The sequence below is a fragment of the Cobetia sp. MMG027 genome (genome assembly GCF_027947415.1).
Lineage (GTDB): Bacteria > Pseudomonadota > Gammaproteobacteria > Pseudomonadales > Halomonadaceae > Cobetia > Cobetia marina.
Genome location: NZ_JAQJIO010000011.1, coordinates 57,510 through 114,644, shown reverse-complemented (window position 1 = coordinate 114,644; position 57,135 = coordinate 57,510). Strand labels below are relative to the sequence as shown.

Below are 57,135 nucleotides of genomic sequence, written 5' to 3'. Positions count from 1 at the left end.
CGCCGAGGGGAAGCCCGCACCGCCCTGGCCGACCACGCCGGCATCCTGCAGGCGCTGGATCAGGTCCTGGGCTTCCTGCTGGCGCCAGTCGCGCCAGGCCTCAAGGCGCGCCCATTCATCGATCTCGCCGTCACGCTCGATCACGATGCACAGATCTTCCAGGCCCGAGACGTGAGGGATCTGACGCGGCTCGATGGCGGTGACCACGCCGGTGATGCTGGCATGCACCGGCGCGGAGATCATGCCCTGGGCGCGAGCGATCAGCTCACCGGTCTTCACGCGCTGGCCGATCTCCACCAGCGGCTGGGCGGGCGCGCCGATATGCTGACTGAGCGGCAGTACCACCTCATGGGGCAGCGGGGCGGCCACCAGCGGGGCGCGATTGGAGAGTGCCTTGTGTTCCGGCGGGTGAATGCCGCCGTGGAAGTCGAATACGCGGGGAGCGCTGTCACTGCCTGTCGCGCGCGGGGCAGCAGTGCTCGTGGCAGAACGGGACGTCACCATGGACTTGAGCAACGACAGAACCATCAGGCGACATTCCTTGCAGAGGTGGCGGTAGCGCGCTCTTGCGGGGCAGCGTCAGTGACGATCAGGCTGCCGCTGAAGCGGGTATTGTCTCGGGTCGGGCCGGCCGGCTGTGGCCAGTGCCAGCTGCGCACGTCGGTGGCGACCGGCACCATGTCGATGCAGTCCACCGGGCAGGGCTCGACGCACAGGTCGCAGCCGGTGCATTCGTCGGCGATCACGGTATGCATGTGCTTGGCGGCGCCCAGGATGGCGTCCACCGGGCAGGCCTGGATGCACTTGGTGCAGCCGATGCATTCGTCTTCGCGAATCACCGCCACCTTGGGGGTGTTGTCGGCATCGCCATCCAGCGGCGTGGCCTCGCGACCCAGCAGGTCGGCCAGCGAGGCGATGGTGCTCTCGCCACCCGGTGGGCACTTGTTGATCTCGTCCCCCTCGGCGATGGCCTGGGCATAGGGCTTGCAGCCCGGATAGCCGCACTGGCCGCACTGGGTCTGCGGCAGCAGCTGATCGATCTGCTCGACGATGGGGTCGCCCTCGACCTTGAAGGCCACCGAGGCGAAGCCGAGCAGGCCACCGAAGACGATCGCCATGGCCACCAGCGCGATGATGGCGGAGATCAGCGTATGGTCGTTGAGGAAATCGAGCATGTCAGATCTGCACCAGTCCGGAGAAGCCGAGGAAGGCCAGCGACATCAGGCTGGCGGTGATCATCGCGATGGCCGGGCCCTGGAAGGGGCGTGGCACATCGGCGAAGGCCAGGCGCTCACGCATGGCGGCGAACAGCACCAGCACCAGCGAGAAGCCCACGGCCGCACCGAAACCGTAGAGCGTGGCTTCCATGAAGCTTGAATTGCGGTTCAGGGTCAGCAGCGCCACACCGAGCACCGCACAGTTGGTGGTGATCAGCGGCAGGAAGATGCCTAGCACCTGGTAGAGCAGCGGACTGGTCTTCTTGACCACCATCTCGGTGAACTGCACCACCACGGCAATCACCATGATGAACGCGATGGTGCGCAGGTACTCAAGCCCCAGCGGCGCGAGGATGAAGTGGTAGGTCAGGTAGGCGCACATCGAGGACAGAGTGAGCACGAAGGTGGTGGCCAGCGACATGCCCATCGCCGACTCCAGCTTGTTAGAGACCCCCATGAACGGGCACAGGCCGAGGAACTGAACCAGCACGAAATTGTTGACCAGGATGGTGCTGATCAGGATAAGAAGGTATTCACTCATCAGGGGCGTCGCTCGGTCAGGGTGTTTCGAAGGCGCTCTGGTGTACGGTCGACAGGCATGACGCTGCGCTAGCAGAAGATCATGGCGCGTCGCTGTCGTGCGCAGTCAGGATGCGGCACGTCAGGAAGGAGCGTCGAGCGCGGCAGCATTATACGCAAGATACTGCCTGCCGACAGCCTGTAGCGTGGCAATCAAGGCGCAGTGTTGCCAGTGTGAGACGGCCATTGTTTCGTGTTTTGCTTGGTTCTTGAAGTAATAAAGAAGAATTCCTTTATTACTTTTTATGATTCTGGCGTTGCCAGTGTCTTTTCATCCTCAAGGGATTGCACAAGGAGTGGGATATGCGTCGATCGGGTTCGCGCGGCAGGCGGCCGTTGTGGGTCATTGTCATCGTGGTCATCCTGGCGGGAATTTCCCAGCTGACGGGCAATGGCAACCTTTCGCTCACACAGTGGTGGAGCGACTTCCGCTCTCCGCAGGCCGCGCAGGAGCAGGGCACCGGCTCCGCGGATGAGCAGCGCCTGCGCGATGCCATCCGCGCGCAGCAGAGTGATGTGCAGGTGCGCGGCACGGGGGAGGTGATACGCCTGCTCCGGGATGATCTCAAGGGCAGTCGTCATCAGAAGTTCCTGATTCGAGTGGCAGGCGGGACCACCATTCTGGTGGCGCACAACATCGATCTCGCGCCGCGTATCGACAGTCTTCAGGTCGGGGATCGCATCGGCTTCTACGGGGAATACGAGTGGACCGACAAGGGCGGGGTGATCCACTGGACGCATCATGATCCCGGTGGCCGCCATGTGGGCGGCTGGCTGGAGCATGCCGGTCGCCGTTACGAGTGATCGTGATACTGCCGAGTCCTGAGCCAGATGCCTGAACGACGACGCCCCGCCAGAGACTCTCTGGCGGGGCGTTGCGCTGAAGAGGCTTCAGCGAGGCTGAATCAGCGGATCAAGTGACGCGCTGACCCGGCTTGGCACCGGTGTGCGGCTCCAGCAGGTAGATGCCTTCGTCATCACCGGCGGCCAGCACCATGCCTTCGGAGACACCGAAGCGCATCTTGCGCGGTGCCAGGTTGGCGACCATCACGGTCAGGCGGCCTTCCAGGGCTTCCGGCGCGTAGGCGGACTTGATGCCGGAGAATACGGTGCGCGTCTCGCCGCCGATATCCAATGTCAGCTTGAGCAGCTTGGCCGCCTTCTCGACGTGCTCCGCCTTGACGATCTTCGCCACGCGCAGGTCGGTCTTCATGAAGGTGTCGAAGTCGATCTCCTCGGCGATCGGGTCGGCGTCGAGCGGGCTCGGCGCGGCGGCAGCTTCCGCCTTGGCGGTGCCGTCCTTGATCTTCTGCTCCTCGACCAGCACTTCGCGCGAGGCTTCGAGCATCTTGTCGATGCGCTCTGGCTCGACACGGGTCAGCAGCGGCTTGAACTTGTTGATGGCATGATCGGTCAGCACGCTTTCGCGGCTGGCCCAGTCCAGGCTCTCGAGGTTCAGGAAGTCGCGCGCCTTGTCGGCCAGCTCCGGAATCACCGGCGCCAGATAGACCATCAGCTGACGGAACAGGTTGATGCCCACGGAGCAGACCTCGAGCACTTCCTGCTCGCGACCGTCTTCCTTGGCCATCGCCCACGGCGCCTTGTCGGCGATGTAGGTGTTGGCTTCATCGGCCAGCTCCATCACCTTACGCATGGCGCGGGCGAATTCACGGGCTTCGAAGTCCGCCGCGATGCCTTCGCCAGCGGCGATGAAGCGCTCGACCAGCTCCGGCTCGGCGCAGGTGGCGGACAGCTTGCCGTCGCCCAGCTTCTTGACGAAGCCGGCACAGCGGCTGGCGATGTTGACCACCTTGCCGACCAGGTCGGAATTCACGCGGGCGGTGAAGTCGTCGAGGTTGAGGTCGAGGTCATCGACGCCGGAGGTCAGCTTGGCGGCGAAGTAGTAGCGCAGGTATTCCGGGTTGAGGAACTGCGCGTAGGTATCGGCCTTGATGAAGGTGCCGCGCGACTTGGACATCTTGGCGCCGTTCACGGTCACGAAACCGTGGCAGTTGACGCCGGTCGGGGTGCGCATGCCGGCACCTTCCAGCATCGCCGGCCAGAACAGGGCGTGGAAGTAGACGATGTCCTTGCCGATGAAGTGATAGACCTCGGCGTCGGAATCGGCCTTCCAGTAGCTGTCGAAGTCGATGCCCTGCTTCTCGCACAGGTTCTGGAAGCTGGCGAGATAGCCGATCGGCGCGTCCAGCCATACGTAGAAGTACTTGCCCGGCGCGTCCGGAATCTCGAAGCCGAAGTACGGTGCATCGCGGGAGATGTCCCACTCGGCCAGACCCGCCTCGAACCATTCCTGCAGCTTGTTGGAGATCTGGCTCTGCACGCGGCCGCTCTTGGTCCACTCCTTGAGGAACTCGGCGAAGTTCGGCAGCTTGAAGAAGTAGTGGGTGGAGGTGCGCATTTCCGGCGTGGCACCGGAGATGGCAGAGACCGGATCGATCAGCTCGGCCGGCGTGTAGGCCGCGCCACAGGCTTCACAGTTGTCGCCGTACTGGTCTTCGGTCTTGCACTTCGGGCAGGTGCCCTTGATGAAGCGGTCGGCGAGGAACAGGCCCTTGACCGGATCGAACATCTGCTCGATATCGCGGGTGGCGATATGGCCGGCATCACGCAGCGCCAGATAGATGCGCTCGCTGTGGGCGCGGTTCTCCGGCGAGTGGGTGGAGTGGTAGTTGTCAAAGTCGACACCGAACTTGGCGAAGTCGGCCTGGTGCTCGTCACTCACGCGCTGGATCAGCTGCTCGGCGGTGACGCCTTCCTGCTCGGCACGCAGCATGATGGCGGTACCGTGGGCGTCATCGGCGCACACGTAATGGCATTCGTGGCCACGACTTTTCTGGAAGCGTACCCAGATGTCGGTCTGGATGTACTCAAGCAGGTGACCCAGGTGGATCGACCCATTGGCATAGGGCAGGGCACTGGTGACCAGAATCTTGCGCGCTGACATGAGGCCTCGTCTTGACGGTAAAGGGCGCCTGCTGCGTGAAGGGCAGCGGCTCGCCGGAATGACACGTGATAGGGGCGAACGCATCGCCCCGTCGGGATGAGCGCTACTATATCGCGAAGGTGCGGGCGGCGCGAAGGGCGCGTCGCGTCACCAGCAACGCCGCCATGCGCAACTGTGCGGTTGCATCCCTTCCCGGCGCCCTCATGAAGGATGCTATACGCCACTTTTCCCGTTTCTGGAGGTCAGCATGGCAGCTCAACTATCCGTCGCAGGTCAGATCAATCGTCTCATCCGTCAGGTGATGATGCCCGGCAGTAACGCGCGCCCCAACGATGAACCTGGCCCCGAACTTGCGATGGCCGTGCTGATGTTCGAGGTGGTGCGCGCCGATGACCACCTCGACGTGCGCGAGCGAGAAGCGCTTGCACGCCAGCTGGCCGAGCGTTTCTCGCTGGAGAAGGATGAGCTTGCCAGCCTGTTGTCCCAGGCCGAACAGGATGCCGAACAGGCCACGGATCACTATCGCTTCGTCAAGCAGCTCAACGAGCACATGAGCCTTGAGGAGCGCACCGAGCTGATCGGCATGCTCTGGGAGCTGGCGTACGCCGATGGCGAGCTGGATGCCCATGAGGAGCATCGCATCCGCCGGCTTGCCGGACTGCTGCACGTCAGTCACAGCGAATTCATCCGTACCAAGCTAGCGGCCCAGCCGGACAAGTAAGCGCAGCCGCTCTCATGCAGACGCCCCCGCTGCCAATGGCAACGGGGGCGTCGTGTTTCCGACTTGTGGTCGCAGTGTCGGTTGGCTCTCAACAGCGGTCATCCAGCAGCAGCGGCTCGCGCTCAGTTGCGATAGAACAGGTGCTGACCGATGCGCGCGGTGCGCACGAAGCGCTTGGCCCAGTAGGGCGTGGCGTAGCGGGCGTGGAAGTAGAGCGCGCCGTCGGTGACGTCTTCCAGCTGATGGTTGAGCGCCTGACGGGCCACGTCGCGTGCCTCGGCGTAGGCTTCCGGCTCGCGAATCCTGTCGGAACGCCCGTCACACCACCAGGAGAACTGGCAGCTGCCGCTCTCGCCGCCCTGCTTGACCACGCCACAGAGGCTGTCGGGGAAGCGGGGGTCGGCGGCGCGGTTGATCACCACGTTGACGATGCCCTGCATGCCGCTTCGGCCTTCGCCCTTGGCTTCCCAGTAGGCGGCGCGCGCCAGACAGGTCAGCGGGTCGTCCACCGGTCGCTGGCCATTGGGGTCGATGGCGCGGGCGCCGGCCTTGGTCAGCAACAGCTCATCGGGGATGTCGTCCTGGCCTCGCACCAGCAGGCTCTCGAGGCGCTCGGCCTTGGCGGCGGCGCTGACGGCATTGGCAGCGGCAGGGGTGTCCGAGGCCTGTGGCGCCGAGCAGCCAGCCGCCAGCGTCAGCCCCGCGACAAGCAGCAGATGACGCAGTCCACGCAGCGTGGCGTGGCGGTCGATGCCGGCAATGCCGCGGCGCGGTGCCGGGGGTGTAGCGTGGGCACGCACGGGGTGCGCGGATGTCGATGGACGCATGCAGTTTACCTGTAGACATGTCCTGTAGGCTTGGGGTGGTGTGCCAATCTAGGCAGTGACACAGGCATCCCCCGGCGTGATGACCCTTCGGGCGCGATCGAGCAGTAATGGTCGCATGAGGGCGAGTCGCGCAGACGCGCCATCTTGCCCGATGTCATTCGTTCGATGCCCCTTGCCGGCTTCAACGCAACTCTGACGCAGCTCAGACGACGACAGTCGGGAAGAGTTCCCTGCCGCCATTGAATCACGCCGGGCGGCGGCGGGCATTCTCCCGTGTCATCGCGCCGCCATGTCGTTATCATGGCCGGTCTTCGTGATTGTCCATCGTGCATCACACTTCGTCATCCTGCGCTGGTGCGTGCCATTGCCTCCGGTCGCTAGCGTCGCTGTCCTTGAGAGTTTCCATGACTGAACCCGTCCGTCTATCCAAGTTCCTGGCCCATCAGCAGGGCATTTCACGTCGTGAAGCCGAGCATCTCATCGCCCAGGGCGTGGTGCGAGTCGCGGGCGAAGTCGTCGAGGCGCCGTTCTTCAAGGTCACGGATGAGGAAGTCACGGTCGATGAGGGCGCCAGCATGGAGCCCATCGCGCCGATGACTCTGGTGTGGTATCGCCCGCCGGGCGCTCCGCTGCTGGACCCGCTCACCCTGCGTGACGGCGCGCCGCGCAGTGCGCTGGACCACAGCGGTGCCGACTGGCTCAAGGTGCATTTCCTGTCCCAGCAGCCGCTGGCGGAGCTGGCCGAGCAGGAGTCCGGCCTCGCGGTGTGGTCACAGAATCGCGGCGTGATCCGCAAGCTCGGTGATGACCTGGACCAGCTGGAGCAGGAATACGTCGTCGAAGTGGAAGGGACGCTTGATGACGAGGGCCTCAAGCGTATCGGCTTCGCGCTGTGCGCCGACATCCGTGGCCGCAAGCCTAAGGTCAGCATCAGCTGGCAGAGTGATACCCGTCTGCGCATCGCCATGAAGCGCGTGCCGGTGGGCGGTATCCGTGGCGCGGTCGAGGAACAGGGCCTCAAGGTCATCGAGGTCCGTCGTCTGCGCCTGGGCGCGATCCTGCTGGGCCGCATGGCACCGGGCGAGTGGCGTTTCCTGCCGGTCGACGTGCGTTTCTGATCATGGTTCATCGGGTCATGACTCCTCGAGGCATGTCCCATCGGCTTGGCCCGTATCGCGGTGGCAGGCATACTGTGCCCATCGTGTTCCACGGCTTTTTTCGCTGACAGTTCAGACGTCTGCGCCTGCTGCGTTGACCGCGCGGCGCAGGCCGTCACAGGAGTTTCAAGATATGGAAGGTATCAAGCACATCGTGGCCGTCGCCTCCGGCAAGGGTGGCGTCGGCAAGTCCACCGTGACGGCCAATCTGGCACTGGCGCTGGCTCAGGAAGGTCTCAAGGTCGGCCTGCTGGACGCCGACATCTACGGGCCGAGTCAGGCGCAGATGTTCGGCGTGCCGACCGGTCAGCGTCCGGAGATGGCCGGTGAGCAGGTCTTCAGCCCCATCGAGGCCCACGGCATCAAGACCATGTCGATGGCCTATCTGGTCGACGTGAAGGACCCGATGGTCTGGCGTGGCCCGATGGTCGCGGGTGCCTTCCAGCAGCTGCTTAACCAGACTGCCTGGGGAGAGCTGGACGTGCTGTTGATCGACATGCCGCCGGGCACCGGTGACATCCAGCTGACCCTGTCACAGAAGGTGCCGGTCTCCGGGGCTGTCATCGTCACCACGCCGCAGGACATCGCGCTGCTGGATGCCCAGAAGGGCATCGAGATGTTCCGCAAGGTCAAGGTGCCGGTGCTGGGCGTGGTCGAGAACATGAGCACGCATACCTGCAGCCAGTGTGGCCACAGTGAAGCGGTCTTCGGTGCCGGTGGCGGTGAGCGCATCGCCGAGGAATACCAGACTCGCCTGCTGGGCCAGCTGCCGCTGACCCTGAGCATCCGCGAGAATGCCGATGGTGGTCGTCCCAGCGTGATCGCGGAGCCGCAAGGCGAGGTGGCCAAGTGCTTCCTCTCCATCGCGCGTCAGGTCATCGAGACCCTGGACACTGCCGAGGCGGACGAAGGCCCGAGCATCAGCTTCAGCTGAGCCTGAGCCGACACGCCGTCGTCGCCTCGTCGCGAGGTTTCCAGCGGCGCAGCGGGCCGGTATCATGCTGGCCCGCGTTTCATGGCGCTCACGCGTCTCTCCCCCATCAGTCAGTCAGGTACGCTCGATGAGCATCAAATCCGACAAGTGGATCCGTCGCATGGCCGAAAGCCACGACATGATCGAACCCTTTGAGCCCGATCAGGTGCGCTTTCACGATGAGCGCCGTGTGATTTCCTACGGCACCTCCAGCTACGGCTACGACGTGCGCTGCTCGGATGAGTTCAAGGTCTTCACCAACATCCATTCGGCGACGGTGGACCCCAAGCACTTCGACGAGAAGAGCTTCGTAGACGTGAAAGGCGATTCCTGCGTGATTCCGCCCAACTCCTTCGCGCTGGCCCGTACCATCGAGTACTTCCGCATTCCGCGTAACGTGCTGACCATCTGCCTGGGCAAGTCCACCTATGCGCGCTGTGGCATCATCGTCAACGTGACGCCGCTGGAGCCGGAGTGGGAAGGGCACGTCACCCTCGAGTTCTCCAACACCACCAACCTGCCGGCGCGCATCTACGCCAACGAAGGCGTGGCGCAGATGCTGTTCCTCGAGTCCGACGAAGTCTGCGAGACCAGCTACAAGGATCGCGGTGGCAAGTATCAGGGCCAGCGTGGCGTGACACTGCCGCGTACCTGAGGCACCGGTAGCGGTACTGCTTCCGCTGCCAGCCGCGCCTGTGATTGCCGAAAGCGCCTCCCCCGGGAGGCGCTTTTTCTTTGCGCGAACGCAGGCGAGATCCGTCGTGGATGTGCTCGCTGCTTGCTGCTTGCGAGCCGAAGCATTAGTCGGAAGTTGAACGAAACAATCGATTCAATCACTTGTTTTATTGCCTATGCTTGTCTGCAGGCCACCCCAGAGTGGCTGCAGGACGGATACCTCCCACAAGCAAGGGGCACGCCATGCCATCGCGTTCACATCGCGCTGTATTCCCTCCGATCAGCGCCAGCGGTCTGGTCCGACGTTTCACTCTGAGCAGTCTCGCGCTCGCCATCAGCACCACGCTGCTGGCGACTCCCGCGCAGGCCTATTCCGACATCTATCTCTTCGGCGACAGCCTGAGCGATTCCGGGCAGTTCCCCGATACCACCCTGGGCGGCCTCAACAGCCTGCGATTCACCAACCGCAGCGGGCCGGATTACGAGAACTCGCCCTATGGCAGCGTCTCGACCCAGTTGCTGGCCACGGAGCTTGGGCTTGCCGCTGAGCCTTCCACCTCGGTGATCTATCTGCTGGCCGGATTCAATGACGGCACCAACTACGCCGTGGGCGGCTATACCACGGCGCAGATTCTGGCCTCGGTGACAGATGAAGATGGCTCCGAGGTGGTCATCCCCGCGGGCAGCCCGGGCGGTGGTACGGTGCTCAGGGTCGAGGATGGCTATCTGGTCAGCACCGGCGGCAGTGCCGACCCGGACGCGCTCTATTACGTCAATGGCGGTGGCAATGACTTCCTGCAGGGCGTGATCACCTCACCGGCCACGGCGGTCGCCTCCGCCGGCAATCTGGCCGCGGCGGTGGAGGCACTGGCGGCGGCGGGGGCGACCACCATCATGGTCTCCAACCTGCCGGATGTCGGCAGCACGCCGGCCGGTCAGTCGGCGGGTGCCGCGCAGGCGGCGGGGACCTCCGCGCTGGTGGGCGTCTTCAATGACGCGCTGGGCGAGCGATTGGCGGCGCTGGATGGTCAGGTCAACATCATCCGGCTCGACACCGTCGGCATTCTCGAGGAGGTACTGGCATCGCCGGCCGAGTTCGGCTTTGCCAGCGACGTGCCGCTGACCCAGGTGTGCTTCTCGGACAGCTGCAACGTCACGCCTTATGGGCTGGGCGGAGCTGCAGAAGACCCGGACTCCCTGCTGTTCAATGACGGGGTGCACCCGACCACCGCCGGCCAGGAGATTCTCGCCGACTACGCCTATGCGATGCTCGCCGCGCCCTCGGTACTGGGGTTGGCGCCGCAGCTGGGCACGGGGGCGCTCAATGCCAGTCAGCGTAGTCTCGCCGATGAATTGCGCCCCGGGGCGCAGCATCCGCACGCGGGAGGGGAGACGGGCGTGCGTGTGTTCGCCATCGGCTCGGCCACTGGCGGCACCGGCGATGGCGAGACTTCCACCGGCCAGCAAGGCGTTGACAGCGAACAGCGCGGCGCGGGTGTCGGCGTGATGCTGCCGCTGGACAACGCGCTCGGCCGCGCCTGGGGCGGGGTGGCGGTCAGTCAGCGCCATGCGGACTTCGATGTCGACGACGGCAGTGAGCTTGAATTGGAAGGTCAGGTATTCAGTCTGTTCGCCCGTCAGCAGCTGGGCAGAGTTGGCATGCAGGCAGTGGCCAGCTACGGTGACTTCGATTACGACCTCGACCGCCATGTCGCGCTGGGCCAGTCATCGCGCACCCTGTCCGGTGAGACCGATGGCGATGGCTTCAGCGCCGAGGCGCGTCTCGATTATCGCCTCACCGCCGCCGATTCGCTGTGGTACAACGCGCCCTTCGTGGCCTATCGCCACACCGAGACCGACCTCGATGGCTACACCGAATCCGGCTCTGCCGCCAATGCCCTGAGCGTCTCGGATCAGACGCTGCGCGATCGGCGTGTCGAGCTGGGCTTCATGGTCGATCGCGCCGTCGCGGATGGCTTCGGCCTCTACGGGGAGCTGGCCTACGGCAAGCGTCTCGATGATGACGCCGAGAGCGCCGAGGTGCGTCTGGCTAGCCTGCCGACCAACGCCTACAGCGCCGAGGATCTCGATCGCGGCAGTGACAACTACCTGCGTGTCGATGGCGGCTGGCGCATGCAACTGGGCCGCAATGCCATGCTGCATCTGGGGGCAGGGTTCGAGACATGGGATGAGGTGACGGCGCGCGGCGAGGTGGGCGTGAGTTATACCTTCTAGAAGCGCAAGCGCCGAGAGAGAAGGGAAGCGTGAGAGACAAGAAGACCCCGTGACATTGGCATGTCGCGGGGTCTTCTGTTTTCAGCTCGCTGTCAGCTCAGCCTGCCTTGTCAGCAAGGCAGACAGTGCGGATCAGTCTTCTTCGCCTTCCGGCAGCTCATCGCTGAGCTCTTCTTCAACATCGGCGTGGGAGAGGCGCAGACCGCCCACCGGCAGGCCATGGCCATCCAGCTTGGCCACTTCGCCGTCGAGCTTCAGGCGGCCTTCGAGGAACCAGCGCACCGCGATCGGGTAGATCAGATGCTCACGCGTGTGCACGCGTTCCTTGAGGCTGGCTTCGTCATCACCTTCCAGCACGTTGGCGACGGCCTGGATCGCCACCGGGCCACCGTCGAGCTCTTCGGTGACGAAGTGCACGCTGGCGCCGTGTTCCTTCTCGCCGGCTTCCAGAACCTTGCGATGGGTATCAAGGCCTGGCCAGGCCGGCAGCAGTGACGGATGGATGTTCATCAGTCGGCCGAAGAAGCGCTGCACGAAGATCGGCGACAGGATGCGCATGAAGCCGGCCAGCACGATGAGATCCGGCTCGTGGCGTTCGATCACCTTGATCAGGGCGCCATCGTAGTGCTCGCGATTCTCGTACTCGTCATGCGGCAGCACCACGGCATCCACGCCCGCTTCGCGCGCACGCACCAGGCCGTAGGCATCGGCCTTGTTGGAAATCACCGCGACCACGTCGCCGCCCAGCTCATCGTGCTCCTGAGCCTCCAGCAGCGCCTGCAGGTTGCTGCCGCTGCCGGAGATCAGTACCACGACGCGTGGGCGTACCGGCGTGTCATCCGCCTCGAAACCGTTGCCGAAGCCGCCGAGAGTGTCACCGTTGGAGGCGTTGGTAGTCGGTTCGATCATGCGGACAGATTCTCCAGCTGGACCTGTTCTTCTTCGCCCTTGCGTGCACGGATGGCACCGAGGGTGAAGACCGTCTCGCCCTGGGCTTCCAGGTGAGCGCGGGCGGCATCGGCATCCGCCGCGGCCACGACGACGACCATGCCGACGCCACAGTTGAGCACGCGGTGCATCTCGTGCTCCTCGACATTGCCCTGCTGCTGCAGCCAGTCGAACACGGCCGGACGCTTCCAGCTGGCGACGTCGATCTCGGCGGTGCAGTCATGCGGCAGCACGCGCGGGATGTTCTCGAGCAGGCCACCACCGGTGATGTGGGACATGGCGTGCACGCTGACATCGCTTTCCTTGAGCAGGGACAGCAGCGGCTTGACGTAGATGCGCGTCGGCGCCATCAGGGCGTCAGCCAGCGGCTGGCCGTCGATCTGCTGCTCCAGCAGCGAGGCATCGGCGACTTCGAGAATCTTGCGGATCAGCGAGTAGCCGTTGGAGTGCGGGCCGGAGGAGGCCAGACCCAGAATCACGTCGCCTTCGCCGACCTTCTTGCCGTCGAGGATCTCGGACTTCTCGACCACACCGACGCAGAAGCCGGCCAGGTCGTAGTCACTGCCTTCGTACATGCCCGGCATCTCGGCCGTCTCGCCGCCGACCAGTGCACAGCCGGACTGCAGGCAGCCTTCGCCGATCCCGGTGACGACGTCAGCGGCGATGTCGACGTCCAGCTTGCCGGTGGCATAGTAGTCGAGGAACTGCAGCGGCTCGGCGCCGGCGACCACCAGATCATTGACACACATGGCGACCAGATCGATGCCGATGGTGTCGTGACGGTTGAGGTCCATGGCCAGGCGCAGCTTGGTGCCCACGCCATCGGTACCGGTGACCAGCACGGGCTGGCGATAGCCTTGCGGCAGTTCGCACAGGGCGCCGAAGCCACCCAGACCACCCATCACTTCCGGGCGGTGAGTGCGCTTGGCGACACCCTTGATGCGTTCCACGAGGGCGTTGCCTGCATCGATATCGACACCTGCATCCTTGTAGCTCAAGGAAGTCTTGCTGGGCGAGGAGTCCTGGGGGCGTTGCGTCATGTGAGGTTCCTGTCGGTGCGGCCTGAGCGGTGAGACACGATCGATCGGGGGAAAGAAAGGCGGCTATTGTAGCATTGCGCTTCACGGCTGACACCGTGGCGTTTCACAAAAAATGGCCATGATGTGAAAGACACGTCCCGAGCGCTTTCCTGAGGGCGCGCCAGTCCCTTTGGCCATCTTTCGGCAGGCGGGTCGTCCCGTTCGCCGGGCGCTTGTGGGTGAGTCAGTGACAGGCAACAATGGGGGCATGCGTGGACCGTCGGCGACATGCCGCCTGTGAGCCACACAGCTTGTCTCAAGGAGTGATGATGCAGCGTAAATGGTGGTTGCTGGCCGCAGGCGTGGCCCTGCTCGGGTTGCTGGTTCTGCTGGAGCCGATTCTGATGCCGTTCTTCATCGGCATGATTCTCGCCTATCTGGGCGACCCGCTGGCCGACTGGCTGGAAGAGAAGGGCCTGTCGCGCCGACTGGCCGTCAGCCTGGTGTTCAGCGTGCTCTCGGTGGTGCTGCTGATCGCGCTGCTCATTCTGGTGCCGCTGCTCGGGCGTCAGCTGGCGCAGTTGATCAGCTTCATGCCGATGGTCTTCAACTGGATACGCGAGACGATCCTGCCGGAAGTGCAGGCCTTCACCGGCATGGATTTCAGCGCCGATTTCGATCAGGTGCGCTCGCTGCTGCTGGGCAACTGGAAGGAAACCGGTACCTTCGCCGCCGCCTTCCTGGGCACCGTCTCCAAATCCGGGCTCGCCATGGCCATCTGGCTGGGCAACCTGGCGCTGATTCCCGTCGTCACCTTCTATCTGCTGCTCGACTGGGACCGCATGAAGGAGAAGCTGCAGGGGCTCCTGCCGCGCCACATGGAGCCGACCGCCACGCGGCTGGCCCATGACTGCGACGAGGTGCTGGGTGCCTTCCTGCGCGGGCAGCTGCTGGTGATGCTGAGTCTGGGCATCGTCTATGCCATCGGCCTTGCCATCATCGGCCTCAAGTTCGCGCTGCTCATCGGGCTGGTGGCGGGGCTCGCCAGTATCGTGCCGTATCTGGGCGTCATCGTCGGAGTGTTGATCGCGGCGACGGTGGCCTTCTTCCAGTTCGGCGAGTGGTGGGCGCTGCTGGCGGTGGGCGGTGTCTTCGCGCTGGGGCAGCTGCTGGAAGGCGTGGTGTTGCAACCCCTGCTGCTGGGCGACAAGATTGGCCTGCACCCCGTGGCAGTCATCTTTGCCGTCATGGCCGGCGGGCAGCTGTTCGGGTTCACGGGCATTCTGCTGGCGCTGCCGGTGGCCGCCGTGATCATGGTGCTCTTGCGTTATCTGCATGATCGCTATAAAAACAGTACTTTATATGATCAACAGCGTGATTCTCGCCCCGTGGCCGCCAGTGAGCCACCCGCGCCTTCGGCGGCAGAGGATACCCAGTGATCGAGAGAGATCACGGCAACAACAATCAGCATGACGGATGGCAATGACACAGGGACAGATGGCACTCGGCGTCGGGGTACGCGACGCCGCGACCTTCGACAACTACCACTTCACCTCCACCTCGCTGGCAGAGGCCCTCAAGGGGCAGCTTGCTGACGGCGGGGAGCCCTTCGTCTATCTATGGGGCGGTGAGCAGAGTGGGCGTAGCCATCTGTTGCAGGCGGCATGCCATCTGGCGGGACAGCAGGGCAAGCGTGCCTTCTACCTGCCGCTCAAGGAGATTGGCCACTTCCCGCCGCACATGCTGGAAGGGCTGGACGAGATGGATCTGGTCGCCATCGACGACCTCGAGAGCGTGATCGGCCGCAAGCGCTGGGAAGAGGCGCTGTTCCACCTCTACAACCGCCTGCGTGACAGTGGCCGCCACCTGCTGGTCAGCGCCAGCTGTGCGCCGCGCCTGCTTCCCGTCACCCTGCCGGACCTGGCCTCACGCCTCTCCTGGGGCGTCACCTTCCACCTCTCCGGGCTGGATGATGCCCAGCGGCTCGAGGCGCTCAAGCTGCGCGCCAAGGACCACGGCCTCGCGCTCCCAGATGAAGTCGCCCGCTACATCCTGCATCGCGGGCCGCGCAGCCTGCCGGGCCTGTTCGCCGCGATGATCGAGCTCGACAACGCCTCGCTCTCCGCCCAGCGCAAGCTCACCATTCCCTTCGTCAAGCAGACCCTCGGCTGGTAGACGCCGCGCCTGCGCACTGCCTCAGCGTCAGAATCCGTGATGCTGCGACCGGGTGGCACCGTTCTTGCTGCCTCTTTCTCATCATCCCTCTTCGAGGACACAAGGCATGAAGCGGCTAGACAAGCACCGGGAACGCATGCACGAACAAGCCAACTCGATCGGCAACTTCCTGGTCGAAGGCTTTCATTATCTCGGCCTGTTCGCCATCGGCGGGGCCATCGCCATTGCCTCGGTGTCGGCCTTCTTCGAGATGTTCGCCAAGGGCTCGGCGAGCGTCGATGATATCCTGCTGCTGTTCATCTATCTCGAACTCGGCGCGATGGTCGGCATCTACTTCAAGACCAACCACCTGCCGATCCGCTTTCTGCTCTACATCGCCATCACCGCGCTGACGCGCTACCTCATCGGCGATGTCTCCCACCACAAGGCCCCCGATATCGGCCTGCTATACCTCTGCGGCGGCATCTTCTTCCTCGCCCTCTCGGTACTCGCCGTACGCTACGCCTCCTACAAATACCCCTCCAGCAAATCCATCGACCCGATGGGCGGCACGGTAGGGGATGAGGACTCGACGCGATAAGCCCATGTTTCAGTAGCTCCTGACAACAAAAAAGGCCGCGATCACTCGCGGCCTTTTTTCATTCTCCACTCAGCGTCAGACACAACCTGCGGCTGCCGCCGTGGTCGCGGTGTTCGCCGAGCCAGATGCCCTGCCAGGTGCCGAGGGCGAGGCGATTGACGCCGCGGCGGGCTTCGACGGGTAGCGTGAGCTGGGTGCCGAGCAGGCTGGCGAGCACGTGGGCAGGCATGTCGTCATCGCCTTCGAGGGTGTGGCGGAAGTAGGGCAGGTTGCCGGGCACCAGACGGCGCAGGAAGGCGTCCATGTCGTGGCGCACGTCGGGGTCGGCGTTCTCGTTGAGGGTCAGCGAGGCGGAGGTGTGCAGCAGCTGCACATGCAACAGGCCGACACTGACCGGCGGCATTTCGGCCAATGCCTGCTCCACCTCGTCACTAATGAGGTGAAAACCGCGCTTGCGAGCGGAGAGGGTGAGAGTGTCGCGTTGCCACATGAGAAGCCCTGCCTGTCATTGATTCAGTCCATGCTAAACATGACAAGCCAGAACGCAAAAGGCCAGCCCCGGAGGGCTGGCCTTTTTGCTGCGTGCTGCGCTGGCTCATCTCAAGCGAGAGGAGGGCGACAGCATGGCATCGCTGCCATCAACCGGTGGTGGTGGCGGCTTCGCTGACGGTGCGGCGGGCGGCCTTGGCGGTGACGCGTTCCGGTTCTGTCTTGCCGATCTCGCGGGCGAGCCAGTCGGCCAGCATGCGCACGCGGGTCGGGATGGGGCCGCGCGGCAGCAGCATGCCGATCTCGACCGGCGGGATCTCGTCGCATTCCAGACGCTTGAAGGACTGGCCGTTGCGCTCGCTGAGCGAGTTGACCCAGTCGATGGGCAGCACGGCGCGAATCAGGCCATCGGCGACGTAGTCGGTGAGGACTTCGAGGTCATCGGACTGGATGTGATTCGGGCGCGGGTCTTCCGGGTGACGCGAGAGCGAGGTGCCGGAGACCAGCGGTTCCAGCTCGCCCCACGGCAGCTCTTCGGGATGCTCGACATGCGAGGCCGCGTAGGCGGCTTGCTGCCACTGGGTCAGCGGGCGGAAGACGTGAGTGCTGCCGGCCAGGTGCGGGAAGCCGATGACCAGATGCGGCTGGTTCTCGAGAATCTCGCGACCGTTGTGCCACAGCTTCAGCTTGATATCGACTCCGTCGTGCTCTGACAGGAAGCTGGTGAGAGCATGGCCCAGGAAGTGACGACCCAGCGCTGGGGTGGCGTGGATCCGAATGGTGCCGGTGAGGTCCGACTGACGATCCTCGATGGCGCGGTGCGCTTCATCATCGAGGTTGGCCATCGATCGTGCGTAGCGGTAGAGAGTCTCTCCCGCTTCCGACAGGCGGATACCGCGATGGCCGCGTTCCACCAGGCGAGTGCCGAAGCGGCCCTCGAGGGCGTCGAGGCGACGGCTGACGGTGGATTTGGGCAGGCGCAGGCGTTCGGCAGCGCGGGACAGGCTGCCGAGATCCGCGACCATCAGAAAGGTGTTATAGGCGTCGATATCGCTCATCGAATAGGTCCGGTTGTTCAGGGGGTCGGGGTGTGTCGTCAGGGAAACACCCACCTTGTACGGGCCATGTCGGGCCCGTCGCAGCGCAGGGGCTGCACAACGGATTGCCTGTCGATGACCGTGCCCCTCGTACCGCGGGGGATGCCCCGGGCAAAGACGCGCTCATCGATCAACAACCGCTCCTGTCAGTCGTGCACCGCAGCGCACGTCGACAGGTCTTGCACTTGATTCTTGCCTTCAGCTCTTGCGGCTGGCTGGTGAAGCCGGTCTTGGGGCTCAGTCTTGAAGCCTGGTCTTGAAGCCTGGTCTTGAAGCCCGGTCTTGAAACCGGTCTCGAAACCCGGCTTCGCGCACAGTGCCGCGCCAGAAACGCGAGAACGGATTTCAGGCGCTGGATGATGGTGACTCTGAGCAGGCTAACAATATCACCATCCCGTCATTGTTGCATCCAAAGTCGCACGCATTGCGCAATTCCGATCTCCGTGAAACGTGACACCTCGGCAGAATGCGCAACGGCGGGGGGACTGGCGTCATTGGCGGCATGACGGCTCAGACGTCAGTGACCGGAGATGGTTCCGTATCTGATGACAGACAGGTGAGAAAAAGTGTCTTTTTCGTGAGGCAAGGCGCAGGGCAGGTCCTTGCGCGGCTGGGGGGGGCCTTCTGCCACGAGAAATCGGGAATCGGCGAGGGGGCAGGTGGGCGCGAGGCGAGTGGGCGTGCCCGTGAGGAGGGCACCCGATTGCAGGTTTCGAGAAGAGGCGTTGCAGAAACGGTAGATGACGGAAATGTGCAAGAAAGTGCATTATCTCGCCTGCAAAGAAGAATCATTATTATTATTAATCTTGGGAACGCTCCGCACATGACAGTCTGCCTCTCTTCGCGCCACACCGTCAGCGCTTCACGCGCGACGGTCTTCACTCCTCGTCCGCTGGTCGCGGCCATCGCCTTGCTGTGTGCCGGGACGGTCAATGCTGAGCCGCTGCAGATGCAGACACTGCAGGTCGAGGAGGATCGCCTCGAGGCCACGGCGGTGGTGGACAGCGAAGAGCTTGCCCTGCATCAGGCGCGTGATCTCAAGGACATCTTCCGCGATACGCCTTCCGTCACCGTTGGCGGCACCACGGCCTCCTCCGAGAAGCTCTACGTGCGCGGGCTGGAAGATACCAACCTCAACATCAGCATCGATGGTGCCAGCCAGAACGGCTACCTGTTCCACCACAGCTCCAACTTCAACATCGAGCCGGAGCTGCTCAAGCGCGCCGAGGTCCAGGCCGGGCCGGGGGCGGCGGACAACGGGCCGAACGCGCTGGGTGGCAGCATCAAGTTCGTGACCAAGGATGCCCAGGACCTGCTCAAGCCGGGTCAGAGTTTCGGTGGCATGGTGAAGGGCAGCACGGAATCCGCGGCAGATGCCGTCAAGGGCACGCTGTCGGTGTATGGGGAGGTGGCGCCCAACGCGGGGCTGCTGTTCACCACCAGCGCACGCAACAGCGATGACTACCGCACCGGCGGCGGTGATGAGGAAGAGGGTACCGGCGGTCATCAGCGCAGCTATTTCGGCAAGTTCAGCCTGCTGGATCAGGGCGCGCACAGCCTGCGACTCAGCGCTGAGCACAATGAGGACACCGGCATCTACTGCGTGCGTCCCAACATGGAGTGTCAGCCGTTCAACAACGCCAAGGTCGATACCGAGCTGAGCCGTGACACCTATACCGCCAACTACGATTTCGAACCGGGATCGCGGCTGGTGGATGTGCACGCCAATGTCTTCCACTCCAGTACGGAAGTGGACCGCACGTCCCTCGCTACCGGGGCCAGCTCGAATGCCAAGGTCGAGAGTGTCGGGGGGGATCTCAACAATACCTTCCGCTTCGGCCCCGAGGCGATGAACAACCGTCTGACCCTGGGCAGTGATTACGTCGAGGATGAATCCAGCACCGCTGGCTTCGACGAGACGGCGCGCAACATCGCGCTCTACGCCCAGCACCGCATGACGCTCGGCGCGGTGGATCTGTCCTTCGGTGCCCGGGTCGATGACTACCGGACCGAATACGCCAATGGCGAGACGCTGGATGATACCGATGTCAGCCCCAACGCGAGCCTCAACTGGCGTGTCGGCGGGGGTGTCGAGCTGTTCACCGGCTATGCCACGGCCGTGCGTGGCAACAAGGGCCGCGAAGCCCTGTTGATCGACGGGGGCGTCGGCCCGGGCGAGACGCTGGTGGTCGAGCCGGGTCTCGAGGCCGAGACCTCGCGCAGCACCGAGGTCGGTGCCCGCTGGAAAGGCGAGGGCATCCTCACCCAGCGTGACCGCGCCGGACTGGAAGTCACCTACTTCGATACCCACTTCGACAACTACATCACCGAAGGGTCGGCGGGTGATGTGACCACCATCACCAACATGGAAGGTATCGTCACCAGCAAGGGCGTCGAGGCGCGAGCCACCTACGGGCTGGGCGGCTGGGACATGACGCTGGGCTACCTGACCATGGACCTGGAAGACAACCAGGGCGAGACCGTGGTGGATGACATGGGGCTGGGCAACCAGACCGGAGACCGCTGGAGTCTGGACAACCGTTACACCTTCGCCGACCCGCAGCTGACCCTGGGCTGGACCGTGACCGCCTACGAGCGCCTCACCGACCTGCCGGATGACCAGAGCGAGCGTGCCGGTTACGCCACGCATGACCTCTACGCCAGCTGGGTGCCGGGTGACATGCCGGACCTGACCCTGACGGCCGGTATCTACAACCTGTTCGACAAGGAATACTCCGACCAGAACACCTTCTATCTGGAAACCAACAGCCCGCGTGGCATCACGCCGGGCGCCATCACCAGTCCGGGGCGTGACGTGCGTCTGTCGGCGGCGTATCGCTTCTGATCAAAAGGTGCTGTCAGCCAGCGTGTCTCTGACGGAAGGGCATCGCCAGCGGTCGTGATCCAGGCTCGCACCCCGGGAGGCTTCACTGACGCGTAGCCCCGCTCCAGAGAACGAGGTAGCGACACGGCGGCAGCGGCAGCACCGATGCAAGGGCATCAGCGCAGGAGCATCAGCGCAGGAGCATCAGCGTAAGAACATCAGCGCAAGAACAAGACAGCGCCATCGTGATTTCACGGTGGCGCTGTCTTGTCTTTGGAGTACGCGTGCTCCATGGCGCGGGCCCCGGCCGGCCTGCGTCCCGCGGGCAGGCTGTGCTACCATCGCGACCAAATGTTGGAGAGCCGCTGCACGGCTCTTCGCACCGCACTCACGTTCCCGCCCGTGGCGGGTGATCGTACGAATAAGGAAGGATGCATGGCGCTTCTGAAGATTTTTGTCGGCACGATGTATGGCGGCTCGCTGGATGTGGCCGAGCAGGTGCAACCGCTGTTCGAGCAGGCAGGCTATACGGTGGAAGTGCTTGACCAGCCGACACTGGAAGACTTGACGGAGACACGCCCGGATCTGGCGCTGTTCGTCACCTCCACCACCGGCAGTGGCGATGTGCCGGGCAACCTGAGCGGCTTCCTCAATGCGCTCTCGGCCCAGTCACCGGCGCTGGACTGGCTGCGTTATGGTCTGATCGCTCTCGGCGATAGCTCCTACGGCGAGACCTACTGCGGTGCCGGGCGTCAGCTGGACGAGCGTCTGGCGGATCTGGGCGCCACGCGCCACGGCGAGCGCCTCGAGATCGATGCCATGGAGACCTTCATGGCGGATGACGCGGCCCTGCCGTGGGTCGAGAGCTGGATTCCGACGCTGCCGGCGACCGCCTGATCCCGTCACGCTGGGTGTGCCCGGCGTCCGACTTCTTCATCGTGTTCGATTTCCACGTTGCCCGACCTTTCCTCGAGACTGCTGCACATGCCGAAACTCAATCCTGATCATCCGCGCGCCCGCAACCTGACACCGCAACGTGTCTCCGTGCTGGCGGGCCTCGCCATCGTGATGGTCGCCAACATTCCGCGTTTTCTGCTCAGCGGTGACACCACGCGCCTGATGCTGATCAGTGGCTTTGCCGTGGCCGTCGCGGCGCTGGGGGTCTACATCTATCGCCAGCTCTCCGATGTCGCCCAGGGCGAAGTGCCGAGGCTGATGCGTCGCGTGTTCGTGTGGCTGGTGGTGGGCCTGGCGGCGATGGCAGCCTTCAACTTCGCCGCGCCGATGCTTGACCGCCCCAGGGAAGGGGCGCTGGAAGTGCTGGTCGATGGCCTGACACTGGGGCTGGTGGCGCATGTCATCAGTCTGTGGATGCATCGGGGCCGCAAGAGCGACTGAGCCCTGTCTGCCGCAAACGACGACGCCCCCGGCCAGTGATGGTCGGGGGCGTCGTCGCATCAGGCCCGGGGCTGATGTCCCGGGCGTCACGGCCTCACTTGCACAGCGTGTAGCAGGGCTCGTAGTCGCTGCCCGGCAGCTTCATGCGGCCCTGGGCCACGAAGGAGGTGAGCAGGGCGTCGAGACGCTCCATCAGCTCGGCTTCGGCGGTCAGGCGGAAGGGCCCATCGCGCTCGATCTCCTCGATGCCTTCCTTCTTGACGTTGCCGGCGACGATGCCCGAGAAGGCACGACGCAGGTTGGCGGCCAGCTCATGCACCGGCTGGTTGCGATGCAGCGCCAGGCTCGACATGTTGGCGTGGGTCGGCGCGAAGGGCTGCTGGAAGTGCGGGGCGATATGCAGACGCCAGTTGTAGTAGAAGGCGTCGTGATGCTGACGACGGAACTCCGCGACGTCATCGATGCCGCCTCGCATGGTGCGCGCCACCTCGACTGGATTGTCGATGATGATGGTATAGCGCGAGCGCGCTTCCTCACCCAGCGTATAGGTGATGAACTCGTCGATCTGCTGGAAGTAGTCGGCGCTGGAGGCCGGGCCGGTGAAGATGACCGGGAACGGCAGGCCTTCGTTTTCCGGGTGCAGCAGGATACCCAGCAGGTAGAGAATCTCTTCCGCGGTGCCCACGCCGCCCGGGAAGACGATGATGCCATGCGCGGTCCGCACGAAGGCCTCAAGGCGCTTCTCGATGTCCGGCATGATGATCAGTTCATTGACGATCGGGTTGGGTGACTCGGCGGCGATGATGCCCGGCTCCGAGATGCCCAGATAACGGCCCTGCTTGCGACGCTGCTTGGCATGCGCGACGTTGGCCCCCTTCATCGGGCCCTTCATCGCGCCGGGACCACAGCCGGTGCAGATGTCGAGTTCGCGCAGGCCGAGGTGATAGCCCACGTCCTTGGTGTACTCGTATTCCTCGCGATTGATCGAGTGGCCACCCCAGCAGGTGACGAGGCTCGGCTCACGCGAGGACTTCAGGGCACCGGCGTTGCGCAGGATATGGAACACCGCGTTGGTGGTGCCTTCGGTGGTGGAGAGATCGAAGCGGGGCGTGTTCTGGATCTCGTTGGCCACGTAGACGATGTCGCGCAGCACGCTCGAGAGGTGCTCACGAATGCCGCGGATCATCTTGCCATCCACGAAGGCATCACCCGGCGCATTGTCGAGCTTCAGACGGATGCCACGATCCTGCTGCAGCACCTCGATCTCGAAGTCCTTGTAGGCATTGAGCACCGAGACGCTGTCATCGGTCTGGCTGCCGCAGTTGAGCACCGCCAGCGCGCAGCGGCGCAGGATGTCATGCAGGCCATTGGAGGAGGTGTCGCGCAGGCGATTGACCTCATCCTGGGAGAGAACTTCCAGGCTGCCTTCCGGTGAGATGATGGTGGAGACCAGCGTCGAGCTGGCATCGCGGGAGTAGGTGGTAGCTTCACTGGTGACAGAGTTCATGACCGTCTTCCTTGTGTCAGGCGCCCACGGCTGACTGGGCGCGGTTCCGGGCTTCTGCCCAGAGTTCGGCGATGCGCTCGCGGTCGTCCACGCTCATGCCGTCCTGGGCAAAGGCGTGCTGCATCCACTCTTCGAAGGTGGCGTCAAAATCTTCCGCGACCACATCGGCGGCATCGTAATCGGCGTTCTCGAGAACCAGTTCCACCTGGGGAATCATGTATCCCAGCGGGAAGAGGTCGACTTCGGCGCATTCGCTTTCCATGGCGAGCAGTGCCTTGTGGATGGCTTCGCCGCGCGCGGCCAGTGGATCAAGCATCTGGAGCATCTCGTGATTCGGGCCAGTCGCGAGGACTGGTCGGGGCAGAGGAAAGGCGCCGAGCCCTGCCGCGTCATTCGGGCATCGCCCACGAAAGACGCAGCCAGAGCGGCACCTGGCAATGAGGATGATGCTAACACGCGAGGGCGCCACGGCGCAGCGCTGCGCATGGCGGCTGGCTCTGGTAGAATCATGGCCTTTGCGGGTCGGTGGCCCTGTGCAGACATTCAGGCAGCTATCGGCAACACGACGCGCCGAGTCGCGTCCCCCGTTCGTGAGTGGTCAGTGCCTCCATGTTCAACGCCCAGTATTTTCGTACCTTCATCACCCTGGTGGAGACCGGCAGCTTTACCCATACCGCGCGCAAGCTGGAAATGACCCAGCCCGGCGTCAGCCAGCATATCCGCAAGCTGGAGCAGTACCTGGGGCGCTCGCTGCTCAACCGTCAGGGACGCAAGTTCTCGCTCACCGCAGCGGGGCGTCGCTGTTACGACTACTCCGTCAAGCTGTTTGCCGAGCACACCCAGTTCATGCACTCGCTGGATGATGACTCGCCTGACAGCGGGGAATGCCGTGTGGCCAGCCCCTCAAGCGTCGGGCTGATGTTCTATCCGTTCACGCTCGGCTATCAGCAGCAGCATCCGGGGCTGACGGTCAGCTACAGCTTCGCCTTCAATTCCGAGATCGTGCAGGACGTGCTGGCGGGGCGCTTCGATCTTGGCATCGTCACCGAGCCGGTCAAGCATCCGGATCTCAACTTCGAGCTGTGGCATCAGGAGCCGCTGTGCCTGGTGGTGCCCGCCGACTTCGCCGGCAACAGTCTCAATGAGCTGATGGCGCTGGGCTTCATGAATTACGCCGACGGCGTCAACAACGCCAGCGCCTTGCTGCGTGAGAACTTCGCCGGTGAATTCCGCTCGATGAGCCACTTCCCGCAGCAGGGTTTCACCAACGACATCGGCATGGTGCTGGATGCCGTGGCACGTGGCCTGGGCTTCACCGTCGTCTCGCGCACGGTGCTGGAGACGTCACCGTGGCAGCGCCAGGTGCGCGAGATGCCGCTCACCGAGGCCGTCTACGAGAACCTGTACATCGTCACGCGTGACAATGCCGAGGTGCCGCGTCGCTATGAGCAGCTGCTGGGCGAATTCCGCCTGCAGCGCCGCAACACGCTCTACGGCTACGCCGATGCCCCGGAAAGCTTCGACAACATGGACCTCGACGGCATGGTGTAACGCCTGCCATGACGTGACAGGGCTCCCCTCAGGCCTGCCTGGCATCGCAAGACCCGCTCCTCGAAGCGGGTCTTCGTGTTTCCGGGGCAGGGACAGGCCCGCGTCAGGGCGTCGCTTGGAGCGCACCGTCCTGTTTCAGTGCACGACCCCGGCTTGCGACCAAGGCCTGATGCGACGCCGCCACGGCGCGTGGGATGCTGGATGACAGCCTGACCAGTGTCGTGAGGTGTTTGCGCGACTTGCTGCCTACCCCTTGTTCGTTGTCATCGAGGAACCCGTACCGTGTCTTCTTCCAAGTCCCGATTCGTTGATGCACCGCCTGCCGCGAGCGACGTGGCCGATGCCCAGTCCTTTCGCCAGTCGTTCTCGCTGCTGTCGCGCATGGAGGTGACGGAGCTTGACGAGGCGCTGCGTGGCGAGCTCGCCCGGCGCTGTCGCTGGCAGGGATGGGAGTCACGCCACATGAGCGCGAGCCAGGCCGCCGAGCTGATTCGCGATGGCATGACGGTGGGCATGAGCGGCTTCACGCGGGCGGGGGAGGCCAAGGCCCTGCCGCTGGCGCTGGTGGAGAAGGCGCGCCGCGAGCCGTTCTCCATCACGCTGATGACCGGCGCCTCGCTGGGCAATGACCTCGACGGTCAGATGGCGGACGCCCACATGCTGGCGCGGCGCATGCCGTTCCAGGTCGATCCGGTGCTGCGCCGTGCCATCAATGCCGGCGAAGTGATGTTCATGGATCAGCATCTCTCGGAGACGGTGGAGCTGCTGCGCAACCATCAGCTGAGTGACATGGACGTCGCGGTGGTCGAGGCCAGTGCCATCACCGCCGACGGCGGGATCGTGCCGACCACCTCGGTGGGCAATTCGGCCAGCTACGCGATTCTGGCCGACAAGGTGATCATCGAGCTCAATCTCGAGTCCCCGGCGGCACTCGAGGGACTGCACGATATCTACATTCCGCAGATGCGCCCCAGCCGTCAGCCGATCCCGGTGGTGGCGCCGGATTCGCGTATCGGCACGCCGTACATCCCCATCGACCCTGCCAGGATCGCCGCCATCGTGCTGACGCGTGGCAAGGACAGCCCCTCGACCTGTACCCCGCCGGATGAGGATACCCGGCGGATGGCGGACCATCTGGTCGAACTGCTCAAGCAGGAGGTCACGCTGGGGCGTCTGACGCCTGCGTTGCTGCCGCTGCAGGCCGGGATCGGCAGCATGGCCAACGCGGTGATGAGCGGACTGAAGGAGGGGCCCTTCGAGCACCTCACCATGTACTCGGAGGTATTGCAGGACTCCACCTTCGATCTGCTGGATGCCGGCAAGCTCGACTTCGCCTCCGGCTCCTCCATCACGGTCACCGAGGAGCGCGGGCGCACCCTGTGGAAGGACCTCGAGCGTTACCGTGACCGTCTGATCCTGCGTCCGCAGGAGCTGTCCAATCATCCGGGCATCGTGCGGCGTCTCGGCGTGATCGCCGTGAATACCGCGCTGGAATTCGACATCTACGGCAACGTCAACTCCACCCACGTGTGCGGCACGCGGATGATGAACGGTATCGGCGGCTCCGGGGACTTCGCGCGCAATGCCCAGCTCTCGGTGTTCATCACCAAGTCACTGGCCAAGGGCGGGGATATCTCGAGCGTGGTGCCCTTCGTCAGTCACGTGGACCACACCGAGCATGACGTGGACATTCTGGTGACCGAACACGGCCTGGCGGATCTGCGGGGTCTGGCACCGCGAGAACGCGCGGTGCTGGTGATCGAGAACTGCGCCGACCCGCGCTATCGTCCCGCGCTGCGGGCCTACTTCGAGGAGGCCTGCCGGCGGGGCGGCCATACCCCGCATTGCCTGGAGCAGGCGCTCAGCTGGCATCGCGAGGTGGAAGTGCACGGCAACATGCGCGCCCTGTGCACGCCTGAGCAACGCGGCGATGTGCCGGCGAAGCAGGCAGGTGAGAAGGTCAGCGCCGGCTAGCGCGGCGTTCAGGCCGCTCTCGCCATCGGGGCGGCCAGCCACCAGACGCCAGAAACCAGGGCGGCTCAGGCGACTGACTCAAGTGATTGACTCAAGTGATTGACTCAAGTGATTGACTCAAGCGGCAAGCGACAGGCGACGAAAGCCAAGCGACAAGCGACAGGAGGGCGGATCACTGATCCAGACCGTTTTCCTTGCGCTCGTCTTCGCATTCCGGGCTGCCCATCTCATAGTCACGGCATAGCTGGGGGCGGCGATCATAGATGGTGCACATCAGCGTCTCGCGATCGACGGCGGCACACCAGCCATCATCGAGGCGGCGCATGACTTCGCCCCCCCACTCATCCTCGTCGATCAGATAGTCCGGCACGCCGGTATCGGTGAGCAGGATGACCTCAAGCCTGCAGCAGCAAGCCTGGCAGTTGCTGCAGGTGATCTCGGGATTCACAGGTGTCGTATCGCCGGTAGCGAACGGCGATACGTCGGTAATCGGAATATTCATCGGGTCAGGGTCAGCCACAGTGAGTCAGGTGCCATCATCGGCACGCTTCAGCCGGCAGTGAAACATACTCACGCACGGATTACTTGTAGACCTTGTCGATCCCTTCCCAGTAGCCCTCGGGGTCCCGGTCATCGGTCATGTAATAGAGCTGGTAGCGACGATTGAGGCGTGCACCACCATCACGGGTCAGCGGTGCCCAGGCAAAGCCGGTACTGCCCTTGCTGGAGGTGGTGAAGAAGGCGTCCAGCGGAATGCTGACGTAGAGCCCCTTGTCGAAGCTGCCCTCGCCATAGTCATCGCCGGCATCGGTCATGGTCGCCCAGGCCCCGACGCTGACCCCGTTGGAGAAGCGGCGGGACAGATCCAGCGTCGCGCCGATATCGCCGGCCAGATAGCGCCCCACCGAGCCCTTGACCAGCACATCGTGCCAGCCGGACTGCCAGTAGGCGGTGGCATGGCCGGTGGTGACGGAATAGTCGCGCAGGCCGAACTGCTGATCGAATTCCCGCTGGCGGACGCGGTTGATATCCAGCCCCAGTGCCAGCGAGCTGTTCATCGGGCGATAGAGCACCTCGGCACCGACACCGGCATACATCATCTCGAGAATGCCGCCGTAGGCCTGGGCATACCAGTCACGCCCGAACTGATGAGTGCGGGTGTACTGCAGATTGGTGATGCCCAGATCGGTCTCCTTGACGTAATCCCCGACGTAGGTGCGCACGCGTGGCAGGTCGGAGTCGGCGATGTACTCGTAGTTCTCGTAGTTGTCGGCCAGCTGATAGGTGGCCACGCCGGAGAACCAGCCATTGCGATCGGTGCGCCACAGGGCATCCAGCTGCAGGTTGAGCTGGTAGAGATAGCCGTCCGGTCCGCCGAAGTTCTGTTTCAGGTTGGGCGAGAATCCCCAGTTGAAGCCGGCGGGTTCCCTGTCCAGCAGCGTGGCGGCCTCCGCGCTGGCGTCGTCGTCAGGCGCGGGAGAGGCGGCGCGAGCGGTGATGGAATGCTCGTACTCGGCACCGAAACGTCTGTCGTTGGCGGCCGCGACGAAGGCCTCTCGCGGATGCTCATCCTCGCGCAGCGCCAGGCCGTTGCTGCTCAGGCGGTAGCGGAAGTGGGTGATCTCGGCGGGCAGGCGGTTGTGCAGCACGCGATTGGCGCGGCCTTCGGCCTGCAGGTCCTTGCGAAAGCGCGTGGCCTCCGCCTCGATGATCAAGGTCTCGCCCTCTACCCGCAGGCGGGAGACTTCAAGCCCCGTCTGGGCACGCAGCGTCGCGGCCAGTGCCTGCCAGTCGACGTCCTCCAGCCGTATCGGCGCTGGCGGGCTTGCGGCGGGCTCGCCCGTGGTGGCACTCGGGGAGGTCGGCAGCGTCAGCAGGCGGCCTTGAGGTGCAGCCTCGTCGCCGGTCGGCGAGGGCGTTGAGAGCGGCGCAGCCTCGTCGCCGTCCAGCGAGGGCGTTGAGGCCGGCGTGGCACCGGCGGGACGTGACGGGCGATCCGACGGGACTGTCTCGCTGTCCCCACGATTGACGGCATCCAGCGAGCGCACCCGGAAGGCTTCCGGGGTCTGGTCATGGCGGTAGCGCGAATGGTGACTGGGGGCGACATCTTCCGGGGTGCCGTCATCCTTGGCCTGAGCCAGCCCCGCCAGATTGGTGGACAGCGACAGGCCCAGCATGGCGGTGTTGCCGCGCTCCCAGCCGCCATGCAGCGACAGGTTGTCATTGACCTTGAACGTCGCGCCCAGATTGAACGGTGAATCCTGGTCTATCTCCACCGTCAGGGGCTCGTCGGAGTAGTCGTTGCCCTCGTATTCCAGCATCAGGGTCAGCGGGTCCCAGGGCGTCTGATATTCGATGCCACCGAAGACGGCCGGGCTGCCACTGAACATGCTGCCCAGCTGGAAGTCGCCCCCGTTGTCGCTGGTGGTGTCGCTGCGCGTCTCGAGGCTGCTTCTCACCAGCGCCAGCGGGTTGCTGAAGTCGCCCCGCGTGCCCAGATAGCCCCAGCCGAGCCCCAGACTGACATCAAGATCACCGTAGCGCTTACTGGCCACCAGATATTCAGAGCTGAACAGCCCCGTACCGCCGAGATCTCGCAGACCCACTGCGAGTGCCGGGCGATAACGGTCCTCTTCCCAGAGCCGGAACTTGGTGTCGAAGGATTTATCCAGGTAGTCGCGGTCCGGGGCGGCCTCACCGTAGCTGACCGTTTCCACCGAGACATAGCGAAAGCCCAGCTCCATCCACTCGAAGGGGGCGGCGTTGACGCTGAAGCGCTTGTAGGGCTGGGTACGGCTGTAGGTGAAGCTCAGCTCGCCCTGTGGGGCGAAGCGTGCCGTGGGAGTCTGCATCAGCCCCACGCCGCCGAAATCACTCTGGGATTCCCCGGTGGCGGCGTGGGCGATCTGGGCGCCGAGCAGGCCTCCCGCCATGCCGAGCGCCAGCCAGCCGGTGCGTGCCGGAGCAGGGCGCTGCTCGTCTCGGGGGCGCGTGGAGGGATGGGCTGGGCGAAAGGGACTCGACATGGGCGTCTCGCATGCTCCCGCGCGACAGGCGCGTGAGCGTGAATGAGGGTATGGAGGATAGAAACATCGAGGCGATGCTGGCAGTGCCGGGAACGACCGCTAGCGGGCCGGCGCTTGCGGGTCAGTGCCTGACGTCCCGGGAGCTGTCGGCTCGTCGTCCGCTGACGGCAGCGAGGCGGCGTCCAGCTGCCAGCTGTGACAGTTCTCACCGGGCAGGCGGCTGGCCAGCCATTGCGGCAGCGCCTCGTTGACCCATTGCTGCGCGGTATCGATACCGGGGGTATGGATCACCAGGCTGGCTCCCGGCGCGACCGGCAGGTCGGCTGCGCCACGCGTGAGGCGATTCCAGCTGGCGATGGGCCGCGTGAGCACCTGCCCCTGGGGGGTGACGAGGCTGGCCCGTGCCGCCTGGCCCAGCGAGTCGGCGGCGCGGCGCTCATCGATCAAGGCGTCCAGTGTCAGGCCGGGGCTCCACTGGCGCTGGTGCACGCCGCTGGCGTCCAGGATCACCACGTCGCGGGGAGCCTGACAGGCACCGATCACCATGCTGGGAGCGATGCGTATCGCCCGCGGGCCATCGCGCATGTCAGTGAGCGGATTCAGCTGGCCGGGCAGGCGTGCCAGCACGCTGCGTGGCTCACCCTGTTGACGGCCCTGATCGAGATAGCGCTGCCAGGCGTGCAACCCCTCGACATAGGCGGCCCGAGAGCTGCCTTCGGGCGCCCCCACCGCGTAGCGAGCCGCGATCAGTTCAATCTCGGCGCTCAGGCGGTTGGCGGTCGCGGCCATCTGCCGGCGAATCAGCGGCGTGCTGACGAAGCTGTAGCGCCAGTCCAGCGCCATGCGTGTCTGGTGGGAGGACCATTGCTGTTCCAGTACCTGACTGGCCAGTGGCGTGCTGGCGGCGCTGAAGGGCAGCGGCGTCTCGTTCGCCCGGGCGAGGGTCGGGGTCAGCAGGGCAGCCAGGCACATCCCCGTGGGCAATGTGCGGGCGAGGGCGCGCAGCGGTCCCTCGACGCGGGCCGAATCGTGTGCGGGGCGAGCAGAATCACGTCGTGAAAAGCGCATTACCATGCCTTGGCGATCTCCCAGCCGAAGCGTGGCCCGTCCGGCCAGGCCGTCATGTCGGCGGCCCACACCCGAGTGGCATCGCGCCATATCTCGTTGGTGGTGGTGTGGCCATCGTCCCATGCCAGGGTCTCGGTGCAGTGTTGCAGCGACAGCTCGGCCAGTGGCAGCGCGTGTGGCGCGGCGGCCTCACAGCGCAGATGTGCATCGGCTTCATGCACCTGCATCACCGGCACGTCATCTTGATGCTGACTGCCGGAGGAAGCGGCATCTGCCCGCTCCAGCCGGCGAGGATAGGGGCTCAGGGCGCTGACACTGACGCGATAGCGGCTGTCGTCAGCCATCAGCCAGGCCGGACGCGCCAAGGCGCGCCCGGTAGTGCTTTGCTCATGCCTGTCCGCGATGTCTCGCGTGAAGCCGGATGTCGCGGACAGTACGCCGTCGCGCAGTTCGATGATGCCGCGGTCCTGGCTCTCGAAACGCGCGATGCGTCCCTCATCCTCGAGCGTGGCCAGCACGACCAGTGCCGTGTTGTTGCCATGCAGGAACTTGAGGGAGGCGTAGGGCAGTTCACTGGCGCGCGCCGCCTCGAAGTCATCCTTGCCGAAGGCATCGCCCACCGAACTGGCCACTATCTGGGCACAGCCGCTCACTGACACGGCACAGGCAGTGATGCCCAGCAGCGTCAGCGAGCGCCGGATGCCTGGAAGGTGCCTGGCTGGCGATTGGCGATGATTCGCGCCTGAACGACGCGATGCGGAGCGCGACGTCATCAACGTGTCCCGGTAGAGCCGGTGGTACCTGTCGTGCCGGTGGTACCGGTGGTGCCGGTCGTCCCGCCACCGACGGTGCCCGTGGCCGCGCCGGCCGCGATGCTGCCGCCGTTGGTGCTCGGGGTCACGCTGCCGGACGCGCTCTGGCTGGCCGTGCCGCTGCCAGCGGCGCTGCCGGTGGGAACGCTACCGGTCGTGCCGGTGGTGCCAGTCGTGCCGGTCGTACCAGTCGTACCAGTCGTGCCGGTGGTGCCAGTCGTGCCAGTGGTACCTGTCGTGCCAGTCGTGCCGGTAGTACCAGTCGTGCCGGTCGTCCCCGTCGCAGCCTGCCCAGCGGCAGGTGCCTCCTCTTCCGCCATGGCGTTGCCTGCCAACAGCAGGGCACCGGACAGGCCGAGAATGGCGCCGATATGTGACTTGCGCATATGAAGTCTCCTTGATGAGCATTGCCGGTCATCTGCCAGTCAGGGCGCTGCGATGACTGGGCTCGGTGATGGGTGGCCAAGGCCAGCGTCGTGCATGCCGGATGCCGTGCTGTCTCTGACCATCGGCAACACTGCTGCTGAGAGTTGCGTCGTGGTGTGCGTGAGCAAGCTCACGCCTGTTCCATGATGTGCAGGGCGCCGTCCCTGATACCGTCCGTAGCATCTTCCCTGGCGCAGCCTCTTCCTGAGGTGTTCCTGCCATGGCCGCATTCCCTGGCCACCGTATTGCTCGCTTTCGAGGTGATGACATCGCCGTCGTCATGAGAAATGTGCATGCACATTTCAGACGGACGCCTCTCTCTATCCCCCGTGAAAGCGAGGCCCATGTTAACCAGAAAATGTCGGCTGTCTAGCGAGAGAGGTCGCGTCGATGTGGCGTTGATGGAAAGCGAAATATTTATGTAAAAAAGAGTAATCGTGGTGTGGATAAAAGCAGACATGCCTGTCGATCTTTCAGACACCGCGGGCGCTGGACTTGATCCGCATGGCTGCTGAAATTCTTGTGAAGGATGTGTCGATTTGCAGACGAACCCAGCGTTGCACTGTCTGTTATCGGCTACGTCATCATGTGGCGGCTAGCGACACACGTCGTGCTGATGATGATACAAAGCAATGTTTTTATTGGATTTTTGTAACAGCGCTCGATTGGCGAGCGGCGTGGATCAGGTAAAATGCGCAACAGATGGAGTCTGGTCACTCCACTCTTGATGCCCATGAAGACGACGCAGCGGACAGTGCGATAAACGTTGCCATCACGTTGTGGAACCTGCGCCGTCAGGTGGGTGTGGTGGGCACTGTCGATGGCGTGAATATGTACCTGTAAAAGGTGTCATCGATGTGCAGCAGAGACGTGATTTTATGAGGAAGACTTCGTGTAAATCGAAGGGGACTCAATCACATTCATCGTCTTCATGGGCCAGCATTCGCGTGATTGCCCAAGGGAGTGTTCGCGCCATTGCCAGACAGGCGCAAGCCGTCATGCAAGGGGCGGGACGCCAGCAGGCGCAAGCACTCAAGCAAACCAAGACATGACACCAGCACGAGGGATCACCCTCGGCCCGAGGTCACCGTCGTTGCAACCGTCGTTGCACATGGGGCCATCGCGTTACGCAAGGCGAACCGAAGACGTTATCGAATTGGTCCCGGCGTCAGCGTGCGGCGGGAATGATCGGGGCAGCCTCGCATCAATCGCTGCTCGGGTCTGTCGACTCAACGGACTTCAGATGAAAAATGCACTGATCGCACGACTTCTGGGCGCCAGCTTGAGCCTCGGCGCCCTCACCGGACTGGCGGGCTGCGTCTTCGCGCCCGGCGGCGACATCGACTATGACACCTCGGCCGCGCCGGTGGATGACATCGTCGATGTGGAGCCCATCACCTTCGGCCTGATCAAGGCCCAGGCGCGGGCGGATGCCCAGGCACGCCAGGCGGCTCGGGGTGACGGCACCCAGCGCGAGCTGGAGCAGGCGCTGACCCAGGAGCTCAACAGCAGTACCCGTGCGCAACTGGCGCCGGATTATCAGTACCACGTGGGGCCGGGCGACATTCTCAATATCGTCGTCTATGACCACCCGGAGCTGTCGTTGCCCACGGGCTCCGAGCGCAGCGCCCAGGAAGCCGGCAACGTGGTGCATGCCGACGGCACGCTCTTCTATCCCTACATCGGCCGTGTCCAGGTCAGCGGCAAGACCCTGGACGAGATCCGTCGGGTGCTGGGCGAGCGCCTCCAGCCCTACCTCAACGAGCCGCAGATCGACGTCAAGGTGGCGGCCTTCCGCAGTCAGAAGGTGCGGATCAGCGGTGAGGTGGAGCAGCCTGGCGTGCAGCCCATCAATGATGTGCCGTTGAGTCTGCTCGATGCCATCGCCGCCGCCGGCGGCATGACCGGAGACGCGGACTGGCACAACGTGGTGCTCAAGCGCAATGGCGAGGAGACCGTCATCTCCCTCTACGAGCTGCTGGCACAGCGCAATGCGGCGACCGGCGAGGCACGTGATCGGCTGCTCAAGGACGGTGATGTCCTGTATGTGCCGGATGTCGGGACCCGCAAGGTGTTCGTGATGGGTGAGGTCGACAAGTCGGTCAGCCTGCCGCTGGGCAGAAGCCCCATCTCGCTGACCGATGCCATCGCCCAGGCGGGCGGCATCAAGGAAGACTCCGCGGATGCCTCCGGCATCTTCGTGGTACGGCGGGACCGGGAAGACCCCGAGAAGCTGGCCACCGTCTATCAGCTGGATGCTCGCAACACCACGGCCCTGATTCTGGGCGCCGACTTCGCGCTCAAGCCGCAGGATGTCGTCTATGTCACGGCCGCGCCGGTGTCGCGCTGGAACCGCGTGATCAGTCAGTTGCTGCCCACCGTGAGCTCCATCTACTACAGCACCGAAATCCAGGACAACCTCGATACCCTCGGCCAGTAAGGCGAGGGGTCGTCAAGGCGTCCCTGCCCGTCGCGATGCACGGGCAGGACACCAGGAGAGTGACTCAACGATGTCGATTCGCAATGCCCATTCCTCCCGTCAGACGGGGGCCACCGAACCCGCAGCGGTACCGGCGCGCACCAGTCTCGATCTGGGCCGCATGCTGGGTCAGCTGTATGACAGCCGCCTGACGCTGGCGCTGATCACCGGCACCTTCACCGTGCTGGCGGTGCTCTATGCGCTGCTGGCGACGCCGATCTACAAGGCCGATGCGCTGGTGCAGGTCGAGGATGGTGGCAGCAACATGAATCCGCTGCGGGATGTCTCCAGCATGCTGCGGGGGGAGGCGCCGCCGTCGGAATCCGAGATCCAGATCATCACCTCGCGCCTGGTGCTGGGCGAGACCGTCAAGAAGGAGCAGCTGGATCTGGTGGTCAAGCCTTACCAGTACCCGGTGATCGGGACCTTCCTGCGCAGCCACGAGGTGGAGCGCCCGAGCTGGCTATCCGGTTCCAGCATGGTGTGGGCCGGCGAGTCACTGGAAGTGGCCAGCCTGGCCGTGCCCAAGGGCTGGGACAACGTCCCGCTGACGCTGGTGACGCTCGGCTCGGGTGAGCAGGGCCGCTATGAACTGCGCTACGACGGCAAGGTGCTCGGCACAGGCTCGGTGGGCAAGCGTGAGCGTTTCGAGGGGCCGCTGGGCGAGGTGAGTCTCGAGGTGACCTCGCTCACCGCGGGCGAGGGAGCCGAGTTCACCCTGATGCACCAGTCCACTCTGGAAGCCACCAATGCGCTGCGCGCGCGCTTCGCGGTGGCCGAGATGGGCAAGGAGACCGGCGTGCTGGGGCTGGCACTGGTGGGGGAAGACCCGCTGCGCACCCAGCAGGTGCTTGAGCGCATCACCCAGACCTATCAGCAGCAGAACATCGACCGTCAATCGGCGGAAGCGGAGAAGTCGCTCGAATTCCTCAAGGAACAGGTGCCGACCGTCCGCAAGAAGCTGACCGAGGCCGAAGAGCGTCTCAATGCCTATCGCGGCAAGAGTGACAGCGTGAATCTGGATCTCGAGACCAAGTCGGTGCTCGAGCAGCTGGTGAACATCGACAACCAGCTCAACCAGACCCAGCTCGAGGAAGCGGAGCTCTCCGGCAAGTTCAACCCGAGTCACCCAAGCTACGTGGCACTGCGCAAGAAGCGCGCGGATCTTGAACGCACGCGCAGTGAGCTCGAGAAGCAGGTGGGGGATCTTCCGGACACCCAGCAGGAGATCCTGCGTCTGGAGCGTGAAGTCGAGGTCAATCAGCAGATCTACGTGCAGCTGCTCAACAAGACCCAGGAAATGAACATCGCCCAGGCCAGCACCATCGGCAACATCCGCATCCTGGATGAGGCCGTGGCGCAGCCGCACCCGGTCAGCCCGCGCAAGGCGATGATCGTGGTGATCGCGACCCTGCTGGGCGCCATGTTGGGTGTGGTCTTCGTGCTGCTGCGCTCGCTGCTGCATCGTGGCATCGAGACACCGTCGGAGCTTTCCGATCTCGGCCTCAATGTGCATGCGACCCTGCCGCTCTCCGAGGAGCAGGCGCGCCTCAATCGTCGCCTGGCGCGAGGCATCAAGCGCTTCTCCTCCTTCAAACTCGGCAAGGGCGCCACGGCGGCGGCCGGCAATGCCGCGCCTGGCCTGCTGGCGGTGCGCAATCCGGCGGATCTCTCCATCGAGGGTCTGCGGGGTCTGCGTACCAGCCTGCACTTCGCGATGATGGAAGCTCCCGATAACCGCCTGATGATCTGCGGCCCCAGCCCGGGCATCGGCAAGAGCTTCGTGTCCGCCAACCTGGCCGCCGTCTGTGCCCAGGCAGGCAACCGCGTGCTGGTGATCGATGCCGACATGCGCCGTGGTCACGTGCATCAGAGCATGGCGGGCCATCAGGTGGGCGCCGTGGCACCGGGGCTGAGCGACTACCTGCTCGGCAAGGTGGAGCGCAGCGCCATCATCCGCAGCATCGCCGACGAGAGCCTGGCGGTGGTCGGCGAAGGCGGTGAGACGCCGGACACCCTCTGCTACGTGGCTCGCGGCACCTCACCGAGCAATCCCTCCGAGTTGCTGCTGCAGGCGCGCTTCTCCGAGCTGCTCGAGTGGGCCAGCGAGAACTTCGACATGGTCATCGTGGATACGCCGCCGATCCTGGCGGTCACCGATGCGGCCATCGTCGGCAAGCTGTGCGGCGTCAGCGTGATGGTGACGCGCTTCATGCACAACTCGCCCAAGGAAATCGAAGCCGCATTGGAGCGCTTCGCTTCCAGTGGCGTGAGCGTGGATGGCGCCATCCTCAACGCCGTCGAGCGCAAGGCGACCACGGCCTACAGCTACGGCTACAGCTATCACGACTACCAGTATCAGGGCGGCGCAAATACGTGAGTGCTGACTTGCCATCCACGGCGACGCCCCTATGTCTGATGACAGCTCGTCAACAGACACCCAGGCGGAAGACGACGTATCGCAAGACCCGGTGTCACTCGACACCACGTCACCGACACGGCGCGGCATGCCGGCCCGAAGGGCGCATGCGGCGTGATGAGAAGACAGCACGATTTGCGATAGACCGGTGCAGGCCGCAAGGGCGGCGAGAGACGGCACCGGGTGTGATGAACGGAAACACCACTCGAACGCAAACCAAGGGGGAGACAGGCACATGAACACGACGACAAATCCAGCGACGACCGGACTCGAGGGGCGTCAGCGACATTCGCGCATGTACGAACGTCTGATGTTCAACTCGCTGTGTCAGGCGCTGGTGGGTCTGATTCTGGCGGTGGGTGTCCCGCTGTTGCTGATCAATGGCCTGCGCCCCTGGGTCAGCGAGATGCGCATGCACAGCGTCATCGCGGCCAGCGGTGGCTTCCTGCTCGCGCTGCAGGCGATTCGTCACATGTCGCGCTACCCCGGTGCCAAGGCATTCGCCTACGTGTTGCCGGCCATCACCATCAGCTATCTGCTGGCGATGAGCGTGCTGATCGCGCTGGATCTGCGCTTCAGCCGTATCGTGCTGGGCAGCTCCTGGCTCGCGGCGATGCTGATCTGCTCCATCGGCTTCTGGGCCGAGCAGCGCACCCGCATCCGCAAGCTGGCCGTGGTGCCGTTCGGTGACTATCGCAACCTGTTCACCACCCGTGGGGCGCGCTGGAACCTGATGCGCGCACCGGACCTGGGCCAGGAGCGCTACAACGGCGTGGTCGCGGATCTGGAAGCCGAGATGCCGGCCGAGTGGCAGCGTTTCCTGGCCAACTGCGTGCTCAACCGCATTCCGGTCTACGACGCCAGTGAAGTGCGCGAGTCGCTCACCGGTCGCGTGGAGCTCAACCAGGTGCGCGAGAACAGCTTCGGTCAGCTGGCACCCAACAGTGAATATGAGCTGTTCAAGCGTCTGTTCGACGTGCTGGCCGTGCTGGCGGTGGCCCCGTTCGTGCTGCCGATCTGCCTGGTGACTGCCGTGCTGATCCGTCTGGATTCGCCGGGTGGCGTGTTCTTCGTGCAGGAGCGTGTCGGTCAGGGCGGTCGTCCGTATCGCATGTTCAAGTTCCGCAGCATGTGCCATGACAGCGAGAAGTCCGGTGCCCAGTTCGCCCAGGCCAACGACATGCGCGTGACCCGTATCGGCCGCGTGATCCGCAAGACCCGCATCGATGAGCTGCCGCAGTTCATCAACGTGCTCAAGGGCGAGATGAGCCTCATCGGTCCGCGTCCGGAGCAGGTCAAGTTCGTGAATGAATTCGCCGAACAGATCCCGTTCTACAACTACCGTCACGTGGTACGTCCTGGCATCACCGGCTGGGCGCAGGTGACCCAGGGGTACGCCTCCGACGCTGACGAGACGCGCGAGAAGCTCGAGCACGACTTCTACTACATCAAGCGCTTCTCCGTGTGGCTGGATCTGTTGATCGTCGGTCGTACCATCAAGACCATGCTGACCGGTTTCGGGGCACGCTGAGCATGCTGACCGTCAGTGGCTATTACGTCGGCTTCATGGCCCTGCTGGTGGCAGTTCTGCCACTGGCGGCCAGCGAGCGCACCCGCATGGTGGGTGCCTGGCTGGGTGGCGGGCTGTGTCTGGCGTTCATGGCATTGCGTTACGACGCAGGATACGACTACTTCTCGTATCGCCAGATGGCCACCTGGCAGGTCGACCTGAGCTTCCTCGAACCCGCGCCGGCGGCACTGGCGCGCATGGCTCGGGCCTGGGGGGAACCGCAGCTGTTCTTCTTCATCACTGCCTTCCTCTATGTATCGTGCTTCGTCACCGCACTGGTGATGAGCCGCCGTAACCTGGCCTGGTGCCTGCTGTTCTTCGTCTGCCTGCCGCTGATCTATCTCTCGGCCTTCGGCTTCGTCAAGCAGCACGTGGCGATCGCCCTGTTCATGGTGGCGATGGCCTGTCTGGAGCGTGGCATGCGGCTGCCGGCGCTGGTGCTGATGCTCGTCGGCACCAGCTTCCACTACACCCTGGCGCTGTATCTGCCGTTGCTGGTGCTCTACCCGCTGCTGCGACGTGCCTATCCCTTCTGGGTCTATCTGGGGCTGCTGCCGCTGTGTTTCGTGGCAGGACCGCTGGCCAAGAGCGCGCTCAGTGCGCTGGGGCTCTATGCCCACTACTTCGAGGATTTTTCCGGGGGCGGGCAGAAGCTCTATGTCATCTATCTGCTGATCTGCCTGGGGACGCTGGGACTCTGGAAGCATTTCCGCCTGTCACTGGACCCCTGGGCCTTCAATCTGATGTTCATCGGCGTGGCGCTCTACACCCTGTTCATCACCTATGGTGAGCACGTGGCCCGCGCCAGCTACTACTTCCTGCCGTTTGCCATCTTCGTCATCTGTGACGTCATCGAGCACTTCCGCGACAAGCTGCTGCCCAGTCTGATCAGCGGTGCGCTGATGATGGCGTTGTTCTTCATGTCGCTGAAGGTGGCGGCCGGCAATCAGGATCATGATTTCTTGAACAACTACCAATTCTATTTCTTGAGCGATGAAGCACTGGTGGTCGGCAATGGAGGTCAGTCATGAGCGAAGCGCTGATCTTCTCGCTGTTCAACCTGATGGCGCGTGGCCTGTCGTCCGCGGCGGGCCTGCTGCTGGCGCGAGCCGTGGCGCCCGAGGCCTTCGGGGAATATGCCCTGGCCCTCAACTATGCGGTGTTGCTGGGCGTGCTGGCGCGCATGGGCGGCAACGAGGTGCTGCTGGTCACCGAAGATGGCGCCAGTGGCGCGGCGCTGCGCCGCTGGATGGGCGTCGGCATCGGCCTCTACGCCTTGCTGGCCATCGCCTTCGCCGTGGGCATCGCGCCGCTGCTGGGGCTGTCTGCCTTCATCTTCGCCTTCTGTGCCCTGCGCGCCGGGGCGGAGCAGGTCGGCCTGCAGATGGTCAATTCGCGCCTGCAGCGTCAGGAGCGCCTGGGGCGCGTCAATCTGATGACGGTGCTGATCTCGCTGGCGGTGGCGATCGCGGTCGCCTGCGCGGCAGGTCCGGCGCTCTATCATCAGGGCGTCGCGCTGCTGACCGGCGCCGAATTCAGCGCCGAGCTGACCACGCCGTCCGGCATGTTCGGCCTGGCACCGGTGGCCACCTTCGTGATGGTCAGTGCCCTCGCGCTGGTCATCGTGATGGCGCTGGGCATGTGGCTGTCACATGACGCGGCGGCGGATGCCCGGGCGGCGGCTGCCAGCCGCGATGGCGCAAGCTCAAGTCGCCTGCCGAGCAAGGCGGACTTCGCGCGTGGACGCGGCTTTCTCTACAACAACCTGATGTCATTCGCCTACCTGCAGGCCTGGGTGATCCTGGCCGGGCTCGCCTTCGCGCCCGCCCAGGTGGCCAGTGTCTCGGTGGTGACCTCCATCGTGTTCGCGCTCTATGTCTTCCCCACCAGCCTGTATCGCTACTACCTGCCCAAGCTGACCCAGGGTGATGGCCGCCTCAAGGAATACCTGATCATCGCCAGCGGCTTCGCGCTGCCGGTGGCGGGCGGTCTGGCACTGGTGGCGCCGTGGCTGGCCGAGCACTTCCTGAGCGGCGCCTACCCGCGCCTGACCATGACACTGCGCGCCTTCGCGCTGGTCTACCTGGTGCACGCCTTCGTGACCTGCGCCTTCACGCGCCTGGCAGCACTGCGCCTGAATGGCAAGCGCCTGCTGTGCCAGAGCACCGGGGCCATTCTGGTGGTCGGTGGGGGCCTTTCGATCGCGGCGCTCAATCACTCGCTCGGCAACGCGTCCGGCGAGAGCGGCAGCCTTCTGGGCATCGACCTCTACCACCTCTTCCTGTGCGTGCCGGTCACCGCGGAGCTGGTGATGCTGGCGATGGCGATCCTCTTCCAGCCGGCTCGCCAGCAAGAGGCGGCCGCGACGGCCAGCCCTTGACGTTCGGCCTTGGGGCCGACGAGTACACGACATTTCACGTGGCGATGCCCGGGCATCGTGCACACCGAACAGCGACATTACGGACAGAAGGACGAATAGCATGGCCAAGATATGCATGACGCACGGATGGCATGACGACAACAAGGGCGACTCCGCCATCCTGATGGGCACCATCGACTTCCTCGACCAGCTGATCGATGCCGAACACGGCCGCAGCGATGTCTCCGGTGAAGGCGTGGCGAAGGCCGAAGGCCATCGCATCGATATCCTGCCCATCGATGATCAGGTGTTCGCCACCGAGCGCGGACCCTTCCGCCACATTCGTCGCCGCTACCGCGAGCGCGTCACCGTCGGTCAGCCCTTGATGCCGCCGATGCGTGACAAGCTGCGCTTCGTCACCTCGCTGCTGGGGCTGGGGGCCAAGATGGCGTTCGGCAAGCAGGGCAAGAGCGGCAACGATGTCATCGATGGTGCCGACCTGGTGGTGGTGAAGGGCGGTCATATCTTCCACAACGGCAGCTTCAAGAAGACCCTGTCTTCCTGGCTGGCGCTGATCGGCTATCTGGCGCCGGTGATGCTGGCACGCAAGGCCGGCAAGCGCGTGCTGTTGCTGGGCCACTCCTTCGGCCCGTTCAAGACCCCGGCCCAGGAGCGCTTCTTCCTGCGCACCCTGAGCGACTGCCTGGTGGTCTCGCGTGAGGAGATCACCCACGCCATGACCCAGAAGGCCGACCCGAAGCTGCCGCATGCGTTGCTGGGCACCGACATGGCCTTCGCCATGGCCCCGCGGGCGAGCGATGAACATGCCGAGGTCAAGGCACCGGGCGGCGTGGCCTCTCCCTATGCCGTGATCACCCTGCGTGACTGGTGGGGGCTGGATCAGCAGGCCTTCGCCGAGCGTGTCGAGGTGCTGTCGCGTTCACTGCTGGAATCCCGTGAGCGTCTGGGCATCGAGCGCCTGATGATCGTGCCGCACGTGCTGGGCCCGACCGATATCGAGAATGACCAGCGCATCTCCCAGCTGGTGTTCGATCACCTGCAGAAGGCACTGGCCGCCGCTGACGGGGGCGAGGAGCTCGCCACGCGCATCGAGCTGGTGCAGGGCGACCCGAGCCCGGATGCGCTGGTGGATCTCTACCGCGACGCTGAATTCCTGGTGGGCACGCGTTTCCACTCGGTCATCTTCGCGCTGATGTCCGGCACGCCGGTCTACGCGCTGTCCTACTGTGGCCCCAAGGCGCCGGGCATCATGCGTGACTTCGGGCTCGGCGACAGCGTTCAGGACATCGAGAACTTCGACCCGGCACGCATCGTGGCCGACATCGAGGCGCTGGTCGCCGACAAGGCCTTCCCGGCACTTGCCGAGCGCGTCATCGCCGACAAGCTGGCGATCACCGCCGACATCACGCGGGACTTCCTGCGCCGCGCACCGGGACGCGCCGGTGTCTGGGGCCAGCGTGAGCTCAAGCTCAATGACGACGCCTATCCGGCGCCGACGGCTGCCAAGGCACCTGCCGCGACGGACCCCGTGGCCACGGACGCCCCGGCCGCTGAGCACGCCACCCACGACAGCGAGCCTGTCGTGCGAGGAGTCTGACATGGCCCATGTCGCTCTGTTGATCCAGGACATCAGCGCCTGCGGTGGCGTCGAGAAGGTGATGCACGGCCTGGCGCGTGATCTGCGCGACAGCCATCAGGTCACGCTGGTATCGGTGCGTGAAGGCGAGCCCTACTGGGGCCGTCTCGAGGGTGTCGAATACCGCACCCTGGGCCTGCCCGCCACCGGTACGCGCAAGAACTTCCGCCACTGGGTGACGCATCTGCGTCGTCTGATGCTGGAGGCGCGCATCGAGGTGATGGTCAGCGGCTACTTCGCCTTCCATCTGGCCGCCCAGCTGGCGGCGCGTGGCACCGGAGGCCGTGACGAGGCGGGCAATTCGCGCCCGCTGACCCGCGTCATCGCCCAGGAGCACAGCGCCTATCATCACGATCGTCGCGCCAAGCGCGTCATCAAGCACCTGCTCTATCGTCATCTCGATGTCCTGCAGGTGCTCAACGAGGTGGATGCGGAATGCTGGCGGCGGCGTGGTCTGCAACCGACGGTGATTCCCAACTATCTGGATGATCTCGCGGAGCGCGAGACGCGCGCCGAGTGCGAGCGTCAGGCCGACGTGGTGATGGTGGGGCGTCTGGCGCCGATCAAGCGTGTCGATCTGGCGATCCGTGCCTTTGCCCATTCGGGTTACCGCCGCGGGCGTCTGGTGCTGGTCGGGGATGGTCCGGAACGTGAGTCCTTGCTGGCGCTGTGCCACGAGCTGGGGCTGAAGGTCTTCCAGGGCGCCAACGATGACAGCGTGCCGGATGACACCCGGGTGCTGTTCACCGGCGCGCTGCAGGACGTCTCGCGTGAGTTGCGCCGAGCCCGTCTGCTGTTGCTGACGTCCGAGCGTGAATGCCTGCCGATGAACGTGCTGGAAGCCAAGCGTGAGGGCCTGCCGTGCCTGTCACGCCCGGTGCGCTCAGGCCCGCTGGCATTGATTCGCCACGATGTCGATGGCGTGCTGAGTGCCGAAGCGGACAGTGCCGGTGAGGTGGAGATCGTGCAGGAGCTGGCGCATGAACTGGCGCGTCTCGAATTTGACGACCATCGCCTGCTGCATCTCTCGAAGGCCGCACGCGAGAGCTTTGCCCACTACAGCCGTGATGCGGTGCTGCCGGACTATCAACGCCTGATCACGCGCCTGGTGCCGGCCGATTCGCGCCAGCGCGCATTCGTGAACGGCGTCAGCGTCAGTGGATCCCACTCGCCTCATTCCAAGGAGAAGGCCCATGGCTGATGTGTCCGTCATCATGCCCAACTACGGCTATGATCGCCGCCTGCATGCCGCCGTCGATTCCGTGCTGGCCCAGAGCGAGCCGGTGCGCGAGATCCTGATCAGCGACGATGCCTCACCCGATGGTGCCGCCGCGCGACTGCGCGAGGATTTCGCGGCACTGGAGACCGGCGACGTCGAGATCCGCATCCTCGAGACCGACACCAACGGCGGGCCGGGGCGTGCCCGCAACCGTGCCATCGCCGAGGCCCAGGGCCGCTACATCGCCTTCCTGGACGCCGATGATGCCTGGCTGCCGGAGAAGATCGAACGCCAGATCGCCTTCATGCAGGAGACCGGCGCCGGACTGTCCTACACCGGCTACGAGATGGTGGATGAGCAGGGCAACCATGTCTCCCACTTCGCACCGCCGGCGCGTCTGACGCGTGACGACATGCTGCGCTCCAACTCCATCGGCTGCCTGACCGCCATCTATGACGCGGGGCGCTTCGGGCGTTTCTACATGCCGACCATCCGCAAGCGTCAGGACCTGGCGCTGTGGCTGATCATCATCGGTCAGCTGGGCCCGGCGCAGGGCATGCCCGAGCCGCTGGCGCGTTACACGCGTCGCGAGAGCAGCGTGTCCTCCAACAAGTTCAAGGCCGCCGCCTACCAGTGGCGTCTGTATCGTGAGGTGCTGGGGATGGATGTGATCAGCGCCAGTCGCAACTTTGTCCATTACGCGGTGAACGGTTATGCAAAACATCGTTGATGAAACTATCTCCGTCGATCCCGCTCGTCATGCAGGCCGCCCCATGCACGAATCCCGTGCTCGTGTGCTGAAGCATCAGCGTCAGGTGGAAGACAGTGCCCGTCGCCAGGTGCCGGAACTGACCTTCCTGATCTCGACCCTGGATGCCGGGATCTACAGCGTGCCGCGTTATGACGAGCTGCCCGGTGCCCGCTTCCTGATCGTGCATCAGCTGTCGGAAGCCCATCAGGACGAGGCGCAGCGCGATATCTTCCGCGAGTACGTGCTGGCCCATTTCGACAGCCGTTTCGAGTATCTGGCGGTCGCGGGGCGTGGTCTCTCCAAGAGCCGCAACATCGCGCTGGCGGCCTGCCCGACACGCTACGCCTACATCCTGGACGACGATGTCCAGCTGCATCCCCAGGCAGTGTCGCTGGTGATGGAAGCCTTCACCTGTACCGAGGCGGCGGCGATCAGCTTCCCGCACGTCAAGGCCTTCCCCTTGCACGAACGGGACCCGGATCGTCCGGCACCGCCGGTCGCCTTCAAGACCCACACCCTGATGTCACTGGCTCGCGTGCGCTCGGTGGACATGGCGCTGGATCTCTGCCAGTTCCATGCCCGCTTCGATGAGCAGTTCGGGCTGGGCACCGACCAACCCTCCGGCGAGGAATTCATCGTGATGAGCGATGCCCGCCGTCAGGGCGCGCGCCTGATGCGCGCCAATCTGGGCATCGTCGCCCATGCGGGGGTCACCTCCGGCAGCGACTTCTACAGCTCGCCCGCCAAGGCGCGCACCAAGGGGCGGATGTTCGCTCGGGTCACTGGCAGTCGCTTCTCGCCGCTGGCACTGGCCTTCCTGGTTCGCAAGGCCCCGATCGCCTTCAAGCGCGGCTATCTGGCGACCTTCGTCGGCAATTTCTTCCGCTAGTCGCCCGCGCGACACACACGTACGCCCGAATCGGCATGGGCAGACGCCGATGGATGGCAGTCTCTGCGCTTTTCTCTCTCCCCACTGACGTTGCCCGTCAGTGGGTTGGGTAACGTCACGCCGGATTCGGGCCGAGGGGCGATCTGTCAGTGGTTCACGGTCTCCCTGCAGTGGGAGATCCGCCCCGACCGGTATCGCTCATGCATCGCTTTGGCGCATTGCGTTCACACTCGAGATGGCCGTCAGGCCAACAAGGATGACATTCAATGAAGATCACGATTTTCGGAAGCGGTTATGTAGGCCTGGTCACCGGTACCTGCCTGGCCGATGTGGGACATGATGTGGTGTGCATGGACGTGGACGCCGCCAAGATCGAGCGCCTCAAGCAGGGCGAGATTCCCATCTATGAGCCGGGACTCGAGAGCATGTTGCTGCGCAACGTGGAAGCCGGCCGTCTGAGCTTCACCACCGACGCCCGCGAGGCCGTCGCGCATGGCGTGCTGCAGTTCATCGCCGTGGGCACGCCGCCGGATGAAGATGGCAGTGCTGACCTCAAGTACGTGCTGGCGGTGGCCGAGAGCATCGGTGAGTACATGGATGACTACAAAGTCATCATCGACAAGTCCACCGTGCCGGTGGGCACGGCAGACCGCGTGCACGCCCGCGTGGCTGAGGTGCTCAAGCACCGCGGCGTGAGCGTGGATTTCGATGTCTGCTCCAACCCGGAATTCCTCAAGGAGGGCGCGGCGCTGGAGGACTTCACGCGTGGTGCCCGCATCGTGGTCGGCACCGATTCCGAGAAGGTGCGCGAGCGCATGCGCGAATGCTACGCCCCCTACAACCGCAACCATGAAAAGCTGATGTTCATGGATGTGCGCGCCGCCGAGCTGACCAAGTACGCCGCCAACGCGATGCTGGCCACCAAGATCAGCTTCATGAACGAGATCTCCAACCTGGCCGAGCGCCTGGGCGCGGATATCGAGGAAGTGCGTCGCGGGATCGGCAGTGATCCGCGCATCGGTTACCACTTCATCTACCCGGGCTGTGGCTACGGTGGCTCCTGCTTCCCGAAGGATGTCCAGGCGCTGGCGCGTACCGCCAGCCAGATCGGCTATGAGGCCGAGCTGCTCACCGCGGTGGAATCCGTCAACAAGCGGCAGAAGGTCACGCTGTTCGAGAAGCTGTCACGTGCCTTCGATGGCGATCTCGCCGGCAAGACCATCGCCGTCTGGGGGCTGGCCTTCAAGCCGAACACCGATGACATGCGTGACGCGCCGAGCCGCACGCTGATGGAAGCGCTGTGGGCGGCGGGTGCCAAGGTGCAGGCCTATGACCCGGAATCCATGCGTGAGACACGCCGCATCTACGGCGAGCGCGATGATCTGGTGCTGGTGGCGGATCGCATCCAGGCGGTCAAGGGCGCGGATGCGCTGGTGATCTGCACCGAGTGGAAGGAATTCCGCACGCTGGATGCCGGCTGGCTCAAGACCCAGCTGGCCTTCCCGGTGGTGGTGGATGGCCGCAACCTCTTCGAGCCGTCCGCCATGAAGTCTGCCGGCCTGATGTATTACGCGGTCGGCCGTGGCGACACCCTGGCGCTGACGCGCGACTGACCCAGGCGGCGGCCTGCGACACGTGCGGTTGCAAACCGTCGTCGCGGCATCCCGACTCAGTCTTTGATTCAGCCTTTTGGCTCAGTTCTGTGGCTCAGTTCTGTGGCTAAGTTCTCTGACTCAGCCTCTCGGCAAGGCGGTCGCGTCCGTGACCTCTGCAAGGACACCGCCTTGCCCCCCATTCGTTCGAACCGCTCCGTGCCTGGCACGGGGCGGCAGCAGACAAGGAGCTTTCCATGTGTGGCATCGTTGCCGGCCTGGCTCAGCGTGACATCAGCAAGATTCTCATCGAGGGGCTGCATCGCCTCGAATACCGGGGTTACGACTCCGCTGGCGTGGCCGTGATCGACCCCGCCGGTGAACTGCGCCGTGCGCGTGCCGTCGGCAAGGTCCGCGCGCTGGAGGACGAGCTGCGTGAAGCGCCGCTGTCCGGTGCCATCGGCGTCGCCCATACCCGCTGGGCCACCCACGGGCGTCCGGCCCAGCACAACGCGCACCCGCACCTCTCGAGCGAGCGCGTGGCCGTGGTGCACAACGGCATCATCGAGAACCACGAGGCGCTGCGCCGTGAGCTGGAGCAGGAGGGCTATGACTTCACTTCCGAGACGGACACCGAGGTGGTCGCGCATCTGGTCGACCGCGAACTGCGCGCTGGCCGTGCGCTGCCGGAGGCGGTCAATGTGGTCACCGCGCGTCTGGATGGCGCCTTCGCGCTGGCGGTGATGGAACAGCAGAATCCCGAGCTGCTGGTCGGCGCCCGTCAGGGCAGCCCGCTGGTCGTGGGTGTGGGAATCGAGGAGCACTTCATCGCTTCTGACCCGCTGGCACTGCTGCCGGTCACCGACCGCTTCATCTATCTGGATGAGGGCGACATGGTGGCCATCAGCCCGAGTGGCATCCAGGTGCTGGAACGTGGTGCCGAGCAGGATGAGCTCACGCCGGTGACCCGCGAAGTGGTGCGCTATGAGCACAGCGTCGAAGCGGCGGGCAAGGGTGAGTATCGCCACTTCATGATGAAGGAGATCATGGAGCAGCCCACCGTGCTGTCGCGTACCCTGGCCGAGCGTCTCGACCCGCAGGGCGTGCGCCTGGAGGCCTTCGAGGTCTCGCGCCATTCCTTCCTGGCCGCGGATGACGGCGCCGAGAAGGGCAGGGAAGTCGTCGATGTCGAGCGACTGACGCAGCTGCTGGCCGATGTGCGTCAGGTGCAGATCATCGCCTGCGGGACCAGCTATCACGCCGGCATGGTGGCGCGTTACTGGCTGGAAGAGGTCGCCGGTATTCCGGCGCAGGTCGAGGTGGCCTCGGAGTTCCGTTACCGCGAGCGTGTCGCGGCCCCGGGCACGCTGTTCATCACCCTGTCGCAGTCCGGCGAGACCGCCGACACGCTGGCGGCCCTGCGGGATATCCAGAAGCTCAACCGCGAGGGGCCGCAGGCAGGGCATTACCTGGCGAGTCTGGCCATCTGCAACGTGGCGGGAAGCTCGCTGGTTCGTGAGTCGGATCTGTCACTGCTGACCCATGCCGGGCCGGAGATCGGGGTGGCTTCCACCAAGGCCTTCACCACCCAGCTGGTGGCGCTGATGCTGACCACGCTGGCCCTGCGCCAGAGCCGTCGACAGCCGCAGGACGAGGAAGATGACCTGCTCACGCGTCAGCTGCTGATGCGTCTCAAGGACCTGCCGCATGTCATCGAGCAATCGCTGGGGCTGAACGGGGAAATCGCCCAGTTGGCCGAGAAGTTCATGCATCGCCATCACACCCTGTTCCTCGGGCGCGGCAGCCAGTACCCGATCGCGATGGAGGGTGCGCTCAAGCTCAAGGAAATCTCCTATATCCACGCCGAAGCCTATGCGGCGGGTGAGCTCAAGCACGGCCCGCTGGCCTTGATCGATGAGGACATGCCGGTGGTGGCGGTCGCGCCGATGGATGACCTGATGGAGAAGCTGAAGTCCAACCTTCAGGAAGTCCGCGCGCGTGGCGGCCAGCTGTTCGTGTTCGCCGACCCGGAAGTCAGCCTCAAGGCCGGTGAGGGCGTGCACGTCGTCACCGTGCCGGGGGTGTGTCGCTTCCTCGCGCCGATCGTCTATGCGGTCCCGCTGCAGCTGCTGTCCTATCACGTCGCCGTGCTCAAGGGCACCGATGTCGATCAGCCGCGCAATCTCGCCAAGAGTGTCACGGTAGAGTGATCCCGCGCGGGCACTGAATTGTGTCTCGCATGAAGACGAAAGGGACTGCCCATGGGCAGTCCCTTTTTTCGTGTGCGCGCATCATGCCGCCGGCGGTTGCCTGACGCTGCCTGCTTGATGCAGCTCAGCCCGGCAGGACCCATGACGACAGACGGCGCCACCAGCTGCGCCGCCCGGCTGTGGTGTCCGTCTCGCAGGTGTCCGGGGGCTCGGGGGTGGGGCCCTGATGACGAATGCAGAAACGATCTCCCCCCGGCCCCGTGATCCAGCGTGAACTGCCTGAGCTGACACGCCCCGCCTTGACGTCATCGTCGAGTTTCCTGCCCGCGGCCTTGATGGCCTCCAGTGTGCCTGGCGCCAGTTCGATGAAGCCTTCCTCTCCCGGCGCTTCCTCGACCTGTGACGGTGGAATCTCGCGCATCAGATCAACCCCTTGAGGATCAGATTGCCACTGGAGACCAGCAGGATGGCGTAGGCCACCTGGCGCAGGTGGTGGTCACTGAGCGGGGGTGGGAAGCGGCGTGCGAGCTCCGTGAAGGCGATGACCACGAACACGCCTGCGGCACCGATCATCAGCAGCTCACTCAGGTGCTCGCCGGCGCGTCCGGGAGAGATGATCGAGAGTCCCATGCGCATGGCGCCCCCGACCAGAAAGACAGCGAACAGGGTGCAGCGGATCGCCACCAGCGTCATCGGCTGGCGGTAGAGCATTACCACCAGCGGCGGCCCGTTGGCGGCGAACAGCCCGCCCATCAGGCCCGAGAGCCCGCCGGCGGCATGGAAGTGCCAACGGGGAGACAGCGTCTCACGCGGCTTGGGTTGCATCAGCAGCGCCAGGCAGGCGATGAGGATCACGCATCCCAGCAGCATGCCGAGCAGGGGCGCGCGCTCCTCTCCCAGCCAGGTGGCCAGGTAATAGCCGACCGGCAGCAGCGGCAGGCTGGTGACCAGCAGTCGCCGCGCGAGGCGCAGGTCGATTTCCCGCCAGTGACCCCGCAGTGCCATGCAGTTGTTGAACAGGCTCAAGAGGGCGCATAGCAGGGCGGCGCTCTCGATGGGCAGGACATCGAGAGTGGCCAGCAGGCCCATGACGATGAGCCCGAAGGCAAAGCCGGTGAGGGTCTGGATGTAGCTGGCCAGTGCCAGGCTCAACAGGATGGCAGCGAGTTGCCAGAGGGTCATGGTGACTCCGTTGGGTGGCCCCGTTCGGCGTGAGGGGAGGGTGGAGGCATTGCGCTGCCATGATAGCGCGGGCCAGCCGCAAAAGGGCGACAGTCTCGTGGCTGCCAGCCGGCGAGGGTGAGTCATGTGAGCTTTCGCGGATGAAGCGTGTCAGCAGCTCGGCCCATCCTGCTCAAACTTGCATAGGTAATTTAGTGGTCTTGAATTGCTTAGCTTACGCATGAGATGCAAGGAGTTTGCGACATGAACCCTCATGAATTCGGTTTTTGGCGACATGTCGCCTTGTTTGAATATCAGCAGCTTATTAGTCTGTGGTGAACAAGGGGGCATGAAGTGTCGCCATTTGCGGCCACATGATGTCGCTGGTGGCTTGGGCCGGGCTTTGGCAGGGCAAGCCAGCCGACAGATTCATTGGCCTCCTTGCTTGATGCCTGGCAGTGATGAACACGGCCTGAGCGTGAGCCCCTGATGGACAAGCACCGCCACATGGATATCCGGGCATGGAACGCAACGCAGCACAATCTCCTTTCTTCACCATCGTGACGCCGAATCACAATTCGGGTGACGGGCTCGAGCGCTGCATCGCCAGTCTCGCGGCCAACGACACCGCTTACGAACACATCATCATCGATGATGCCTCTTCGGATGATTCCTTTCTGCGGGTGGAGCGCAGTCACGCCGCCCGGCCACCGACCTCATTGGTACTGCGCCGCAATGCCGAGAATCTCGGGCCTGGGCCGACCCGCAACCATGGCCTGAGTCTGGCACGTGGCCGCTATGTGCTGTTCTGCGATGCGGATGACACCTTCGTGGCCGGCGCCCTGGATACGCTCAAGGCGCAGATCGTGGCCTTCGATTGCCCGCAGGTGGTGGTGTTCCGTTATTGCCTGCAGGGGCCACAGGGAGAGCGGGAGAGCACGCCACTGTGCAGCCAGCCCCTTGAGCGCACCCAGATGCAGGCCTTCACCGATTTCATGCACGACCGCATCGTCTCCGCTCCCTGGGGCAAGGCGATCCGCGCCGATCTCGCCTGCGCCCTGAGCTTTCCTGACCTTCCTGTTTCCCAGGATGGTCTCTACAACCTCGAGCTGTTCGGTCGGGCGGCACGCGTTCTCTATCTGCCCCAGGTGCTGTATCGCTTCGACAAGCGCAGCGACGGTTCTCTGACCCGCAAGCCCTTCGGCAATCGCGAGCTGGCCCGATTTCACCGCAGCTGGCAGGTGTTCGATTCCCGCTACCGCGAGCAGTTCGCGGCCGCCCACGGCCTGGCACTGCTGGAGATTCGCGCCCTGCGCTTCGTCGGTGTGAGCTTCATCATGCGCCAGGCCATCAACAAGACCCACGACGATGACCAGGTGAGGCAGGTGGTGATGTCTCAGCTGCGCCAGTCATCCTGGGCGGCATTGCGTCAGCTGTCGTTGAAGGAAAAGGCGTTGCTGATGAGCTATGCGTTCAGTCCTTCCCTGTCCCGGCAATTGATTCGGCGGAGCCAATACGCGTCATGAGCACTCGCAAGCATATCCTGTTCTACACCGGCGCCCAGTCGCGCACCGGCGGCACCGAGCGTGCCTGCGCCGATACCGCCAACATGCTGGCGGCCAGCGGTGACTATCAGGTGGAGGTGGTCAGCGAGCATGGCCCTGCCGACAGCCCCTATCCCCTGCACGAGGATATCGTGCATGAATCGCTGTATCCAAAACGTCAGCATCTGGGGGCGCTGCGCGGCGTGCTGCTGTTCCTGCGGCTTTTCTGGATGGTGCTGCGCAAGCGACCGGACGTGGTGATCGTGGTCGAGAGCATCGGTTTCCTGCCATTCTTGCTGCCCAGCTATCTGCTGCGGCACACGCGCTATCTCTGCTGGGAACACTTCAATGCCACCTCGGATCTCGGCGTGCCACGGCGCAATGCCGCGCGGCGTCTCGCGGCCAGGCGGGCCGATCGTATCGTGGTGCTTTCCCATGAGGACCGCGAATACTGGGAGCAGCTGCTCCCCCAGTCCACCGAGCGTCTGAGCGTCGTGCCCAACCTCAATCCGCTGGAGCACGAGATCCTCCAGCGTCAGGCCCGGCTGCAGGACGCCGCCGCCGCGCCGCCCGCAGTGGCGCCTTCTGAGGCCGTCGCGCCGAAGGTGGCGGTGGCGGTGGGGCGCCTGACGCACCAGAAGGGCTTTGATCTGCTGCTGGAGGCATGGGCGGCGATTCCCGCCGAATCGCGTGATGGCTGGGTGCTGCGCATCGTCGGCGAGGGTGATGCACGCGAGGCGCTGGAGGCGCAGGCGGAGCGGCTTGGCATCACGCGCCAGCTTCAGATGCCCGGCCAGTGCAGCGACATCCGGCGCGAATACGCCACGGCAGACCTGTTCGTGCTGTCGTCACGTTTCGAAGGCTTCGGGCTGGTACTGGTCGAGGCGCTCAGCTGTGGCGTGCCCTGCATCAGCTTCGCCTGCCCGGCCGGGCCCCGCGAGATCCTCAAGCATGGCATCAATGGCTATCTGGTCGAGCAGGGCAATGTGGCAGCGTTCAGTCAGCAGCTGGGCGCCGTGCTCGGTGATGATGAAGTGCTTGCGCGCCTGCGTGCCAATGTCGATTACGGCCTGGAGCGGTTTTCGCGCCGTACCGTCGAGGCCAGTTGGCAGGCCGTGCTGGAGGGACTGGAAGCCCCGGCACTGCTACGTGTCATCTGAGCTGAGTCAGGCACCAGACATGTGACTTGCGAGCCCTCCTTTCGGGGCTCGCGTTCGCGCTATCGGATACGAATCTTCAGGTACGACAGCAGGAGGCTATCGCCGTGAGAATCATGCATGTCATCTCGACCCCCGCATCAGGAGGTGCCGAGGTCTACGTCAAGGACCTGAGCCTTGCCATGGTCGCGGCGGGGCACAGCGTTCATGTCACGTTTCTGGAAACCGCTGAGCAGTGCGGGCGAGATCTGGACTATGAAAGACACTTCCTGGCCCAGCTGAGTCAGGCGGGCATCAGTCATTCGTTTCTGGGCGCCGACACGCGTCGCCGTCCCTGGCGGGGCGGCACGCGGCTGCGCGCGGAAGTGAATCGATTCGCCCCGGATGTGGTGCATTGCCATCTCTACTACGCGCTGATGTTCGCCTTCCTGCTGCCACGCAAGCTTGCGGTGATCATGACCGTGCACAGTATCGAGCTGGGGGCGCCCAACTGGCTGTTTCGACTGTTCGATCGTCGCGTCAGCGCCTATGTCGGCATCTGTCACGCCTGCACGCGCAAGCTTGCGCCGCTGGTCAGGCGGCCGGTGGTCCAGATCGACAATGCCGTCTCGGGGGCACGCCTCAAGCACAGCGGCTGGCAGATGACGGCGCTGGATACCCCGGTGAAGCTGGCAGCCATCGGACGTCTCACCGAAGCCAAGCAGTATCCCTTGATGCTCGAGAGCTGCCGCCGCCTCAAGGCACAGGGGTTGAATGTCACGCTCAGCATCGCCGGGGAGGGGCCGCTCAAGGCCGAGTTGGTCACGCAGATCCGTGACGCCGGGCTCGAGGATCAGGTCACCTTGCTGGGCAACATCTCGGATGTGGCGGGGCTTCTGGCCTCATCGGACATCTTCCTGATGTCGTCTGCCTGGGAAGGACTGCCGATCTCGCTGCTGGAAGCCACGCTGAGCGGGCTGCCGGTGCTGGTCACCAACGTCGGTGGCTGCGCAGAAGTCGTGCATCGGGTCGGCAATGGGCTGGTGGTGGATGAGCAGACGCCGGCGCGCTATGCCGATGCTCTCACCCGCCTGGTGGCTGACGAGGAGCTGCGACGCAGCTGTGCGCGCAACGCGCGACGCCACGGCGGCAGCTACCACATCAACACGGCGCTGGCCGGGCATCTGGAGCTCTACACCAGCCGGCTGCAAGGCGAGCTGGATGCGGCACCCGAAGTCTCGGTCTGAACGCGCAGGGCGAGAGTGGCGAATGGGAGAAGAGTGCGCATGGGGCCCTGCGGGTCTGAAGAATGGGCCTGCGGTGCGGACCTGAAAGGTGCGCTTGAAAAGCGGGCTTGAGATGCGGGGTCTGGCGCTGGACATGGCAGTCAGAAGAGTGGGCAACCGATGCGGTGATCGGTTGCCCTTTTTCTTATCCTGGAAATGGGGAATGGCGCTATGCGGCCCCTGAATGAGACGTCTCATGCCAGATGATGGGGAGTGCTGGGTCATGAGGTTCATGCGGATGTCAGTCAGGTGTGGCATCAGGATGAGTGGCTCTCAGCGGTTGGCGATTCATTCATGTCATCGCTCTACTAATACTTGAGATGAGAGAAAACAGTCTAAAGTGAAGTGCGGCAATACAATCGTCGTGAAAGAGAGTTTACGCCTTGCTGTTGTGGTCGATTAATTTATTATCAAGTCCGTAATCAGACATTGAAAATCAAGCAGATCGCCACCTCATGAAATATCGATGATGTCACGCCGATTAAGACGTGATTATTCACGATTCATCGTAGATGAGAGGGTGATTTGATGATGGTCAAGTGCCGAATCCATCACGAAATCCCTGTGACGTTCTGATCGCTGCTGTCAGTCTCGATGGCGCCAGTTCGTGGCATGGGAGAAGAGAATGGAAAGGCCGACAGGAAGTCAGGCAGGTACGAACTGGTCGCAAGTTGCTGTATTTCATTGTGTCTCACCACTCCAGAATACGTGAATGTCATCTTTTCCTGATGCCGGATGCAGAGGGTTCGCCCTTGCTCATCCGGTGATGCAATGCGGAGATTGACGTTTCACGATTCACCCAGGCCTTCTCGTGATGCGTTGTTGATACTCGGGGAAGTGTCGAGAGATCTCTGAAATACCGGCGAAAATGAGTCCTCATTTTCGTTCTTATGCCCTCCTGTAATGGCTGATCACGCTATCAGTCATCCTTCAATGACGATACTGATGATGTCGAGTATGAGAGTCATGAGTCATCGATGAAGATGCCGTGATTATCTTTCATGTCGTCATGATGAGTTGTGCTGATTCTTCAGGCCGTGTCATGGATCAGGATGGTCTGATGCCGTTGGATGATTTTCATGATCCGGTACATGTCGGGATTGGGTCGATCCTGACAGGTCACCGTTCGTTCAACGGCGCGCTGGCGGAGGCAGGGAATGATTCGCGCCTGTCTCGCAAGGGAACGTCACAGAATTTCCACGTGCTGCAGGGGAGAAAGCCGATTCCTCGGGGCGGTAGCGTGTCCGGATACACGATGAATGCGCCGATCAGGATGTGATCGAGCAGAGCGCAGGGCTTACAGGGGATGACAGAGGTTATGAAGAGATCGACCAGATCGACGCTGCGGGGAGTTTCCCTGGCGATAATGCTGGCCGCCTTGGGAGGCTGTGCCTTCGCCCCTGGCGGCCATATGGACTATGAGGTCGAGACGGCGCCGCTGTCGGACCATGTCACGGTCAGCCCGATCACGCCGGCCTTGATCAGCAGTTATCGCGCACTCCCGGCTCAGACAGCCCCGGCCGATGACGCGCTGGTGGATGACATCAAGCGCTACGTCTACCGCGTGGGTGGCGGTGACATCCTGGCCATCAATCTGAGCACGCCGCTGGATCTGGCCCAGGAGACGGGCGTTCAGCGCCAGACGGTGGAAGCGCTGACCTACATCGTGCAGCCGGATGGCACGCTGTATTACCCCTACGTCGGGCGCATCAACGTCAAGGACATGACCGTGGATGAGGTGCGCGCCTCGCTGGTGCGTGGCCTGTCACGCTTCATCACCGACCCGCAGGTCAACGTCTCCGTCGCCCAGTTCCGCTCGCAGCGCGTCTATCTGAGCGGCGCGGTCCGTGAGCCGGGCTTCGTGCCGGTCACCGATGTGCCCCTGACCCTGATCGATGCCATCAGTGCCAGTGGTGGTGTCACCGAACTCGCCAATACCCACGACATCACCCTGACCCGCGACGGCCACCAGGAGCACCTGAGCCTCTATCAGCTGCTGCAGCAGGGCAACATGCGTGAGAACCGCCTGCTACACGATGGCGACGTCATCAATATCCCGGTGGCGACCGACCAGAACGTCTTCGTGCTGGGGCAGGTCCTCAAGCCCGGCAACATGCCGGTGGGCAACGAGCGTCTGAGTCTGACCGATGCCCTGTCACGCGCCGGTGGCGTGGATGAGGACCGTGCCGACCCCTCCGGTGTCTTCGTGGTCCGGGAGAACGGCCCGGACGCTGACAAGCTCGCCACCGTCTATGTGCTCGATATCTCCGATGCCACCTCGCTGATGCTGGGGGCACGCTTCCCGCTGCAGCCCAGGGATGTGGTCTATGTCACCGCGGCGCCGGTCAGCCGTTGGAACCGCGTGCTGAGTCAGTTGTTGCCGTCGGTCACCAGTACCGGGGCCTTCGTCTCGGTCATCGACGACATCGAGGGAGATTGAGGTCCATGAATCAGTTCACTTCTCCCATGCCGCCATCTTCCGGTGACGCTGGCCGGGACGCGACGCGTCGCCTGGACTTCAGCACCCTGCTGGCACTGCTCTGGCATCGTCGCTGGTGGTTGATCGCCAGCACCGTGCTGTTGACGCTGATCGGCATCTATGTGGTCGGCAGCCAGCAGC

General features: G+C 64.1%; 50 protein-coding genes (2 of these 50 running past the window's edge). 31 read left to right on the top strand and 19 right to left on the bottom strand.

The features are described from left to right. The 3 genes in view from rsxC to rsxA are tightly spaced (at most 1 nt apart) and all read right to left on the bottom strand, a layout consistent with a single transcriptional unit that may run on beyond the window. Window positions 1-528, bottom strand: partial view of an electron transport complex subunit RsxC gene (gene rsxC, locus PJK54_RS15480; protein ID WP_271303308.1) — the start only. The gene continues 2,451 nt to the left of window position 1, outside the view; 528 of the gene's 2,979 nt are visible here — the first part of the coding sequence; the start codon lies at window positions 526-528; its stop codon lies off the left edge, out of view. After that, on the bottom strand, window positions 528-1,175 hold the full coding sequence (gene rsxB / locus PJK54_RS15475) for an electron transport complex subunit RsxB (RefSeq protein ID WP_077374199.1): 648 nt from the start codon (window positions 1,173-1,175) through the stop codon (window positions 528-530). The genes rsxC and rsxB overlap by 1 nt, the downstream gene beginning before the upstream one ends. A 1-nt stretch (window position 1,176) precedes the next feature. Further along, window positions 1,177-1,758 (bottom strand): electron transport complex subunit RsxA, encoded by a 582-nt coding sequence (gene rsxA, locus PJK54_RS15470; RefSeq protein ID WP_077374196.1) that lies wholly within the window; start codon window positions 1,756-1,758, stop codon window positions 1,177-1,179. 341 nt (window positions 1,759-2,099) lie between these two features. Between rsxA and PJK54_RS15465 the strand changes: the two genes are divergently transcribed. Further along, window positions 2,100-2,600, top strand: a complete 501-nt coding sequence (locus PJK54_RS15465) for a DUF3465 domain-containing protein (protein ID WP_084208216.1) — start codon at window positions 2,100-2,102, stop codon at window positions 2,598-2,600. Between the two features lie 109 nt (window positions 2,601-2,709). On the opposite strand, the gene metG is transcribed toward PJK54_RS15465, so the two are convergent. Beyond that, the gene (gene metG / locus PJK54_RS15460) at window positions 2,710-4,761 is read right to left on the bottom strand and encodes a methionine--tRNA ligase (protein ID WP_271303307.1); all 2,052 of its coding nucleotides are present in this window, start codon (window positions 4,759-4,761) and stop codon (window positions 2,710-2,712) included. 247 nt (window positions 4,762-5,008) lie between these two features. Between metG and PJK54_RS15455 the strand changes: the two genes are divergently transcribed. Further along, entirely contained in the window at window positions 5,009-5,482 is a 474-nt protein-coding gene (locus PJK54_RS15455) for a tellurite resistance TerB family protein (protein ID WP_077374187.1), read from the top strand. 122 nt (window positions 5,483-5,604) lie between these two features. Here the strand turns inward: PJK54_RS15455 and PJK54_RS15450 are convergent, their stop codons facing one another. Beyond that, a complete protein-coding gene (locus PJK54_RS15450) occupies window positions 5,605-6,309 on the bottom strand; it encodes a cell wall hydrolase (protein WP_084208219.1) in 705 nt (234 codons plus the stop codon). A gap of 404 nt (window positions 6,310-6,713) precedes the next feature. Between PJK54_RS15450 and PJK54_RS15445 the strand changes: the two genes are divergently transcribed. The 4 genes from PJK54_RS15445 to PJK54_RS15430 all read left to right on the top strand — a co-directional run bounded on the left by PJK54_RS15445 (window position 6,714) and on the right by PJK54_RS15430 (window position 11,349). Then, window positions 6,714-7,427 carry an RNA pseudouridine synthase gene (locus tag PJK54_RS15445; protein WP_271303306.1) on the top strand — a complete coding sequence of 238 codons (714 nt, stop codon included), beginning with the start codon at window positions 6,714-6,716 and terminating at the stop codon, window positions 7,425-7,427. A 172-nt stretch (window positions 7,428-7,599) separates the two neighbouring features. After that, window positions 7,600-8,400, top strand: coding sequence for an iron-sulfur cluster carrier protein ApbC (apbC, locus tag PJK54_RS15440; RefSeq protein ID WP_084208220.1), 801 nt, complete (start codon window positions 7,600-7,602; stop codon window positions 8,398-8,400). Between the two features lie 127 nt (window positions 8,401-8,527). Beyond that, window positions 8,528-9,094, top strand: a complete 567-nt coding sequence (gene dcd, locus PJK54_RS15435) for a dCTP deaminase (RefSeq protein ID WP_043334107.1) — start codon at window positions 8,528-8,530, stop codon at window positions 9,092-9,094. A 263-nt stretch (window positions 9,095-9,357) separates the two neighbouring features. Beyond that, window positions 9,358-11,349 (top strand): autotransporter outer membrane beta-barrel domain-containing protein, encoded by a 1,992-nt coding sequence (locus PJK54_RS15430; protein WP_271303305.1) that lies wholly within the window; start codon window positions 9,358-9,360, stop codon window positions 11,347-11,349. Between the two features lie 132 nt (window positions 11,350-11,481). Here PJK54_RS15430 and purN read toward each other — a convergent pair whose 3' ends face one another. Both purN and purM read right to left on the bottom strand, forming a co-directional pair. Beyond that, on the bottom strand, window positions 11,482-12,258 hold the full coding sequence (gene purN, locus PJK54_RS15425; protein WP_271303304.1) for a phosphoribosylglycinamide formyltransferase: 777 nt from the start codon (window positions 12,256-12,258) through the stop codon (window positions 11,482-11,484). Continuing rightward, entirely contained in the window at window positions 12,255-13,337 is a 1,083-nt protein-coding gene (gene purM / locus PJK54_RS15420; protein ID WP_077374169.1) for a phosphoribosylformylglycinamidine cyclo-ligase, read from the bottom strand. The genes purN and purM overlap by 4 nt, the downstream gene beginning before the upstream one ends. A 308-nt stretch (window positions 13,338-13,645) precedes the next feature. Between purM and PJK54_RS15415 the strand changes: the two genes are divergently transcribed. From PJK54_RS15415 to PJK54_RS15405, 3 genes are all read left to right on the top strand, one after another. After that, window positions 13,646-14,755: an AI-2E family transporter gene (locus PJK54_RS15415; RefSeq protein ID WP_103751398.1), complete on the top strand. Its 1,110-nt coding sequence runs from the start codon at window positions 13,646-13,648 to the stop codon at window positions 14,753-14,755. A 37-nt stretch (window positions 14,756-14,792) separates the two neighbouring features. After that, window positions 14,793-15,491, top strand: coding sequence for a DnaA regulatory inactivator Hda (hda, locus tag PJK54_RS15410; protein WP_271303303.1), 699 nt, complete (start codon window positions 14,793-14,795; stop codon window positions 15,489-15,491). 106 nt (window positions 15,492-15,597) lie between these two features. After that, a complete protein-coding gene (locus PJK54_RS15405) occupies window positions 15,598-16,071 on the top strand; it encodes a phosphate-starvation-inducible protein PsiE (RefSeq protein WP_271303302.1) in 474 nt (157 codons plus the stop codon). 58 nt (window positions 16,072-16,129) lie between these two features. Here the strand turns inward: PJK54_RS15405 and PJK54_RS15400 are convergent, their stop codons facing one another. Beyond that, window positions 16,130-16,561: a secondary thiamine-phosphate synthase enzyme YjbQ gene (locus PJK54_RS15400; RefSeq protein WP_136938633.1), complete on the bottom strand. Its 432-nt coding sequence runs from the start codon at window positions 16,559-16,561 to the stop codon at window positions 16,130-16,132. A 148-nt stretch (window positions 16,562-16,709) separates the two neighbouring features. Continuing rightward, entirely contained in the window at window positions 16,710-17,618 is a 909-nt protein-coding gene (locus PJK54_RS15395) for a LysR family transcriptional regulator (protein ID WP_176504003.1), read from the bottom strand. Window positions 17,619-18,480: 862 nt separating this feature from the next. On the opposite strand from PJK54_RS15395, the gene PJK54_RS15390 reads away from it, so the two are divergent. The 3 genes from PJK54_RS15390 to PJK54_RS15380 all read left to right on the top strand — a co-directional run bounded on the left by PJK54_RS15390 (window position 18,481) and on the right by PJK54_RS15380 (window position 21,879). Next, window positions 18,481-20,502 (top strand): TonB-dependent receptor domain-containing protein, encoded by a 2,022-nt coding sequence (locus PJK54_RS15390; RefSeq protein WP_271303301.1) that lies wholly within the window; start codon window positions 18,481-18,483, stop codon window positions 20,500-20,502. Between the two features lie 414 nt (window positions 20,503-20,916). After that, window positions 20,917-21,378: a flavodoxin domain-containing protein gene (locus PJK54_RS15385; protein ID WP_077374146.1), complete on the top strand. Its 462-nt coding sequence runs from the start codon at window positions 20,917-20,919 to the stop codon at window positions 21,376-21,378. 87 nt (window positions 21,379-21,465) lie between these two features. Next, window positions 21,466-21,879 (top strand): hypothetical protein, encoded by a 414-nt coding sequence (locus tag PJK54_RS15380; protein WP_077374143.1) that lies wholly within the window; start codon window positions 21,466-21,468, stop codon window positions 21,877-21,879. Between the two features lie 94 nt (window positions 21,880-21,973). Here PJK54_RS15380 and ppnN read toward each other — a convergent pair whose 3' ends face one another. Continuing rightward, window positions 21,974-23,386, bottom strand: coding sequence for a nucleotide 5'-monophosphate nucleosidase PpnN (ppnN, locus tag PJK54_RS15375; RefSeq protein ID WP_077374140.1), 1,413 nt, complete (start codon window positions 23,384-23,386; stop codon window positions 21,974-21,976). Window positions 23,387-23,402: 16 nt separating this feature from the next. Continuing rightward, the gene (locus tag PJK54_RS15370; protein WP_077374137.1) at window positions 23,403-23,702 is read right to left on the bottom strand and encodes a hypothetical protein; all 300 of its coding nucleotides are present in this window, start codon (window positions 23,700-23,702) and stop codon (window positions 23,403-23,405) included. A 293-nt stretch (window positions 23,703-23,995) separates the two neighbouring features. Here PJK54_RS15370 and PJK54_RS15365 point away from each other — a divergent pair, with 293 nt between their 5' ends. Together PJK54_RS15365 and PJK54_RS15360 are read left to right on the top strand one after the other, a co-directional pair. After that, entirely contained in the window at window positions 23,996-24,937 is a 942-nt protein-coding gene (locus tag PJK54_RS15365; protein WP_077374134.1) for a LysR family transcriptional regulator, read from the top strand. Between the two features lie 282 nt (window positions 24,938-25,219). Next, window positions 25,220-26,911, top strand: a complete 1,692-nt coding sequence (locus PJK54_RS15360; RefSeq protein WP_271303300.1) for an acetyl-CoA hydrolase/transferase family protein — start codon at window positions 25,220-25,222, stop codon at window positions 26,909-26,911. 172 nt (window positions 26,912-27,083) lie between these two features. On the opposite strand, the gene PJK54_RS15355 is transcribed toward PJK54_RS15360, so the two are convergent. From PJK54_RS15355 to PJK54_RS15330, 6 genes are all read right to left on the bottom strand, one after another. Further along, on the bottom strand, window positions 27,084-27,413 hold the full coding sequence (locus PJK54_RS15355) for a YkgJ family cysteine cluster protein (protein ID WP_077374131.1): 330 nt from the start codon (window positions 27,411-27,413) through the stop codon (window positions 27,084-27,086). Window positions 27,414-27,492: 79 nt separating this feature from the next. Beyond that, complete coding sequence (locus PJK54_RS15350) at window positions 27,493-29,937, bottom strand: YjbH domain-containing protein (RefSeq protein ID WP_271303299.1); 2,445 nt, start codon at window positions 29,935-29,937, stop codon at window positions 27,493-27,495. 99 nt (window positions 29,938-30,036) lie between these two features. Continuing rightward, complete coding sequence (locus PJK54_RS15345) at window positions 30,037-31,005, bottom strand: hypothetical protein (protein WP_271303298.1); 969 nt, start codon at window positions 31,003-31,005, stop codon at window positions 30,037-30,039. Beyond that, window positions 31,005-31,778 (bottom strand): YjbF family lipoprotein, encoded by a 774-nt coding sequence (locus tag PJK54_RS15340; protein WP_077374126.1) that lies wholly within the window; start codon window positions 31,776-31,778, stop codon window positions 31,005-31,007. Before PJK54_RS15340 ends, PJK54_RS15345 begins: the two co-directional genes overlap by 1 nt. Further along, complete coding sequence (locus PJK54_RS15335; protein ID WP_271303297.1) at window positions 31,778-32,203, bottom strand: hypothetical protein; 426 nt, start codon at window positions 32,201-32,203, stop codon at window positions 31,778-31,780. The genes PJK54_RS15340 and PJK54_RS15335 overlap by 1 nt, the downstream gene beginning before the upstream one ends. Window positions 32,204-32,373: 170 nt before the next feature. Beyond that, entirely contained in the window at window positions 32,374-32,703 is a 330-nt protein-coding gene (locus PJK54_RS15330; RefSeq protein ID WP_271303296.1) for a hypothetical protein, read from the bottom strand. A gap of 783 nt (window positions 32,704-33,486) precedes the next feature. Between PJK54_RS15330 and PJK54_RS15325 the strand changes: the two genes are divergently transcribed. From PJK54_RS15325 to glmS, 11 genes are all read left to right on the top strand, one after another. After that, the gene (locus PJK54_RS15325) at window positions 33,487-34,683 is read left to right on the top strand and encodes a polysaccharide export protein (protein WP_084208231.1); all 1,197 of its coding nucleotides are present in this window, start codon (window positions 33,487-33,489) and stop codon (window positions 34,681-34,683) included. A 70-nt stretch (window positions 34,684-34,753) separates the two neighbouring features. Further along, window positions 34,754-37,102, top strand: coding sequence for a polysaccharide biosynthesis tyrosine autokinase (locus tag PJK54_RS15320; RefSeq protein WP_271303295.1), 2,349 nt, complete (start codon window positions 34,754-34,756; stop codon window positions 37,100-37,102). 274 nt (window positions 37,103-37,376) lie between these two features. Continuing rightward, on the top strand, window positions 37,377-38,672 hold the full coding sequence (locus PJK54_RS15315) for a sugar transferase (RefSeq protein WP_240499683.1): 1,296 nt from the start codon (window positions 37,377-37,379) through the stop codon (window positions 38,670-38,672). Window positions 38,673-38,674: 2 nt separating this feature from the next. Next, a complete protein-coding gene (locus PJK54_RS15310) occupies window positions 38,675-39,742 on the top strand; it encodes an EpsG family protein (protein WP_077374117.1) in 1,068 nt (355 codons plus the stop codon). Beyond that, window positions 39,739-41,091: a hypothetical protein gene (locus PJK54_RS15305; RefSeq protein WP_176504009.1), complete on the top strand. Its 1,353-nt coding sequence runs from the start codon at window positions 39,739-39,741 to the stop codon at window positions 41,089-41,091. The genes PJK54_RS15310 and PJK54_RS15305 overlap by 4 nt, the downstream gene beginning before the upstream one ends. Window positions 41,092-41,191: 100 nt before the next feature. After that, entirely contained in the window at window positions 41,192-42,688 is a 1,497-nt protein-coding gene (locus PJK54_RS15300; protein ID WP_191237397.1) for a polysaccharide pyruvyl transferase family protein, read from the top strand. A 1-nt stretch (window position 42,689) separates the two neighbouring features. Further along, entirely contained in the window at window positions 42,690-43,928 is a 1,239-nt protein-coding gene (locus PJK54_RS15295) for a glycosyltransferase (RefSeq protein ID WP_167592981.1), read from the top strand. Continuing rightward, entirely contained in the window at window positions 43,921-44,676 is a 756-nt protein-coding gene (locus tag PJK54_RS15290; RefSeq protein WP_077374105.1) for a glycosyltransferase family 2 protein, read from the top strand. Before PJK54_RS15295 ends, PJK54_RS15290 begins: the two co-directional genes overlap by 8 nt. A 43-nt stretch (window positions 44,677-44,719) precedes the next feature. Further along, window positions 44,720-45,586, top strand: a complete 867-nt coding sequence (locus PJK54_RS15285) for a glycosyltransferase family A protein (protein WP_271303294.1) — start codon at window positions 44,720-44,722, stop codon at window positions 45,584-45,586. A 266-nt stretch (window positions 45,587-45,852) separates the two neighbouring features. Next, on the top strand, window positions 45,853-47,199 hold the full coding sequence (locus PJK54_RS15280) for a UDP-glucose dehydrogenase family protein (RefSeq protein WP_141392678.1): 1,347 nt from the start codon (window positions 45,853-45,855) through the stop codon (window positions 47,197-47,199). Between the two features lie 236 nt (window positions 47,200-47,435). Next, on the top strand, window positions 47,436-49,388 hold the full coding sequence (glmS, locus tag PJK54_RS15275; protein ID WP_084208238.1) for a glutamine--fructose-6-phosphate transaminase (isomerizing): 1,953 nt from the start codon (window positions 47,436-47,438) through the stop codon (window positions 49,386-49,388). A gap of 124 nt (window positions 49,389-49,512) precedes the next feature. Here glmS and PJK54_RS15270 read toward each other — a convergent pair whose 3' ends face one another. Together PJK54_RS15270 and PJK54_RS15265 are read right to left on the bottom strand one after the other, a co-directional pair. Beyond that, a complete protein-coding gene (locus PJK54_RS15270) occupies window positions 49,513-49,809 on the bottom strand; it encodes a hypothetical protein (protein WP_271303293.1) in 297 nt (98 codons plus the stop codon). After that, a complete protein-coding gene (locus PJK54_RS15265) occupies window positions 49,809-50,570 on the bottom strand; it encodes a sulfite exporter TauE/SafE family protein (protein ID WP_167592983.1) in 762 nt (253 codons plus the stop codon). Before PJK54_RS15265 ends, PJK54_RS15270 begins: the two co-directional genes overlap by 1 nt. 500 nt (window positions 50,571-51,070) lie before the next feature. On the opposite strand from PJK54_RS15265, the gene PJK54_RS15260 reads away from it, so the two are divergent. The 6 genes from PJK54_RS15260 to PJK54_RS15235 form a co-directional block, all read left to right on the top strand. Further along, window positions 51,071-52,075, top strand: coding sequence for a glycosyltransferase family 2 protein (locus tag PJK54_RS15260; RefSeq protein WP_077374088.1), 1,005 nt, complete (start codon window positions 51,071-51,073; stop codon window positions 52,073-52,075). Then, the gene (locus tag PJK54_RS15255) at window positions 52,072-53,253 is read left to right on the top strand and encodes a glycosyltransferase (RefSeq protein WP_271303292.1); all 1,182 of its coding nucleotides are present in this window, start codon (window positions 52,072-52,074) and stop codon (window positions 53,251-53,253) included. Before PJK54_RS15260 ends, PJK54_RS15255 begins: the two co-directional genes overlap by 4 nt. Window positions 53,254-53,366: 113 nt before the next feature. Then, on the top strand, window positions 53,367-54,476 hold the full coding sequence (locus PJK54_RS15250; protein ID WP_077374081.1) for a glycosyltransferase family 4 protein: 1,110 nt from the start codon (window positions 53,367-53,369) through the stop codon (window positions 54,474-54,476). 1,027 nt (window positions 54,477-55,503) lie between these two features. After that, window positions 55,504-55,794 carry a hypothetical protein gene (locus PJK54_RS15245; RefSeq protein WP_139345440.1) on the top strand — a complete coding sequence of 97 codons (291 nt, stop codon included), beginning with the start codon at window positions 55,504-55,506 and terminating at the stop codon, window positions 55,792-55,794. A 27-nt stretch (window positions 55,795-55,821) separates the two neighbouring features. Next, entirely contained in the window at window positions 55,822-56,955 is a 1,134-nt protein-coding gene (locus PJK54_RS15240) for a polysaccharide export protein (RefSeq protein WP_077374075.1), read from the top strand. Window positions 56,956-56,960: 5 nt separating this feature from the next. After that, on the top strand, window positions 56,961-57,135 hold the 5' end (the start) of the coding sequence (locus tag PJK54_RS15235) for a polysaccharide biosynthesis tyrosine autokinase (RefSeq protein ID WP_084208242.1). 2,045 nt of this gene lie beyond the right edge of the window; only the first 175 of its 2,220 coding nucleotides appear in the window; it begins with the start codon at window positions 56,961-56,963; the stop codon falls past the right edge of the window.

Bases quoted from the DNA above. Each gene is read 5' to 3' on its own strand.
- PJK54_RS15455 (WP_077374187.1), top strand. From the start codon at position 5,009: ATGGCAGCTCAACTATCCGTCGCAGGTCAGATCAATCGTCTCATCCGT.
- PJK54_RS15415 (WP_103751398.1), top strand. From the start codon at position 13,646: ATGCAGCGTAAATGGTGGTTGCTGGCCGCAGGCGTGGCCCTGCTCGGG.
- PJK54_RS15295 (WP_167592981.1), top strand. From the start codon at position 42,690: ATGGCCCATGTCGCTCTGTTGATCCAGGACATCAGCGCCTGCGGTGGC.
- PJK54_RS15305 (WP_176504009.1), top strand. From the start codon at position 39,739: ATGAGCGAAGCGCTGATCTTCTCGCTGTTCAACCTGATGGCGCGTGGC.
- rsxA (WP_077374196.1), bottom strand. From the start codon at position 1,758: ATGAGTGAATACCTTCTTATCCTGATCAGCACCATCCTGGTCAACAAT.
- PJK54_RS15335 (WP_271303297.1), bottom strand. From the start codon at position 32,203: ATGCGCAAGTCACATATCGGCGCCATTCTCGGCCTGTCCGGTGCCCTG.
- PJK54_RS15300 (WP_191237397.1), top strand. From the start codon at position 41,192: ATGGCCAAGATATGCATGACGCACGGATGGCATGACGACAACAAGGGC.
- PJK54_RS15290 (WP_077374105.1), top strand. From the start codon at position 43,921: ATGGCTGATGTGTCCGTCATCATGCCCAACTACGGCTATGATCGCCGC.
- PJK54_RS15370 (WP_077374137.1), bottom strand. From the start codon at position 23,702: ATGCTTGATCCACTGGCCGCGCGCGGCGAAGCCATCCACAAGGCACTG.
- PJK54_RS15430 (WP_271303305.1), top strand. From the start codon at position 9,358: ATGCCATCGCGTTCACATCGCGCTGTATTCCCTCCGATCAGCGCCAGC.
- PJK54_RS15355 (WP_077374131.1), bottom strand. From the start codon at position 27,413: ATGAATATTCCGATTACCGACGTATCGCCGTTCGCTACCGGCGATACG.
- PJK54_RS15315 (WP_240499683.1), top strand. From the start codon at position 37,377: ATGAACACGACGACAAATCCAGCGACGACCGGACTCGAGGGGCGTCAG.
- PJK54_RS15450 (WP_084208219.1), bottom strand. From the start codon at position 6,309: ATGCGTCCATCGACATCCGCGCACCCCGTGCGTGCCCACGCTACACCC.
- rsxB (WP_077374199.1), bottom strand. From the start codon at position 1,175: ATGCTCGATTTCCTCAACGACCATACGCTGATCTCCGCCATCATCGCG.
- PJK54_RS15240 (WP_077374075.1), top strand. From the start codon at position 55,822: ATGACAGAGGTTATGAAGAGATCGACCAGATCGACGCTGCGGGGAGTT.
- PJK54_RS15445 (WP_271303306.1), top strand. From the start codon at position 6,714: ATGACTGAACCCGTCCGTCTATCCAAGTTCCTGGCCCATCAGCAGGGC.
- PJK54_RS15340 (WP_077374126.1), bottom strand. From the start codon at position 31,778: ATGACGTCGCGCTCCGCATCGCGTCGTTCAGGCGCGAATCATCGCCAA.
- ppnN (WP_077374140.1), bottom strand. From the start codon at position 23,386: ATGAACTCTGTCACCAGTGAAGCTACCACCTACTCCCGCGATGCCAGC.
- PJK54_RS15380 (WP_077374143.1), top strand. From the start codon at position 21,466: ATGCCGAAACTCAATCCTGATCATCCGCGCGCCCGCAACCTGACACCG.
- PJK54_RS15400 (WP_136938633.1), bottom strand. From the start codon at position 16,561: ATGTGGCAACGCGACACTCTCACCCTCTCCGCTCGCAAGCGCGGTTTT.
- purM (WP_077374169.1), bottom strand. From the start codon at position 13,337: ATGACGCAACGCCCCCAGGACTCCTCGCCCAGCAAGACTTCCTTGAGC.
- PJK54_RS15265 (WP_167592983.1), bottom strand. From the start codon at position 50,570: ATGACCCTCTGGCAACTCGCTGCCATCCTGTTGAGCCTGGCACTGGCC.
- PJK54_RS15350 (WP_271303299.1), bottom strand. From the start codon at position 29,937: ATGTCGAGTCCCTTTCGCCCAGCCCATCCCTCCACGCGCCCCCGAGAC.
- PJK54_RS15250 (WP_077374081.1), top strand. From the start codon at position 53,367: ATGCATGTCATCTCGACCCCCGCATCAGGAGGTGCCGAGGTCTACGTC.
- PJK54_RS15260 (WP_077374088.1), top strand. From the start codon at position 51,071: ATGGAACGCAACGCAGCACAATCTCCTTTCTTCACCATCGTGACGCCG.
- PJK54_RS15280 (WP_141392678.1), top strand. From the start codon at position 45,853: ATGAAGATCACGATTTTCGGAAGCGGTTATGTAGGCCTGGTCACCGGT.
- PJK54_RS15395 (WP_176504003.1), bottom strand. From the start codon at position 17,618: ATGAGCGATATCGACGCCTATAACACCTTTCTGATGGTCGCGGATCTC.
- apbC (WP_084208220.1), top strand. From the start codon at position 7,600: ATGGAAGGTATCAAGCACATCGTGGCCGTCGCCTCCGGCAAGGGTGGC.
- PJK54_RS15365 (WP_077374134.1), top strand. From the start codon at position 23,996: ATGTTCAACGCCCAGTATTTTCGTACCTTCATCACCCTGGTGGAGACC.
- hda (WP_271303303.1), top strand. From the start codon at position 14,793: ATGGCAATGACACAGGGACAGATGGCACTCGGCGTCGGGGTACGCGAC.
- PJK54_RS15255 (WP_271303292.1), top strand. From the start codon at position 52,072: ATGAGCACTCGCAAGCATATCCTGTTCTACACCGGCGCCCAGTCGCGC.
- glmS (WP_084208238.1), top strand. From the start codon at position 47,436: ATGTGTGGCATCGTTGCCGGCCTGGCTCAGCGTGACATCAGCAAGATT.
- dcd (WP_043334107.1), top strand. From the start codon at position 8,528: ATGAGCATCAAATCCGACAAGTGGATCCGTCGCATGGCCGAAAGCCAC.
- purN (WP_271303304.1), bottom strand. From the start codon at position 12,258: ATGATCGAACCGACTACCAACGCCTCCAACGGTGACACTCTCGGCGGC.
- PJK54_RS15465 (WP_084208216.1), top strand. From the start codon at position 2,100: ATGCGTCGATCGGGTTCGCGCGGCAGGCGGCCGTTGTGGGTCATTGTC.
- PJK54_RS15330 (WP_271303296.1), bottom strand. From the start codon at position 32,703: ATGTCTGCTTTTATCCACACCACGATTACTCTTTTTTACATAAATATT.
- PJK54_RS15285 (WP_271303294.1), top strand. From the start codon at position 44,720: ATGCACGAATCCCGTGCTCGTGTGCTGAAGCATCAGCGTCAGGTGGAA.
- PJK54_RS15405 (WP_271303302.1), top strand. From the start codon at position 15,598: ATGAAGCGGCTAGACAAGCACCGGGAACGCATGCACGAACAAGCCAAC.
- PJK54_RS15325 (WP_084208231.1), top strand. From the start codon at position 33,487: ATGAAAAATGCACTGATCGCACGACTTCTGGGCGCCAGCTTGAGCCTC.
- metG (WP_271303307.1), bottom strand. From the start codon at position 4,761: ATGTCAGCGCGCAAGATTCTGGTCACCAGTGCCCTGCCCTATGCCAAT.
- PJK54_RS15385 (WP_077374146.1), top strand. From the start codon at position 20,917: ATGGCGCTTCTGAAGATTTTTGTCGGCACGATGTATGGCGGCTCGCTG.
- PJK54_RS15320 (WP_271303295.1), top strand. From the start codon at position 34,754: ATGTCGATTCGCAATGCCCATTCCTCCCGTCAGACGGGGGCCACCGAA.
- PJK54_RS15390 (WP_271303301.1), top strand. From the start codon at position 18,481: ATGACAGTCTGCCTCTCTTCGCGCCACACCGTCAGCGCTTCACGCGCG.
- PJK54_RS15310 (WP_077374117.1), top strand. From the start codon at position 38,675: ATGCTGACCGTCAGTGGCTATTACGTCGGCTTCATGGCCCTGCTGGTG.
- PJK54_RS15270 (WP_271303293.1), bottom strand. From the start codon at position 49,809: ATGCGCGAGATTCCACCGTCACAGGTCGAGGAAGCGCCGGGAGAGGAA.
- PJK54_RS15345 (WP_271303298.1), bottom strand. From the start codon at position 31,005: ATGCGCTTTTCACGACGTGATTCTGCTCGCCCCGCACACGATTCGGCC.